The 57671-nt window shown below is 46.2% G+C and carries 45 protein-coding genes and 1 other annotated feature (2 of these 46 running past the window's edge); of the genes, 37 read left to right on the top strand and 8 right to left on the bottom strand.

Annotated elements, in window-relative coordinates:
- The 27 genes from GGC63_RS23165 to GGC63_RS23035 all read left to right on the top strand — a co-directional run.
- Nucleotides 1–1081, top strand: the 3' portion of a protein-coding gene (locus GGC63_RS23165; protein ID WP_192704341.1) for an ABC transporter substrate-binding protein. It extends 284 nt beyond the left edge of the window; the window shows 1081 of its 1365 coding nt (coding positions 285–1365); its start codon lies beyond the left edge, outside the window; the stop codon is at nucleotides 1079–1081.
- 67 nt (nucleotides 1082–1148) lie between these two features.
- A complete protein-coding gene (locus GGC63_RS23160; protein ID WP_192704340.1) occupies nucleotides 1149–2051 on the top strand; it encodes a carbohydrate ABC transporter permease in 903 nt (300 codons plus the stop codon).
- A gap of 13 nt (nucleotides 2052–2064) precedes the next feature.
- Nucleotides 2065–2892: a carbohydrate ABC transporter permease gene (locus GGC63_RS23155; RefSeq protein ID WP_192704339.1), complete on the top strand. Its 828-nt coding sequence runs from the start codon at nucleotides 2065–2067 to the stop codon at nucleotides 2890–2892.
- Between the two features lie 78 nt (nucleotides 2893–2970).
- The gene (locus GGC63_RS23150; protein WP_192704338.1) at nucleotides 2971–3975 is read left to right on the top strand and encodes a glycoside hydrolase family 130 protein; all 1005 of its coding nucleotides are present in this window, start codon (nucleotides 2971–2973) and stop codon (nucleotides 3973–3975) included.
- Between the two features lie 24 nt (nucleotides 3976–3999).
- Nucleotides 4000–7080: a glycosyl hydrolase gene (locus tag GGC63_RS23145; RefSeq protein WP_192704337.1), complete on the top strand. Its 3081-nt coding sequence runs from the start codon at nucleotides 4000–4002 to the stop codon at nucleotides 7078–7080.
- A 55-nt stretch (nucleotides 7081–7135) separates the two neighbouring features.
- Entirely contained in the window at nucleotides 7136–7798 is a 663-nt protein-coding gene (locus GGC63_RS34610) for a discoidin domain-containing protein (RefSeq protein WP_225948426.1), read from the top strand.
- Between the two features lie 30 nt (nucleotides 7799–7828).
- Nucleotides 7829–8281: a discoidin domain-containing protein gene (locus GGC63_RS23135; protein ID WP_225948442.1), complete on the top strand. Its 453-nt coding sequence runs from the start codon at nucleotides 7829–7831 to the stop codon at nucleotides 8279–8281.
- A gap of 818 nt (nucleotides 8282–9099) precedes the next feature.
- Nucleotides 9100–10155: a bifunctional transcriptional activator/DNA repair enzyme AdaA gene (locus GGC63_RS23130; protein WP_192704335.1), complete on the top strand. Its 1056-nt coding sequence runs from the start codon at nucleotides 9100–9102 to the stop codon at nucleotides 10153–10155.
- Nucleotides 10156–10160: 5 nt separating this feature from the next.
- Nucleotides 10161–11621, top strand: a complete 1461-nt coding sequence (locus tag GGC63_RS23125) for an MFS transporter (RefSeq protein ID WP_192704334.1) — start codon at nucleotides 10161–10163, stop codon at nucleotides 11619–11621.
- Between the two features lie 171 nt (nucleotides 11622–11792).
- Entirely contained in the window at nucleotides 11793–11984 is a 192-nt protein-coding gene (locus tag GGC63_RS23120; protein ID WP_192704333.1) for a hypothetical protein, read from the top strand.
- Nucleotides 11981–13174: a winged helix-turn-helix domain-containing protein gene (locus GGC63_RS23115; protein ID WP_192704332.1), complete on the top strand. Its 1194-nt coding sequence runs from the start codon at nucleotides 11981–11983 to the stop codon at nucleotides 13172–13174. The genes GGC63_RS23120 and GGC63_RS23115 overlap by 4 nt, the downstream gene beginning before the upstream one ends.
- Nucleotides 13175–13499: 325 nt before the next feature.
- Nucleotides 13500–13730 (top strand) — a binding site (T-box leader).
- 414 nt (nucleotides 13731–14144) lie between these two features.
- Nucleotides 14145–14936 (top strand): class I SAM-dependent methyltransferase, encoded by a 792-nt coding sequence (locus tag GGC63_RS23110; protein WP_192704331.1) that lies wholly within the window; start codon nucleotides 14145–14147, stop codon nucleotides 14934–14936.
- Nucleotides 14937–15427: 491 nt separating this feature from the next.
- Nucleotides 15428–17164 carry a sensor histidine kinase gene (locus tag GGC63_RS23105; RefSeq protein WP_192704330.1) on the top strand — a complete coding sequence of 579 codons (1737 nt, stop codon included), beginning with the start codon at nucleotides 15428–15430 and terminating at the stop codon, nucleotides 17162–17164.
- Between the two features lie 4 nt (nucleotides 17165–17168).
- Nucleotides 17169–18674 (top strand): response regulator transcription factor, encoded by a 1506-nt coding sequence (locus GGC63_RS23100; protein WP_192704329.1) that lies wholly within the window; start codon nucleotides 17169–17171, stop codon nucleotides 18672–18674.
- Between the two features lie 214 nt (nucleotides 18675–18888).
- Nucleotides 18889–20415, top strand: coding sequence for an extracellular solute-binding protein (locus GGC63_RS23095; protein ID WP_192704328.1), 1527 nt, complete (start codon nucleotides 18889–18891; stop codon nucleotides 20413–20415).
- 393 nt (nucleotides 20416–20808) lie between these two features.
- Nucleotides 20809–21717 (top strand): ABC transporter permease, encoded by a 909-nt coding sequence (locus GGC63_RS23090; protein ID WP_225948441.1) that lies wholly within the window; start codon nucleotides 20809–20811, stop codon nucleotides 21715–21717.
- Nucleotides 21711–22571 carry a carbohydrate ABC transporter permease gene (locus GGC63_RS23085; RefSeq protein ID WP_192704326.1) on the top strand — a complete coding sequence of 287 codons (861 nt, stop codon included), beginning with the start codon at nucleotides 21711–21713 and terminating at the stop codon, nucleotides 22569–22571. The genes GGC63_RS23090 and GGC63_RS23085 overlap by 7 nt, the downstream gene beginning before the upstream one ends.
- Before the next feature lie 17 nt (nucleotides 22572–22588).
- Nucleotides 22589–24397: an FAD-dependent oxidoreductase gene (locus tag GGC63_RS23080; RefSeq protein ID WP_192704325.1), complete on the top strand. Its 1809-nt coding sequence runs from the start codon at nucleotides 22589–22591 to the stop codon at nucleotides 24395–24397.
- A 14-nt stretch (nucleotides 24398–24411) separates the two neighbouring features.
- A complete protein-coding gene (locus GGC63_RS23075; RefSeq protein WP_192704324.1) occupies nucleotides 24412–26487 on the top strand; it encodes a beta-galactosidase in 2076 nt (691 codons plus the stop codon).
- Between the two features lie 183 nt (nucleotides 26488–26670).
- Nucleotides 26671–26892 carry a hypothetical protein gene (locus GGC63_RS23070; protein WP_192704323.1) on the top strand — a complete coding sequence of 74 codons (222 nt, stop codon included), beginning with the start codon at nucleotides 26671–26673 and terminating at the stop codon, nucleotides 26890–26892.
- Between the two features lie 357 nt (nucleotides 26893–27249).
- Entirely contained in the window at nucleotides 27250–32493 is a 5244-nt protein-coding gene (locus GGC63_RS23065) for an S-layer homology domain-containing protein (RefSeq protein WP_192704322.1), read from the top strand.
- 487 nt (nucleotides 32494–32980) lie between these two features.
- Nucleotides 32981–33949, top strand: a complete 969-nt coding sequence (locus GGC63_RS23060) for an ABC transporter permease (RefSeq protein WP_192704321.1) — start codon at nucleotides 32981–32983, stop codon at nucleotides 33947–33949.
- Between the two features lie 13 nt (nucleotides 33950–33962).
- On the top strand, nucleotides 33963–34844 hold the full coding sequence (locus tag GGC63_RS23055) for a carbohydrate ABC transporter permease (protein ID WP_192704320.1): 882 nt from the start codon (nucleotides 33963–33965) through the stop codon (nucleotides 34842–34844).
- Between the two features lie 29 nt (nucleotides 34845–34873).
- A complete protein-coding gene (locus GGC63_RS23050) occupies nucleotides 34874–36385 on the top strand; it encodes an extracellular solute-binding protein (RefSeq protein WP_192704319.1) in 1512 nt (503 codons plus the stop codon).
- 24 nt (nucleotides 36386–36409) lie between these two features.
- A complete protein-coding gene (locus tag GGC63_RS23045; RefSeq protein WP_079913325.1) occupies nucleotides 36410–37216 on the top strand; it encodes a sugar phosphate isomerase/epimerase family protein in 807 nt (268 codons plus the stop codon).
- An 18-nt stretch (nucleotides 37217–37234) separates the two neighbouring features.
- Nucleotides 37235–38398, top strand: coding sequence for a Gfo/Idh/MocA family protein (locus tag GGC63_RS23040; protein ID WP_192704318.1), 1164 nt, complete (start codon nucleotides 37235–37237; stop codon nucleotides 38396–38398).
- Nucleotides 38399–38595: 197 nt separating this feature from the next.
- Nucleotides 38596–40836, top strand: coding sequence for an AraC family transcriptional regulator (locus tag GGC63_RS23035; RefSeq protein ID WP_192704317.1), 2241 nt, complete (start codon nucleotides 38596–38598; stop codon nucleotides 40834–40836).
- Nucleotides 40837–41034: 198 nt separating this feature from the next.
- Here GGC63_RS23035 and GGC63_RS23030 read toward each other — a convergent pair whose 3' ends face one another.
- Nucleotides 41035–41919 (bottom strand): AraC family transcriptional regulator, encoded by an 885-nt coding sequence (locus GGC63_RS23030; RefSeq protein WP_192704316.1) that lies wholly within the window; start codon nucleotides 41917–41919, stop codon nucleotides 41035–41037.
- An 88-nt stretch (nucleotides 41920–42007) separates the two neighbouring features.
- Between GGC63_RS23030 and GGC63_RS23025 the strand changes: the two genes are divergently transcribed.
- From GGC63_RS23025 to GGC63_RS23015, 3 genes are all read left to right on the top strand, one after another.
- The gene (locus GGC63_RS23025) at nucleotides 42008–43045 is read left to right on the top strand and encodes a glycoside hydrolase family 130 protein (protein ID WP_192704315.1); all 1038 of its coding nucleotides are present in this window, start codon (nucleotides 42008–42010) and stop codon (nucleotides 43043–43045) included.
- Between the two features lie 77 nt (nucleotides 43046–43122).
- Complete coding sequence (locus tag GGC63_RS23020; RefSeq protein ID WP_318781115.1) at nucleotides 43123–43407, top strand: DUF1861 family protein; 285 nt, start codon at nucleotides 43123–43125, stop codon at nucleotides 43405–43407.
- A 200-nt stretch (nucleotides 43408–43607) separates the two neighbouring features.
- Nucleotides 43608–44924 carry an ABC transporter substrate-binding protein gene (locus GGC63_RS23015; protein ID WP_192704314.1) on the top strand — a complete coding sequence of 439 codons (1317 nt, stop codon included), beginning with the start codon at nucleotides 43608–43610 and terminating at the stop codon, nucleotides 44922–44924.
- A gap of 137 nt (nucleotides 44925–45061) precedes the next feature.
- Here GGC63_RS23015 and GGC63_RS35400 read toward each other — a convergent pair whose 3' ends face one another.
- Nucleotides 45062–45217 (bottom strand): transposase, encoded by a 156-nt coding sequence (locus tag GGC63_RS35400; RefSeq protein WP_412973886.1) that lies wholly within the window; start codon nucleotides 45215–45217, stop codon nucleotides 45062–45064.
- Nucleotides 45218–45371: 154 nt separating this feature from the next.
- Complete coding sequence (locus GGC63_RS23010) at nucleotides 45372–45911, bottom strand: NAD(P)H-dependent oxidoreductase (protein ID WP_192704313.1); 540 nt, start codon at nucleotides 45909–45911, stop codon at nucleotides 45372–45374.
- 261 nt (nucleotides 45912–46172) lie between these two features.
- On the opposite strand from GGC63_RS23010, the gene GGC63_RS23005 reads away from it, so the two are divergent.
- On the top strand, nucleotides 46173–46526 hold the full coding sequence (locus tag GGC63_RS23005) for a winged helix-turn-helix transcriptional regulator (protein WP_192704312.1): 354 nt from the start codon (nucleotides 46173–46175) through the stop codon (nucleotides 46524–46526).
- A gap of 586 nt (nucleotides 46527–47112) precedes the next feature.
- On the opposite strand, the gene GGC63_RS23000 is transcribed toward GGC63_RS23005, so the two are convergent.
- A complete protein-coding gene (locus tag GGC63_RS23000) occupies nucleotides 47113–48054 on the bottom strand; it encodes a zinc-binding dehydrogenase (protein WP_192704311.1) in 942 nt (313 codons plus the stop codon).
- 36 nt (nucleotides 48055–48090) lie between these two features.
- Between GGC63_RS23000 and GGC63_RS22995 the strand changes: the two genes are divergently transcribed.
- The 5 genes from GGC63_RS22995 (at nucleotide 48091) to GGC63_RS22975 (ending at nucleotide 51777) form a co-directional block, all read left to right on the top strand.
- On the top strand, nucleotides 48091–48975 hold the full coding sequence (locus GGC63_RS22995; protein WP_192704310.1) for a hypothetical protein: 885 nt from the start codon (nucleotides 48091–48093) through the stop codon (nucleotides 48973–48975).
- A 353-nt stretch (nucleotides 48976–49328) separates the two neighbouring features.
- On the top strand, nucleotides 49329–49748 hold the full coding sequence (locus GGC63_RS22990; protein ID WP_192704309.1) for an SMI1/KNR4 family protein: 420 nt from the start codon (nucleotides 49329–49331) through the stop codon (nucleotides 49746–49748).
- A gap of 20 nt (nucleotides 49749–49768) precedes the next feature.
- A complete protein-coding gene (locus GGC63_RS22985; protein WP_079913342.1) occupies nucleotides 49769–50263 on the top strand; it encodes a hypothetical protein in 495 nt (164 codons plus the stop codon).
- 584 nt (nucleotides 50264–50847) lie between these two features.
- Nucleotides 50848–51231 (top strand): MerR family transcriptional regulator, encoded by a 384-nt coding sequence (locus GGC63_RS22980; protein WP_192704308.1) that lies wholly within the window; start codon nucleotides 50848–50850, stop codon nucleotides 51229–51231.
- A 69-nt stretch (nucleotides 51232–51300) separates the two neighbouring features.
- Complete coding sequence (locus GGC63_RS22975; RefSeq protein ID WP_192704307.1) at nucleotides 51301–51777, top strand: hypothetical protein; 477 nt, start codon at nucleotides 51301–51303, stop codon at nucleotides 51775–51777.
- Between the two features lie 131 nt (nucleotides 51778–51908).
- Here the strand turns inward: GGC63_RS22975 and GGC63_RS22970 are convergent, their stop codons facing one another.
- Together GGC63_RS22970 and GGC63_RS22965 are read right to left on the bottom strand one after the other, a co-directional pair.
- Entirely contained in the window at nucleotides 51909–53537 is a 1629-nt protein-coding gene (locus GGC63_RS22970) for an ABC transporter ATP-binding protein (protein ID WP_192704306.1), read from the bottom strand.
- 341 nt (nucleotides 53538–53878) lie between these two features.
- Nucleotides 53879–54799 (bottom strand): methyl-accepting chemotaxis protein, encoded by a 921-nt coding sequence (locus tag GGC63_RS22965; RefSeq protein WP_192704305.1) that lies wholly within the window; start codon nucleotides 54797–54799, stop codon nucleotides 53879–53881.
- A gap of 353 nt (nucleotides 54800–55152) precedes the next feature.
- Here GGC63_RS22965 and GGC63_RS22960 point away from each other — a divergent pair, with 353 nt between their 5' ends.
- On the top strand, nucleotides 55153–56019 hold the full coding sequence (locus tag GGC63_RS22960) for a helix-turn-helix transcriptional regulator (RefSeq protein ID WP_192704304.1): 867 nt from the start codon (nucleotides 55153–55155) through the stop codon (nucleotides 56017–56019).
- A gap of 27 nt (nucleotides 56020–56046) precedes the next feature.
- Here the strand turns inward: GGC63_RS22960 and GGC63_RS22955 are convergent, their stop codons facing one another.
- Together GGC63_RS22955 and deoD are read right to left on the bottom strand one after the other, a co-directional pair.
- Nucleotides 56047–57348, bottom strand: a complete 1302-nt coding sequence (locus GGC63_RS22955; protein WP_192704303.1) for a pyrimidine-nucleoside phosphorylase — start codon at nucleotides 57346–57348, stop codon at nucleotides 56047–56049.
- A 64-nt stretch (nucleotides 57349–57412) separates the two neighbouring features.
- Nucleotides 57413–57671, bottom strand: the end of a protein-coding gene (deoD, locus tag GGC63_RS22950; protein ID WP_192704302.1) for a purine-nucleoside phosphorylase. The gene runs 449 nt beyond the window's last position; 259 of the gene's 708 nt are visible here — the last part of the coding sequence; its start codon lies beyond the right edge, outside the window — the gene reads right to left on this strand; its stop codon occupies nucleotides 57413–57415.

Below are 57671 nucleotides of genomic sequence, written 5' to 3'. Positions count from 1 at the left end.
TATTATACGGGTCAAAGAAAATACGATTCAAACGTTTTATAAAAAAGGCTTCCTAGCGCCAATCGATGAATTCATGACTGACGACTTGAAAGCCAAATTCCCGGAGATGAAAGATCTGAACAGCTTTGACGGAAAAAGATACAGCCTTCCGAATTACGGCACGACGATGCGCCTCATCTACAACAAGGAGCTTTTCGCTAAAGCGGGTATTACAACCCCCCCGACAACATTGGCGGAGCTGGTCGAGGATGCAAAGAAACTTACCGAAGCTGGCAAAGCGATTGGAGCTTACGGATTCGCACAAAATTTCAAGAATCCAGGCAGCGCGCTCGGCCGTTCCTCCCGCGTCATAGCTGAGGTCAGCGGCTACGGAGGGTTCGGATATGACTTCAAGACTGCTCGCTACGACTTTAGCGGCATGAAGCCGATCATCCAGGCGTTCAAACAAATTAAAGACGATGGCAGCATGCTGCCCGGTGTGGAATCTCTTGATATCGATCCGCTGCGTGCGCAGTTCGCCCAAGGTAAAATCGGGATGTATCTCTCATTCTCAGCCGAAGCGGGTGTATATCAATCGCAGTTCCCGGCCAAAATCGATTGGGCGGCGGCACCGGTTCCATCAATCAATGGAAGCTTCAACGGAGCCTCGGGTTTCCTGGGCGGCCAATGGCTTGCACTCAGCTCAAAAACGGCTAATAAAGAAGCAGCCTGGAAATTTATGAAGTACATGTACAACGATTCTTTGCTGCAACAGTACCAGGAAAAAGGATTCGGCATTGCGATGGTGCCATCGATAAGCGCGGTAGCGGCCAAGCCTCAAGTGAAGGGCATCGAAGGGTTCCTGCCTAACAAATATGATGGTGTCTGGCCAGTCTATCCTGTCGTGCCAGTACAAGGAACAAAATCCGATGATGCCTTCTTCAAGTACATTCTAAGCGGAGGCGACCTGGACTCCATCATAACTGATTTGAATACGCGCTATAATGCTGCGCTGGATACGGCTATCGCCAAAGGCGACGTCAAGGTGCAGCCTATGCCGGATTTCAAACCTTCAGACTTAGCTGGGAAATTTGTCAAATAACATTTATATGAGGATGGGGATGACCGACGCCCCATCCTTATGTATACAAATAAGGAGTTGAGATGGATTGAATAAAGCCAAACATGCCGCTTTTGCCTACAGCTACTTGCTTCCCAGCTTTATTCTAACCGCTGTTCTAGGGATCTACCCGATCTTATGGGCCATGAGGTATATGTTTTACGATTATAAAGGGTACGGTCAGGAACGGTTTATTGGATTGGATAATTTTGTCCGGGTAATGAAGGACCATGATTTCTGGGATTCCGTCGTAAATACAATTGTTTATGCCGGTGGGAAGCTGGCCATTTCGATTCCGCTGGCACTACTTTTAGCCGTAATACTTAACCGTGGGATTCGGGGCAGGAACCTGATGCGGGCGATATTTTTTATGCCGACGATCATAAGCACGGCCGTCATGGCCGTTGTCTTTTTTACAATATTCAATTCGTATAACGGCATCCTGAATCAATTTCTGATGAAATACAAGGTTATTCATCAAGCTATCGATTGGCTCGGCGTGGATCATTCCATGCTGACCGTGATCATTGTAGCTGTCTGGGGGGCTGTCGGTAACTACATGCTGCTTTTTCTTGCGGGTCTCCAGAACATCCCGGAGGACGTCTATGAGAGTTCCTCTCTCGACGGAGCGAATAAGCTGCAACAGTTCTGGTATATTACGATACCGATGCTGGGTCCGGTGCTGCAAATGATTATCATGCTTGCAATTATCAACGCACTCAAAGGGTATGAAAGCATTATGGTTATGACCGATGGAGGTCCGATCGGTAAGACAACGGTTATGTTTCTCTATGTATACAAGCTTTTTTTTCCTACTGCAGGCACCGGAGCGGCTACGCAGGTACAGGAAATCGGGTATGGCAGCGCCGTTGCCTTCGTCACCGCGATTATTGTGGGGCTGATCACGTTACTGTATTTCTTTGGTTCAAAACGGCTGAACCGCAACGATTGAGGAGGATAGCATCATGAGAATCGTATGGAACATCGTCTTATGGGTTTTTCTGCTTCTGGTTACGTTAGTCACGTTGTTTCCGGTTGTCATCACAATCTTCGGCTCTTTCAAGACGAACATCGAATTAACCACGGGCGCGACCTTGCTGCCCTCCAGCTGGCAATTCGGCAATTACGTGGAAGCCTGGAAGCAAGCTAATTTTTCGACCTACACCAAAAACAGTTTATTTATTGCGATTACCGTTACGATCGGTACGTTGTTAGTATCTTCGATGGCCGCATATGTTGTAAACCGGATGGAATTTCGAGGGAAGAAGCTGTATGTCGGAATCCAAGCCTTTACGATGTTCGTCGCAATCGGCGCTGTCGTCTTAAGACCCCAGTTCGAACTAATGATTAAACTTCAACTGCATAATACACTGTGGGGTGTCATCCTTATTCTGATCAGTGCACATGCATCAACCTTTTTCATTCTTCTTAGCTTTATGAACGGCATTCCCAAAGAATTGGACGAGGCGGCGCGCATCGACGGCTGTTCACGAGGAGGAACATTCTGGAAGATTGTTGTTCCGCTGCTGACGCCGGGACTGGGTGTCAGCGCGCTGTTCACGTTTCGCGGAGCATGGAACGAATACCTGCTGCCATTTGTGTTTACTATGAGTAAGCCCAAATTGCAGACGCTGACCGTCGGTCTCGCCAATTTGAAATATGGGTTAGCTGCCGCTTCGCAAACGCATTTGATGATGGCGGGGGCCTGCTTGTCCATCCTACCGATCCTGATCGTCTACTTGTTCGCCAACAAATCATTTATGCAGATGACAGCAGGTTCGTTAAAAGGTTAGCCTGCAGTATACTATGGGGTCCTTACAGGTCTTTGCTTGTTCTTAAGCTTATATTATGACTAGGAGGAAAGTATTTTTATGACATCGTTACCTTTGATTGGAGACCTGTTCTCCAGCAGCATTATTAAGCGGTATCCGGCGAATCCGATTCTGGATGCGTCTTCCGTGCCTTATCCGACAGCGCTTGTCTTCAATGCGGGCGTCACCAAGTTCAACGGTAAGTACGTGATGGTATTCCGCAATGATTACGGATCACTTGAGAAACAATCGATAGAACCGCATCATACGACGGATTTAGGCATTGCGTTCAGTGATGACGGCATCCATTGGAAAGCGGGTCCGAAGCCCTGCTTTAAAATGCATAACGAAGAAATCGTTCGCGCTTACGACCCACGGTTAACCGTTATCGACGGACGCTGCTATATGTGTTTTGCTGTGGACACCTTGCACGGCATTCGTGGAGGCGTAGCGGTAACCGACGATTTCGAACATTTTGAAGTACTCAGCTTGTCGACGCCGGATCTGCGAAATATGGTGTTGTTCCCGGAAAAAATTCATAACCGTTACGTTCGTCTAGAGCGCCCGTTTACCGTATACAGCCGGGGTGGGATCGATCGGTTTGATACCTGGATATCCGAATCGCCAGATTTGAAGTTCTGGGGAAATTCCGACCTTCTACTGGCAGTGGAGCAGGTGCCTTTCGCAAACGATAAGATCGGTCCCGCTGCTCCACCCGTAAAGACAGAGAAAGGTTGGCTAACTCTGTTTCATGCGGTCGACATCGATCCTTCCAGAGGCAAAAACGGATGGGAGCCGACGTGGAAAAAACGGTATACGGCCGGCATTATGCTGCTCGATCTGGATAACCCGAAAAAGATCGTCGGCATGTACAAGAAGCCTCTGCTGGCGCCTGAAGCAGACTACGAGGTGGATGGAGGCTTCCGCAATCATGTTATTTTTCCGGGTGGCATGGTTCTCGAGGAAAGCGGCGAAGTTAAAATCTATTACGGGGCCGCCGATACAGTGGAATGCTTGGCGACAGCCCATGTGGACGATTTGCTCAAGCTTTGTCTGGAAGGATGAGTCAGCCGTTAGGAGGCGGAAATATTGACGATCTGGGGAGAGCTACGGCAGCCACCGAACCATTACCGTAGTGTACCGTTTTGGTCATGGAACGACAAGCTGGAGATAGCCGAGTTGGAGAGGCAAATTGAAGAGATGCATAATGCGGGAATAGGCGGTTTTTTCATGCATGCCCGGAGCGGGTTAAAAACGCCTTATATGGGTGAGGAATGGATGGCGGCGATTCGAATTTGTATAGAGAAAAGCAAAGCGCTTGGAATGGAGCCGTGGCTTTACGACGAGAACGGATGGCCGAGCGGGTTTGCTGACGGTCAGGTGCCCGCAATGGGTCTCGACTTTCAGCAAAAGCGGATTGCATTTGAGGAAGCCCCGTTCCGATTATCGCCGGAACGAACGATTGCTTACTATGCTAGAGCCGGGAACGGTTACCGCAGGCTAATGACCGGTGAAGAGAGCAACGCCGACTTACGTATTTTTTACAAGGTGAATCCATATTACATCGATACGCTCAGTAGGAAAGCGGTTCGCGCTTTCATCGATTCGACCTACGAAGCGTATTGGGACAAGTTTGGAGAGGAATTCGGAGATGTTGTAAGAGGCGTATTCACCGATGAACCTCAATTCGCGAGGGGACAAATTCCTTGGTCGTTCGACCTTGAAGAAGAATTCGGCTCCCGTTATGGATATGATATACGGGATGTTCTTCCGTCGCTTTTCTTCACGACGGAAGGATGCGGGAAGGCGAGGTATGATTACTGGGAATGCGTCACCGCCATGTTCACTCAAGCTTACGCGAAGCAAATCGGCGAATGGTGCCATAGCAGAGGCTGGGTGGCTACAGGTCATGTCGTTGATGAACAGGAATTAATGAATCAGATCACTTCTGTCGGAGATCCGATGGCATTTTATGAATATTTGCAAATTCCTGGATGTGACTGGCTGGGGCGGTTTGTAAGCGAAGAGCCGATTGTTCCCAAACAGGTTAGTTCGGTAGCCCGGCAGCTTGGCAAGAAGAGGACCATCACAGAAAGTTATGGGTGCTCCGGATGGAATGTAAGCTTTCAGGATTTGAAAAGGATCGGGGAATGGCAGTTCGTTCATGGCATCAACTCCATCTGCCAGCATTTGCAGGGATATTCGCTCAAAGGGCTGCGCAAGCGTGATTACCCGCCTTCCTTGTTCTATCAGCAGCCATGGTGGGATGATTACCGTGCATACAACGATTACTTCGCACGGTTATCGCTTCTGTTGTCAGAAGGCAATCGTCAGACAGACGTCCTCCTGCTTCATCCGATCCGCTCGGCATGGGTGGCGCAATGCGGACACGACTCCTCAGCTATCATCCCATATCACCAATCCTTCGCTCAACTTACGCGCTGGATGTGCCAAAGCTTTCTCGAGCATGATTATGGCAGTGAGAGCATCATCGAGACGCATGGCAGCGTCTGTGACGGACGATTCATCGTAGGGCAGGCTTCCTACAATGTGGTCGTTATTCCACCGAGTATCTCTTTAAACAAGAGGACAGTACAGCTGCTTCAGCAATTTATGGAGCAAGGGGGACGCCTTATCGCATTTTCTCCGTATCCGACGCAGATGAACGGAGCGGAAAGTGAGGAATTGAAAGAAATTCTCGGTTATGCACAGAAACCAGGGTGGAGCCGGGAGGAACTGCTGCAAGCGGTATCCGCTGCAGCAGCACCATTCATCCGGGTGACGGATAGTACAGGAAAACCAATAGCTGCGGATTCGATCAATGTGCAGACATTAACACTGGAAGGTGCTTTCTTATACTATTTGGTGAATTCCGGTGAAGAATGCTATGAAGAAATTCAGGTAGAACTGCTGCGAAGCGGTACTGTAGAAATGATTGATTTGACAACAGGCGATGTTGTTCCGCTTAACCATGTAGGAACGGAAGATGGCGTTCGGTTCACGCTCTGCTTGCTTCCGGCGCAATCGCATATGCTTCGGCTTGTGCCGGTAACTGCTAAAATCTTTAAGGGGGAAAACTTGCAAGCGAACCGAATTGGAGCCGCTGCTCATACAATGTCTGACGGAGCGAAGGCAAGGATCGCGTACTCGCTGGACCGGCCATGGACTATTGCATATTCAGATCTGAATAGCTTGACGCTGGATACTTGCCGACTGCGAATAGAGGACGGCGAATGGTCAGACCGCCAGCCGATTATTTTTATCCAGGAACAGCTGCTGGCCATAGGGAGCCCGGTTCATATAGAGCTGGAATTCGAATTTCAGGTTGATTTCGATGTGTCGGTTCCACGAGAGCTGTATATGGTTATGGAACAGCCAGAAACTACGCAGATCACGCTGAACGGTTGCGTGGTGAATCCAGTTAGCTGCGGATGGTGGAGGGATACCTCCTTTCGTAAGATCGATATTCGCGGACTGGCCGTAAGGGGAAGCAATACGCTGATTATTGCATCGTATTTCAGCAATTCGAGCGCTACGTATGAAACCATTGAACGGGCGGCCGTGTTCGAATCGGAAGGCAATAAACTGACACTTGATTCCGAGATCGAAAGCGTATATTTGTTGGGGGAGTTCGGCGTCAGATCGAAATCGTCTTATACGGAAGGTGAGAGGCGCGCCGTTCGCACCGACGGTCCGTTCGAGCTTACGGAGCCGCCGACAGAAGTACAGGCGGGGGATTTCGTCCGGCAGGGGCTTCCGTTCTTTGCAGGAAAGCTACGCTTGCGGCAGCAAATTCAGCTGAACCATGAAGTTTGGTCCGTGGCTAAACTGCGATTCCCGGTGCCGCCGGATGCCATTGTCACGCGCTTGGTCGTCAATGGCGAACAGGCTCATACTTTTCTGTGGGAGCCTTACGAGGCGGATATCGGAGCATTGCTCCGAAGAGGGGATAATATCATCGAGCTAGAGCTTGCGAACAGCTGTCGCAATCTGCTGGGTCCCCATCATCATATAAAAGGCGAGGTATACAAGGTGGGACCGGATAGCTTCAAAGATAAACCCGGATGGACCGATAAGGACCTGAATCCCAATACTCGGGTATATCAAGACCATTATTCATTTGTCCGATTGGGCTTTCAGGATGCACCACGGATAGAACTGCAGTTGTAACTGCAGGAGTTCGAAATACGAGACAATCACCTTCGACAAAATAGATATCGAACGTTTGGAATATACCAATGATAACAACCGAACCTGGGCGTTCTTCATCATTCGTAACGCCGACGGCTTCGGAGGAGGGACTATCAGCAATCTGAAGGTAAAAAATATCAGTGTACGCGATCAGGGAACGACAGCGGGTACTCTGAAAGGTTACAGCAGTACCGAAAATATTAGTGGGATTACGTTCGATACCGTTATGATGCCGGGAAGTACAGGGCCTGCTACTAATTTGTACGAAATGAATATCATCAATAAAGCCAATTATACACAGCCGACTATTTTACCGACACAGACCTCTAAACCGATCCAGCGGCCGAATCTGGCTCGGAATAAACCGGCATATGCCTCCTCTTCAAAAGCGGCCCCGTATCTTACAGTTGACGGAGATTATACTACAAGATGGGGCTCTAATTATACGGATAACGAATGGTACTATGTCGACCTCGGTTCAAGCATGGACATTGACGAAGTTAAGTTGTACTGGGAGACGGCTTATGGAAAAAGCTACCGAATTCAAGTGTCAGACGATGCGGCGAACTGGAAGGATGTATACAGCACCACAACCGGGGACGGCGGCCTCGACGTAATCCGCTTCACTCCGACAAAAGCCCGATATGTCCGGATGAACGGCACCTTAAGAGGTACGATTTACGGATATTCGCTATAGGAATTCGAAGTTTACGGAACGACGGACAATCTGGCATTCGGAGCCGCTGTTTCTGCAAGTAGCACTGTGGAAAATAGCAACTGGTCGGCAAACAGGGTAAATGACGGTGAGCGGAACTCGGTTGCTGGCTCTTATGGCTGGACAAGCAATAATAGCCTTACGAGCAACCATACAGAGTCCGTTACATTGGATATGGGTACTAACAAAACGATTGCAAAAGTGGATTTATACCAGCGGAATGATGCTGGAAACGTCGGTCAAAACTTCCCTATCGACTTTAAGATTCTTACCTCCGTGGATAATACTAATTGGACGACCGTCTTGACACGGACAGGGTATGCCCAGCCCGGAAATGCCGTGCAAAGCTTTAGCTTTCCGCCGACATCCGCACGCTATGTAAAAATTGAAGGTACGAATTTACGGCCTAACCCGACGGATGCCAACCGGTACCGAATGACGTTCGCAGAAGTGGAGATATATTAATGGGAGAATAATCCCCGCGAATGGCCACCTAATGACATGGAATAAATTTGCGGTTGGTTTGGATGCCGACATTAATGAGGCATAACGATTACGGAGAGTCTTCTTTCCGTGCTTGATGAAGAGCAATTTATTGATGGCCGAGCGAAGTATAAGCAAGGTGAGTTAAGCTCAAACGGAATACGATAGCCTAATAAAAGGCTCAGACGATCCAGGAAGATTCGATTCGTGAAACGATGCGGAATGGATATCGGGAAGTCTGCCAAATGGTACTTGAGGCTTTCCGCAAGGTAGAGATCAAGAATCCAGAAGCCACTTTGCTGAGGTACGAGCAAGAGCTTGTTTCTATATGACAGCTGACACCACCAAAAGTCGGGTGACAAGAACATTGTCCCATTATTAAAAGAAACTGTTCCTTGGTAAAATGGAAGTACCACCCACCATTTACGAAAGGAACGGTTTCTTTGTACATTCAATATATAGGGAGCCGGAACATTTACAGTAAGACCGACAAAGATGCCACTTTTATGCGGATGAAAGAAGATCACATGAGAAACGGTCAGCTCAAACCGGGCTGCAATGTACAGATAGGTACCGAAAATCAATTCATCTTCGGCTGCGGCTACAGATTGCTATTTGTTCGCTGCAAAATATCTGGCGATCGGAGCTGGAGTGTTCACCGACTCGCTTAGAATTGCGTTCATAGAAAAATTAATGCCCGATTTTCGGCGCAACGATTTTTTGAAAATATTATAATCATATTTGTGTTCGGAGAAGGCTTCAATTCATTTTGAAACTGTTATGAAAAAAGGAGGAGCAGAATGATACCGCCCGACAGGAAACTCGCGTATTATCAGGCGCTTATCGATAAGAAGTCCGAGTATGAAGGCATTTTCTATGTAGGAGTCAAGACAACTGGTGTGTTTTGTCGGCCTACCTGTCCGGCAAGAAAACCTAAGTTTGAAAACTGTGAATTCTATGAGACAGCTAAGGAAGCCCTTCTGGCATCATTCAGACCCTGCCAACGCTGCCGTCCGCTGTCCCATCCGGGCCATATCTCGGAGCTGGTTCGTAAGCTAGTCAACGCGGTGGAAGAAAACCCCGAACACCGCTGGACAGACGAAGACTTCCGAAAATTATCTGTGGATGCCTCAACTGTGCGCCGTCAGTTCAAGAAGAGATTCGGAATGACTTTTGTTGAATATGCAAGAGCTCGGCGAATGGGAATAGCCTTGAAGCAGATCCGAGCAGGCAGCGCGGTCATCGAAGCACAGTTATCCGCAGGTTACGAATCCGGCAGTGGCTTCAGGGATGCGTTTTCGCGCATTATGGGCGCATCGCCTGCTGGGCTGGGCAATCAACAGATTTTAAAGGCATCGTGGTTGGATACACGTCTTGGCCCGATGATCGCAATCGCCGATGAACAAGCGCTATATTTACTCGAATTTATAGATCGCAGAGGATTGGAGCGAGAGATCGAGCGTCTAAGAAGGAAGACAAAATCCGCGGTCATTCCTGGTAGCACACCGCCAATCGATTCGATTGAAAGGGAGCTTAGGGATTATTTCGAAGGCAAGTTAACCGAATTTAAAACGCCTGTGAAACTAATTGGATCGCCTTTTCAGAAGAAGGTGTGGGAACAATTGCAGAAAATTCCGCCCGGTCAGACGACTTCGTATGGCAACCTTGCCTCGGCGATTGAAAAGCCAAGCGCTATTCGCGCCGTAGCCCAAGCAAATGGAGCCAATCAGCTGGCTATTGTGATTCCATGTCATCGAGTGATCAACTCGAACGGCGAGTTGGGCGGTTACGGAGGAGGGATATCTCGAAAACAATGGCTGCTTGACCATGAGAAGAATGAGAGAGTGGTGGATTAAATAAGATGATGAAAATCAAGCAGTCGGGCAAATGGTCCATTTTATTTGTGGTTACACTTGTATCATTTATTACTAATCTAGACGCTACGATTGTGGTTAACGGTCTCCCTTCGCTCATGGAGGACTTGCATCTTTCGATTGGAACGGGGATGTGGACGATTACTTCGTTCTATATCACAAGTACAGTATTCCTCCTTCCTTCTGGCCGATGGTCCGATATGTTCGGTACCAAGCGCATTTTTCTATGGGGGTTCGCTCTGTTCACGATTGCTACTGCTTTTTGCGGTATGTCAGACTCCGGCACAGTTCTGATCACGGCTCGCCTTCTGCAAGGTACCGGTGCTGCCATGGCGATGGCGGCATCTACTCCGATCTTGATACGGACATTTCCACCTAATGAACTTGGGCTCGCACTCGGCATTAACAATATCGCATGGGTGACAGGCTCTCTCGTTGGTCCTGTTGCCGGAGGTTTACTAATCGGTGATTTTGGATGGCGTTCCATGTTCTACGTGGTCGTTCCGATCGGTATCGTTGGTTTGGTTGCCGGTATTCTACTTCTAAAGGATGATAAATCGAGCGAAAAATCGAAGACGGACTGGCCCGGCGTGTTGACGTACGGAGCAGGTTTAACCGCACTGCTTATCGCCTTGTCCGAGGCCCAGACTTGGGGATGGGTATCGGGAAAAACATTCGGACTGTTCGCAGCAGTGCTGTTCTTATGGATTGCGTTCGTTTTCATTGAGAAGAAGGCTAAGCATCCATTGTTTCATTTGGGTCTTCTTGCTTATCGGGATTATACCATAGGGCTCGGAATTACAATGAGCTACTGTATCGGTTATTTCGCCGTAACCATACTGCTTACGCTGTATTTGCAAGGTGCACTACACCTCAGTCCACTGGAGTCAGGGTTGTTGTTGATTCCGCTATCAGTGCCCCAACTGTTCACAGCTCCCTTCGGAGGTAGGCTTGCCGATCGTATAGGCCCCGCAAGAATGATTGTGCTGGGATCATTTCTAATCGGTCTCGCGCTACTGATGCTTGGACAGCTCGGCCCCAAGCTGTCGAATATAGCAGTCATCGCTCCGCTTTTGATCATTTCTGCAGCAACCGGACTTTCCTGGCCATCACTTGCAAAAGCAGTACTATCAGCCGCTCCGCAAGAGCAAACGGGTTCTGCCTCAGGAATGTTCTGGACCGTATACAACATGTGCCGGGCTATTAGCCAAGCGCTTGCGTTGGCAGTTGTTCAGCTGGTGGCCAAGTCCGATGTTGCTTCACAATTATTATCTAGTGCAGGGGGCCAGGAATTGGGTCAATCGAAAGATGCTTTGATCCAAGCTTCTAACATCGGTTTCCGATTCTTCGCAGTCTTTCTCGCACTCGCAGTCTTACTTGGACTATTTTTACTACGACCGCAGCACAAGACCGGAAGGGAATCAGCAAACATTTTCACTAATGAATAAACATACCTCCTGAAAATGAAAATGCCCCCTCTGAAAAGGGCGGCGATCGGCAGCTTCATTGCGTTAACGGGCAGCATTTAATAGCTCTTGTTTTTATGCTCAAGGTAATGGTAACATAGGAACATGCGTTTGTTTTTTTGCATTTTCCAGCGGATCGGGGGAGGAATTGGCGTGGTTGAAATCATTGAAAAAGAGCAATTTTCGGTTAGTGGAAAATTAAGAAAGGGGGTTGCTAATGAAGCACCCCAATGGATACTATCATTAGAAGCAATTAGTAACCTTATTGAAATAAGCAATCCCGCCATCCAACATCATGTGCAAACGGCTCTCGTTTGTTTGGTTAAGGAGCCGATGTGTACATGATCCAATTGACGAACCGCCAGGCACGGCAATTTCTGCTATTGAAGCACGGGTTGTTGGGCGAATATCATTTTACCGGAAAGCAGGGAGTATTGGATTTTGTACGGCAGGTCGGCTGTATTCAATACGATCCCATCGATGTTTGCGGAAAAAACGCCGAGCTGGTGCTGCAGTCGCGAATCAAAGGATTTACCAAGAACATGCTCGCCGAGTTGCTGTATCATGATAGAATCCTTGTCGATTATCCCGACAAGAATTTGGCCATTATCCCCGTCGAGGACTGGCCGTATTTTGAGCGGTATAGGCAGGCAGCCAGACAACATGCCAAGCGTTATCCCGAAATGGAAGCGTTGATAGAGCAAGTACGAGCTCACATCCAAAATCACGGTGCGCTAAGTTCGGATGATCTAAAATTGGATGGAAATTTCGCTTGGAGATCGGCCATCCACTGGAGCAGCGGAAACAATTCATCACGGTCGGTGCTGGAGCAGATGTATTCGACAGGCGAGTTGATTATACATCACAAAAAAGGAACGCGTAAATATTACGATATCGCGGGGAAGTACATACAGCCAAATCTGCTGAATGCGCCGGAGCCGCTGGAGGGAGAGCTGGAGCATCACAAGTGGCGGGTACTGCGTCGAATCGGTGCAGTTGGCCTTTTATGGAATCGCGCATCCGATGCCTGGCTGAACATATGGGGATTGAAAGCAGAGCAGCGCAACGAGGTTTTCCGCCAGCTGTTGCACGAAGCTCGCATTGTTGCTGTTGCCGTGGAACAAGTGAAGGATATACTTTATTGCCGCGTGGAGGACTTGCCGCTTATTGAAGCCGTTCTGCAAAATCCTGCGCCGAAATGGCGCTGCGAGCTGATTGCTCCACTAGATAATTTCATATGGGACAGAAAACTGATCAACGAATTGTTTGGATTCGATTACACCTGGGAGATTTACACACCTACAATCAAACGAAAATTCGGCTATTATGTGCTGCCTCTATTATATGGAATGAGCTTCATTGGACGAGCCGAGATAATCGTGGAGAGAAAAACTGGAACGCTCGTTGTTAAAAACATCTGGTACGAGAACGGTGTGAAGCAAACAACGCAATTGCGAACAGCTTTAAAAAGTTGTTTCCAAAAATTTGCGTTATTCAACGGGTGTGAGACGATTTCGGTAGAGTCTATGAATTGATATGTACTGTATTTCTATAGAGATGATAAGGTTGTTTTATTCGTTGCCGAATCTTCATCCGTATACTATAACGAGGATGCTCCTTGATAGATGAATGTGACACTGCAGCTGCTGGTCCCACGATCAGCTGCAGTCAGTCTAATACTTTTTTTCCCAAATTGATTGCACCTGCATCCGTATTGCAAGGTTACCGTTATCATTTGTCCGAGAGGTGACCGGAAACCGTGAACCGTAATCACGTTCTCGTTTCCCCCAAAAAGATTTCTTGCATTTAGGTTGACAACTGCATCCGGATGCCATAGAATACAAATAATTAATTCGATAATCAAATGTTTCGATTAGAAATAGTAGAAGTGATACGAGCTTTCAGAGAGCCTCTGGTTGGTGCAAAGCGGCAGCGTCATTCATTTCGAACTCGTCTATGAACAGCTGCCTGACAATGTAGGGTAAGCCGGATTTCCACCGTTACAGGGATAGATGGTGATGGCCATCGAATTGAGCTCATTTCGTATGAAATGAATTAGAGTGGTACCGCGGGTCTAACCTCGTCTCTATAACATAGAGACGGGTTTTTTTTGTTGGTTAAAGACCGGGTTTAATCAACCCCGCTTGACATATATGACACGTTAAGGAGCTGTTGCCCGACAGCGACGGTCCGATCGATGATTCGCCGGCTTAAAACTGCGGATGCTAAGGGAGGCTGCTGAAGTGAAGAGTGCGGAAGCGTTCACCTTTTTTTCGGTTGTTCCCATCTTCTAAAGATAGAAAAATCAGCGCTAAATTTATATTAGGTACGGTCTTTCAGCAAAGACCCATCAAGAAAATGCTGATTTACAACTCTAATGTAATTCCAATACCAAAAAGCAAAATGCCTTTTCGTACTTTATTAAAGTGCCCGCTTAAGAACAGACTTACTTTGCTTTCGTTACGGTAAACTGAAATTTATAAACATATACGGAGGGTTTAACTAATGTCATCAAATCAAGAGAAAATTCGAGTGAACTATAAAGATGCTTTAATAGAGGATAAAAGATTTTTCCATGATAAGGCTAGCGAGATGGAGTCTTTCTACACTAAAAAATATATCGGTGAGTATATTTCCTCAGAAAAGAATGTTATTGAAATTGGTTGCGGAACAGGTCACTATGGAATGTATTTTGCTGAGAAATGCAATTCGTATTTAGGAATTGATATTACGCACGAAAACATCGCATTGTTTAATCATAAAATATTAGACAGCGGCCTAAAAAATATTAAAGCTCTAGTTGGTGACGCAACAAAACTCGAAACCATATTAGATAAAAGCTATGATCTTGTACTAATTTTAGGCCCGATGTATCACCTACCTCCAGAGGAACGCAATTTAGTAATACATGAAAGCAAACGAATATGTAAAGAAAATGGTATTATCGTTTTTGCATATATAAATAAAGTTGGTGCTTATTTGGGAGGATGCTTTATGGCACCGGAAGCTTATCCGAGTAAAACGGCCAACGACTTCGTTTTCAATAAAGGTACTGACGATGTACGACCAGAGGTGTTCTTTTTCACAACTCCTGAAGAAATGGAAATGTCCGCCACCAATAACAACTTAACAGTTATTAAGCATGTAGGAGTTGATTTTTCATTCTGTGCAACAGCAATTAATGCAATGTCTGATGAACAATTGGAGGAATGGATGGTACTGTCTAACGTTATGAGTCAAAGCCCGTCCTGTGTAGGTGTTAGTAATCATGCGTTACTTATTTGCCAAAATAGCTAAAGTATAGTAGTGGGGACAAAAAAAGACTTTATTGTTCCCGTATCTCCGACTGAGTAAGAGAATAACCTGCTTTTCTTCATGAGAGGTCGTTTAGAGTGTACCTTCGATCAATTAACCGAATACCTAAAAATGAATGAGCTATTACCACATGATAACTAGATTTGTTGAGTGTCAAGAATATAGTCCGATTAAGATCCGCTATCCGCTGATATAGCGGATTTTTTGTTTTATCGTTTCAATTTTTACATCCAGTTCGAATCTCGGCCTCAATCGATTAATTAAAGAAATAGGACGTCTACTGTAAGCCCGTTTAATTGCAAAATCATGCCTATTTGTCATGTCACGAAACACCAGCAACTGGTTAAGCAACAGATGTAGTTAAATATGTATAATTTGTGATGAAAAATGTTCCTTACTTATTCGCAGGTTTTGATGTTACTATAAAGACAATATTATGCTAATTAATCAGTGGGTTGAGGAGGGCGGTAGCGATGAAGCGATGGTTATCGGTTTGGTTTCCACAGAAAATCAAATACCGGTTTTTCGTTTCGTTTCTATTCTTTATTTTATTGCCTGCCGCGTCCTTTGTCATGTATTACTTCTGGGAGCTGGAAAGCACGTTGAAAGAAAAGATAAGCTCCCAAAGCGCAGCGCAGTTGGGCTATGTGAAAGAAAGCATGGAAAATATCAGGGTCGCGCTATTTAGAGAGTCTTTGGTATTAAGCAATGATAAAGAACTTCAGGCGGCCCTCCGGGATGATTCAAGAGACACTGAAGTACGACAGTTATTAGTGATGGAGCGATTGCGGGAAAAGCGGTTGCAGGACGGGTTTTCTCCATTGCCCACCCATGTATATTATTCGCTGATCGACCACCGCCATCAGGAGGTCATTACAACATTTGAAAATAAAATCAATTATTCAGATCTTGCCAGCGAAGATTGGTGGAAAAATTCAGAAGGCTACGAAAAGCAGAACAACCAACTAATCGGAAAAAGTCTCCGGGACATGTACACACTTACGGTTGATATGGTTGGCCCGGACGGTAGCTTGGACGGTCATATATTGCTCAGCTTCGATTATGTGGAATGGCTGAACGCTATGTACCGTATTTTTACGATGAGACAGGATTATTTCATAATGAATCAATCGGAGGGCATTGTTACCAAGACAAGTCCCGCAGCATTTATTTCCGATCCGGCTGCAGAGGTTGTTCGGAGGCAAGCGGCAACAGGAGGTTTTTGGACGAATGGTCAGGAGCTGATGAATGCGGTCTATTTGCCTTCTTATCAGTGGTACGTAATTAATAGTTTTCCACTTCATACGTTTTTCGGGGACATCGATCAAGCTAAGCACAGGCTGGTAATCATTCTCGCCTCCTTTGTGTTTTTATTCATAGTCATCACCTTTATTATCTCCCATCGAATTACACGCCCGTTGCAGCTTCTTCAGCATCATATGTCCATCATTGTGAGAGATGAGTTTAGGTCGTCTTTGCCCGAAAAGTTGGGAACCGGTGAGGTTCGTGAATTAGGGACAACCTTCAATCTAATGATTAGCGATATACGTCGGTTGATACAAAAGTTAAAAGTGGAGGAAAGGGAAAAGGAAGCATCAAGGTTCCAAATGCTACTCGCTCAAATGAATCCTCATTTTCTTTTAAATACGTTGAATGCGATCAAGTGGACCGCTTTGGAACGCAAGGATTCAGAGATTGCGGAGATTTGTGTTTGCCTGGGCGAACTATTGGAATCCAGCTTGAATGTCCAAACCGAATTGATCCATCTGGACGAGGAGTTAACATTGGTGAAGGCATATGTGCGCATTCAGAATTTCAGATTCGACAGTTATATTAATGTCCGTTACGAATATGACGAAGCGCTTCGTTATGCGCTTGTTCCCAAGTTGAGTTTGCAGCCGTTGGTTGAGAATTCGTTCTATCACGCTTTTGCGCAGATGCAGCAAGACGGCTGCATAACGATCCGGGTGGTGAATGAGCATCAATCGCTGATCATGGAAGTGGAGGACAACGGGATTGGGATGGAAGCATCCGCTAATCGTCAACCGTTACGCAAGAGCAAAGGGATCGGAATCAACAATCTGCGGGAACGATTGCAATTGCTTTTTAAATCCGACGGTCAGCTCGAAACGGTTTCGAGAGAGCAAGGAACTCTCGTCCGTTTGAAATTCCCACTGCTTCTTTCGGAACCGTACGGGAAGGGAGAATGATATCATGTGGAAAGTGCTGTTGGTAGAAGATGAGACGCGAGTAAGGCGATTAATTAAAGAAATTATTGATTGGGAGAAGTTGGGGTTCGTTATTGCAGGAGAAGCCGCCAATGGGATCGAAGCGCTAGAGGTGATGCGGGAAGAGTCTCCACATTTCATTCTCTGCGATATTATGATGCCTCTCATGGATGGGATCGAGTTCCTTCGAAAGGCACGTCTGCAAGGCTTTGAGGGTCCATTCGTTATGTTGACCTGTATGAATGAATTCGAATTGGCCAGACAAGCGCTTGAGTATGGAGCGACCAGCTATATTTTGAAGCTTTCGCTGAATGTCGATACGATACGCGAGATGTTGGAGAAGGTCAGCCGAGAATTAAGCAAAGCCGCCATACCTGCTCGACAAGTATCGTATCGTGATTTCGAATTGTTATACCAATATACGTGGAGGCAGATCCAGGGTATAGATGAAGCAGATCCGGAACGGAGAGTCTTGCTGCAGCGCATCTCCGCAAGTGGCTTTACGCATGCAGATCTTTGTTTAGTACTGCACGGGACCGATGGGATCAGTGAGGAGGATCTGACTCGATTCGGGTTAATTCAATCCATCGAAACATTGGTTATTCACAAATTCAGAATCCATGGCTGCACCACGTTTTTTTCCTGGGTTCCACGTTCCGAGCTAACTGTTGCGCAAGCCCCGGAAGAGGACGGGGCAATGGCATATTCAGTCGTATGGGCCTCTTCCGTGCCTATATCCGAATTGGAGTCTACATGGAGAAGTATGATCAGACTCATTGAGAGATCCTGGTATAAAAGCAGAAAAAGTAGGATAGCCTATTCAAAAACAGATTCAATCATCCAACAGCCAGGTATATCCTCCCAAACCCTATGGAACATGGAACGCGAAATATTGCAAGCGTTTGAGCGCCGAGATAAGATAAACTGTATTCGCCAGTTGAATGTCATGTTTGACGAAATGAAAAAGAACCATGCAAGCATGGCCATTGTTGTGGAAACGGCGGAACGATTGGACAATAGGTTTGCTGCTATTTCGGGTTATGGGAAAGTTCAAACCGATGATTGGTTGTCCGCAGCAAACCATGAAGAGCTTCGACATGTCTTGGAAGACAGAATCGATGATTGGATAACAAAATGGATAAAGACAACAACATTGCCATCGGCCCATCCCGAGATCAACAGGATTGTGGATTATATCCAAAGCCATTATGATACGGAAGTCACGTTGAAATCGATGGCAGAGCATGTCACCTTGGATGAGCACTATTTAAGTGGCTTATTCAGTAAAAAAATGGGCTGTACATTGATCCATTACTTACATAAAGTGAGGATTGACCAGGCCCGGTTTTATTTGCTCCAATCTACATTAACTGTCGGGGAAATTGCAGAAAGAGTCGGATTTGCGAATGCCGCATATTTTGTGAAAATTTTTAAGCGCTGGACAGAACAGACGCCCAGTGAGTTCAGAAAGAGTCACATGTCCAATGAATAGATTTTCTCGCCCCTTTCCTGCTTGTGGAGAGGGGCCGATTTGTTTCTGAAGGCTTAATTTTGTATAAGAGGCCACTAAATCTGTTTCTTATCTGCCTCAGGGTACGATGGTATGATAAAGGTGTGTTACAGAATGGGAGAAGCGTCTACTGCAGGGATTCATCTTCCTTCTGCGATTCCAATCTATAATACGATAGGAAAGAAGGGGGATATCGATGTATAAATATAAAAAGATCGTGTTTTCCGCAACCTCCGTTGCACTTTGTTGCAGTCTGCTTGCAGCCTGTGGAGACGAAGCGAAGGATAACGGTTCATCTGCGGCTCCAGAATCATCGAAGATGGTCAAACTGGAAATTATAACAAGCGGGGCCGGCCTGCCCGCTCCGGAGAAGGACTTCGTTCGGGAGAATCTGAATAAGGCACTGAATGCCGATATCAACTTGACGGCTTATGCCTCTGACTATGGCAATCAGCTGAATGTCCGGATGGCTTCTGGTAATTACCCGGATTTGTTTTCCGTTGACAAAGCTTCGTTGAAGCAGCTATCGGAACAAGGACTTCTACTCGATCTGACTCCCTATTTCGAAAAAGAACTTAAGCCGGTTAAAACCTTCATAGGAGATTCCAGCCTGAAGAAAGGTATGGTTAACGGCAAAGTGTATGCGATAGCCCAAGCGCCGCAAGCTCCGAAAGCATCTTACTGGATCCGTAAGGATTGGCTGGACAAGCTTCAATTGAAGCCGCCCGAAACTCTCGATGATCTGCTAGCCGTGTCCAAAGCATTCACGGAGAAGGATCCAGACGGCAACGGAAAAAATGATACTTATGGTATCACAGGACTGATGGGACTCACAGGGGTCAACTTGTTGTCCGCTTTTTCCCCTGTATTCGGAGGATATGGTGTCCCCAATCCAGGTGAATTTTTCGTCAAGGATGGTAAGGTCGTCCAATCGTTATATGACCCGGGTATGAAGGATGCACTTGCCTTTATTGCAAAATTCACTGCCAGCGGTTCGGTTGATCCAGATTATGTATTGAATACCGGCACGCAGCCTAGGGATAAGGCCATCAAGGGTCAGGCGGGAATCATTTGGACGGAATGGACGAATTTGACCAACGAACAGTACGTCGGGCAAATCAAGAAAGTGAATCCGAACGCCGAATGGGTGCAGTTGCAAGCGCCGAAGGGTCCTGCAGGACAGTTCTCCGGGTCATTGGATATCGGTAAAGCAGCCGGATTGATGGCGATTCCGAAGGCACTGGAGAAGGACAAAACGAAGCTGCAAAGAGTGTTCGACCTATTGAATTATATCTCCGGGGGAGAAGGCTCGAAGCTTGTCCAGTTTGGCGTGGAAGGCAAACACTATAATTTGGCAAACGGCAAGGTTGTCCCGACTCCGCTTATGGCTTCGGAAGCCGGCTTTACCTACATGTACCAATTCACCGGCCGGCCGGACCTTGATTATTTGTCGATTAAATTCTCATCCCAATTTCCATTTATCGATTTCGCGAACAAACAACCCCGTATTCAGTCGCTTAACGGCTTCCTGAACTATCCGGACGGTTACAATGATGCAGATGCCAGCCGGTACATTTCGGAAGAGATCACGAAGTTCGCCTATGGAAAGCGGCCATTGAGCCAATATGATGACTTCTTGAAAAACCTTGAAACGACGATGAACTACAAGACTTTTTTGAACTCGGCGACCAAGCAATTAAATGAGTTGGGTTACGGTAAATAGAGCAATCAGTCTGTGCAGCAACATGGAATGACTCTTGGAGGCGAAGAACCGTTTCATCTCTTCTTGGTTCTTCGCTTTTTAGTACTTTCAATAAGATAAATAAGAATGAGTAGCAAAGAATATCGAAATTATGACCACACGTGGATAACCAAACATACACAAAAACCCATACGTTCCGGAAAAATCGGTTGGATGGTGCCATACCCAAAATGTCCCGATAGCTTAGCGGCAATCTAGCGAACGATCCTATTGGAGAAGCCGCTGGAAGAATAGGAGATGGCCGATACCACTTGTTAGGTCACAGGGGGATCCAGTTGATATTGAAGGAGGGAACCGACGATGGATCAAGGAAGTTTGCCGGTAAAGAAAGAAATAGCAGTAAAAGGACTTCAGATGAAACGGCTTGGAAACGTGATATGGAGTAATCGGGCCTTTTACTTCATGCTGCTGCCGGGAGTAATTTATTACATTATTTTTAAGTATATCCCTATGTATGGAATTATTATCGCATTCAAAGATTTTAATTTCTCTGACGGTATTTTGTTTAGCGGGTGGGCAGACCCTTGGTACAAATATTTCAAGATGTTCTATGAATCGCCTTACTTCACACAGGTCATGTCCAACACGTTTATTATCAGTTTGTATAAGCTGATTTTCGGAATCGTGCCTCCGATCTTTTTTGCAGTCCTACTTAATGAATGCCGCGTTCGATGGTTCAATTCGTTCATACAAACATTAACCTATATGCCTCACTTTTTTTCATGGGTGATTATTTATGGGATTCTTCTTGCACTTCTGTCCGAAAATTCAGGCTTGGTAAACCAGTGGATTAAGGATTCGGGCGGTAGTCCGATCAATTTTCTCACCTCTACTGAGTTGTTCCGTGGGGTACTTGTTGGTTCGGAGATTTGGAAGGACTTAGGGTGGGGCGCCATCATTTATTTGGCGGCTATGACCGGCATCGATCCGACGCTGTACGAAGCTGCCAAGGTGGACGGGGCAGGAAGGTTTCGAATGATATGGCATATTACGTTGCCCGGGATTCGCTCGGTTATGGTCATGCTTCTGATTCTGAAGCTTGGGCACATTCTGGATGCGGGATTCGATCAAATTTACATTTTATACAATGTTCAGGTATATCCAGTTGCGGATATATTGGACACATGGGTATTCCGAACGGGATTGCAGCAATTGAATTTTAGTCTGGCGGCTGCTGTTGGATTGTTCAAATCTTTCGTAGGTATGATACTGATCGTGCTTTCTAACCGGCTTGCGAAGCACTGGGGGGAAAATATATGGTAAATCGCTGGGACGAAAAGTTATTTGACGGTGCGGTGATGGTTATATTGGGCTTGGCAGGCTTGGCTGCCGTCATTCCGATCATGTACGTAGTTTCCGTATCGATTACCCCCTTCTCTGAGGTGCTGAAAAACGGAGGATTCGTTTTCATTCCAGGGAAAATTGATCTAACTGCGTACAAAGAACTATTTACGACAACAGGAATTCCACGCTCGTTATGGGTCACGGCCGTATTGACGGTTATAGGAACCGCCGTCAATTTGGTTTTGACGCTTCTTATGGCATATCCGTTGAGCCGGAAGAAGATGCCTGGCCGAAGTTTCTTTCTTCTGATGGTTGTCTTTACGATGCTATTCAACGGAGGATTGATTCCTACTTATATCGTCGTGAAGAATTTAGGATTACTCAACTCCATATGGTCCATGATATTGCCCAATGCAATCTGGACGTTTAACATTCTCATCATGAAAAGCTTTTTTGAAAACCTGCCCGAGGAATTATTCGAATCCGCACGGATGGATGGAGCCAAGGAACTGAGCATTTTAATGAAGATTGTCGTACCGTTGTCGGTTCCATCCTTAATGACCATCGGATTGTTTTATACCGTCGGCCATTGGAATGAGTTTTATCAAGCCATTATGTATATGACAGATAGAAATTGGTTCCCATTGCAAGTGGTTGTAAGGGAAATCCTGGTGCAGACACAGAAACCATTGGAGAATGTCGAAAACTTGATGCCCACCGAAACGGTGCAGATGGCAGCTGTTATCACAGCATCCTTGCCGATCATTGTCCTGTACCCATTCCTGCAGAAACATTTTACTAAAGGCATGCTGTTAGGAGCGATCAAAGGTTGAAAAACGGAGGGGTTCAAATGCAAATGCATACAGAGGTACTAGTTGCAGGCGGCGGTATTTCTGGCGTGTTGGCTGCACTGGCGGCTGCCCGCAACGGTGCGAAGGTTCTGATATGTCAGGATCGGCCCGTATTGGGCGGTAATGCATCATCCGAGATTCGCATGCATATCGTTGGTGCGGCGAATTCCAAGCGGAGGCAGGCTTTGGAGACGGAAGCGAGGGAAGGCGGCATACTGGAAGAAATCCTGCTTGAATGTGCTGTCCGCAACCCACAGCGAAGCGCATCGATGTTTGATCTCATCTTATATGAAAAGTGCAGAGCGGAACCAAACCTAACATTGATGCTCAACACGTCGGTGACCGGCGTGCAGATGGAGGACAGCCGGATTCTGTCCGTATTGGCTGCTAGGGAAAGCACGGAGCATCGCTTCGAAATCTTTGCCAAGATCTTCATGGACTGTACAGGAGATGGGCGTCTCGGCAAAGAAGCGGGAGCATTGTTCATGACAGGCCGGGAATCCTCCAGTCAATATGGGGAGTCCCATGCAGGAGAATATGCCGATTCGTACCGCCTCGGTTCCTCGCTGCTGTTTACGACCCGGAATATGGGCAAATCGATGAAGTTTATCCCGCCTGTATGGGCTAAAAAGTTTACGGAAGAGGATTTAAAGTTCCGCAGCCACTCCTCATGGGAATACGGTTATTGGTGGGTAGAGTTCGGTGGTTTGCTGGATACGATTGCCGATAACGAAACGATCCGTGATGAACTGCTTGCCATCATGATGGGCATCTGGGATCATATCAAAAACAGTGGCAACCATCCGGAGTCAGAGAATTGGGCTTTGGACTGGTTCGGCTTCGTCCCCGGCAAGCGGGAGTCCCGCCGGTTTATCGGCAAGCATCTCCTTACACAATCGGATTTGGAAGAAGCCGTCCACTTTGAGGATGTGATAGCATATGGCGGGTGGCCGATGGATACGCATCCTCCGCAGGGAATCGAAGCAAAAGACCGGGAGCCAAGCAGCCAGCCGGTGACCAACTATGTGTATGGCATTCCGCTCAGGGCCTTGATCAGCGTCAATGTGGACAATCTGATGTTTGCCGGACGGAACATATCCGCTACGCATATCGCCTTTTCAAGTACCCGGGTTATGGCCACCTGCGGCGTAATGGGACAGGGTGCAGGTACGTTCGCCGCGATGGCAATTCGCAATGAGATTCCGTTGGATCTGGCATGGCAAGACCGGGAGCTGATCAGGAGTACACAGCAGCAGTTGATCCGACAGGATGCTTATTTGCCTGGCATTCAGGCGGAGGTCAATCTGGCGAGCCAGGCTATCGTCCGGGCGTCGTCTGAGCAGCCAGAGGGGTTGGCATCGAATGTCATCGACGGACATACCCGTTCCATACATGGAGCAAGAGGGGTCAGGCCGAATCTGTCCGTTCCCGGCACCCACCGTTGGATGGCGCTGCCGGAAGACCGGGAGCCTTGGATCGAGCTGGAGTGGAAATCACCGGTATCTATCCGCGAAATCACCGTTGTGCTTGATACGGGCATGCACCGGAGGCTAACGCTGACACACGAAGACTATCTGCATCAGCAGAACGTGTGGGGGCCGCAACCGGAAACCTTGAAAGAGTTTCGGGTATCGGCTTATTTAGCGGATTCCCGTGAAGATGGCTGTCAAGTGATGTACATTCGCGATAATTATCAACGGCAGATTACTTGCCAGGTCCAGTTGAAGCAGGTGCACAAGCTTCGTCTCGAGGTTCTGAGCACAAACGGCTTAGATCATGCGAGGATATTTGAAATTCGATGTCATTGAAGGTAGGGATATGAATGAGTCAACGCAAGCCGCTTTTTCCGCAACTAAACTGGATGCTGCATGGGGCGGATTACAATCCCGAGCAATGGATTCATATGCCGGAAGTCTGGGATGAGGATGTGCGCCTGATGCATCTTGCCAAGTGCAATGTCATGACCATGGGCATGTTCTCATGGTCCAGCCTGGAGCCGAAAGAAGGGCAATTCGAGTTCGGATGGCTCGATAGAATCATCGATAAGCTGAGCCGCAACGGCATCTCTTTCATCCTGGGCACGCCCAGCGGGGCGCGGCCGGCATGGCTGGCCCGGAAATACCCGGAGGTGCTGCGGGTCAGACCGGAACGGGTGCGCAATTTGTACGGAACCCGGCATAACCATTGTTATACGTCACCTGTATATCGCGAGAAGGTCAGGACCATCAATACGCTTTTGGCGGAACGTTACCGCAATCATCCCGGCTTGCTGCTGTGGCACATCTCCAACGAATACAATGGGGAGTGTCACTGCGATTTATGCCAGGCAGCATTTCGTGGATGGCTACGGAAGAAATATGGCGATGATTTAGACCGTTTAAATTATGCGTGGTATACGACCTTTTGGAGCCATAACTATACCGACTGGGAGGAAATAGAGTCACCCTCCCCTATCGGGGAACATATGTTACACGGCTTGCAACTGGACTGGAAACGGTTTGTCACCGATCAGAGTATTGATTTTATGCTTCAGGAAATCGAGCCGTTAAAGCGGCTTACCCCTAATATTCCCGTCACAACTAATTTCCTGGGCGGGTGCGTTATCAATTACGAACGAATGGCGGAGCATGTGGACATAGTCTCGTGGGACAGCTACCCGTATTGGCATGGAAAGAGTCCCGACTGGCAGACGGCCTGCCATACGGCTTTCACCCACGACCGGTACCGTTCGTTCAAGCCCGGGAAACCTTTTCTGCTGATGGAAAGCACTCCCAGCATGGCGAACTGGCAAGAGGTTGCCAAGCTGAAGCGGCCTGGCATGCATGCGTTGTCCTCTATTCAAGCGGTAGCCCACGGTTCCGATTCAGTGCAATATTTTCAATGGCGCAAGAGCAGGGGGAGTTCAGAAAAGTTTCATGGCGCCGTTGTGGACCATAGCGGGCACGAGCATACTAGAGTGTTTCGCGATGTTGCGGAAATAGGCGATTTCCTGGAACGGCTGGAGCCAGTCACTGGTACGATTGTCCCGGCAGAAACCGCGCTCATTTACGATACTGAAAATAAATGGGCGGTAGAAGGAGCCGCAGGACCGCGAAAACCTAATCTTAGCTACGATCAGGAGGTGCTGCGCCATTACGAGCCATTTTGGAAGCAAGGGATACCGGTGGACATTGTATCCATGGATCGTCCGTTGGATCGATATAAGCTCGTAGTTGCTCCGATGCTGTATATGTTGAAGCAGGGTATGGCTGAGCGGCTCGAGGCCTTCGTCCGTTCAGGAGGCACGCTTGTCCTGACATATTGGAGCGGAATTGTCGACGAAAACGATCTCTGCTTCTTGGATGGGTTCCCGGGACCGCTCCGCAAGCTGGCCGGAGTATGGTCGGAAGAGATTGATGCGCTGTATCCTGAAGATTGCAATTCACTTGCTATGAAGGAGGGTGGGTTGGACTTTATGGGAACGTATTCGGTATCTCTGCTGTGCGATCTGATTCATGCCGAGACAGCGGAGGTTCTTGCGGAGTACCAGCAGGATTTCTATCAAGGGTATCCTGCACTGACCTTAAACCGATTTAGAGACGGAGAGGTCTACTATATGGCGGCGCGAACCGAACCTGCTTTTCTGGACAGCTTTTATCGTGCGATGGCCACCCGTTGCAGGTTGAGTCGAGCACTTCAAGCGGACTGGTCGGAAGGCGTCAATGCTCAGGTGCGTACGGACGGCGTCCGGGATTACATCTTCCTTCATAATTTCACCGATCAAGAGCAGAACATTCTATTCAAGGAGTCTATCATCGATCTGGACGGTACTCCAGTCAAACAATATTTACGCCTTCCGGCATACGGATACCGTGTGTTCGTTAGAAAAGAAAGTGAATATAGCAGTGGTGTTAAATAAATTAGAGAGGTTATATCGATCAAATTCTTTGTCAACCGACAGCCAGCTTTCGCTGACGATCCTTGAATCTACTGTATTTTCAATTTTCATATATTGTTACACATCAAATGTGGACACCCGTTCATTGAAACGGAAATGTCCACTTTTTTGTGAAGCTAAAGGGGAGAGGAGGGGAGGGGAGAAATGGCTTCATTTTTTCACGTGTACTGTCCGGAGGGAGTGAACAGCAAATACCACCTGATCGTGTTTGATGATTCTAAGGAGGCGTATGTTGGGGAACGATGGCACTTCATTCTAAGTGACCTGAAAGGTTTCGGGCAGTTCCAAGGAGATAAAAAGAGTTTCAGGGAAGAAGACTGCGTTCTCGAATTTGTCAAAGCAGAAAAGTTGGAAAAAAGTAATTAACTATCTTAATCATTAGGGATATGAAATAGAAGACAGGAAGACAACTGCTCCATTTTTGCCCCGAAATTCCGGGCTGTTAATTCAAGGGTTTGAAGCTACTCGAACTGCTCCGGTACGGACATGAAGTCTTATACTTGATCACCCGCAGTCGGACAGTCCGTTTGAAAGCGGATTTAGCTAAAAAACAAAAATCGTACAGAAAGACCTAAAGATTCTTAAGGCCTGGAATGAAGGGATCACAGTACAGTGTAAGCATCCATGGAGCGAAGCTTTAGAATGAAAGCGCTTTATTTCAGAACGATCATTTCCTGTGTCAAAAAGCTCCAAATATAAATCCCTAAGGAGGAAATTGTTGCAATGAGGAGAATTGGTTTGTTTGCTGTGTCCCTAGCGGTACTGCTCGTAATGATGCTGACCAATATCGCCTATGCGGATGTATCATCCCATTATCTTAACCCGCTGATGAAAGGTGCCGACCCTACCATTGAACGGCAAGACGATGGATACTATTATTCGGCGGCGGGTGATGGCAATGTTGTATTGAAACGGCATGAAACCATTCTTGGCGTTTCCACCGCGAAGAGTAAAGAGGTATGGAAGTTACCTGAAAACCTGGAATTTATATGGGGTCCCGATGCGCACAGGATCGATGGCAAATGGTACATCTATTTCGCTTCCGGTCCGAAAAATAGTGATAAAGCGGGGCGCTTTGCTTATGGCCATCCCAGCTCCTATGTTCTGGAGAACAGCTCACCCGATCCATTTGAAGGGACCTGGGAACTGAAGGGAACCTATGATAATGGAGACGGACTTACACCCCAACAAGGATTGCTGAATACGCAAAGCTATGGATTGCCTACTGGCTTTGTCACCATCAATGGGCAGAGATACCTAACCTACACCAAATATTTCTATTTTATAGATCCAAAAACGGGAAAAGAGAGATTTGATGAATGTCCCACGATTGTCAAAATGAAAAACCCGTGGACATTGGAAGGCGAAGAGATTACGTTAGCCAGGCCGATCTACGACTGGGAGAAGTATGTTGATAATGTTAACGAAGGCGCAGCCGTGGTGGAGCGAAACGGTAAAGTTTATTTTGCCTATTCCGCCAGCAGCTACACCCATGATAACTATGCTGTCGGCCTGTCCTGGGCCGATCTGGCTCAAAATGTGGAGAATGAAGCGGCATGGAATAAATATCCCGAGCCGATCATGAAACGTTCGGATGAAAACAGTTCTTACTCGACAGGCTCGCCGTTATTCCTGAAATCCGAAGATGGTACAGAGGACTGGATTACATACCATGGCATACCGACCCATAGTCAAGGGGGTAAGAACAGAGAGGTTCGCGCCCAGCGGATCAATTGGGATGACAATGACTTCATCAATCTGGGCATCCCGTCCAACCCCGGCACCGTGCTTAGCCGCCCCTCCGGGGAGGAGAAGAGCGAAATCTATGAAGCGGAAGACGCGCAATTATCAGGGGCTGCCAGAGCAACCATGAACAGCATCTATGCCTCGTCCGGCCGATATGCCCGGTACAGCAATGGCGCTGCCAGCGACTATGTGGAGTTTACAGTCAACACCCGTACAGGGGGGATGTACTCGCTGGACTTCCGCTACAACAACAATACGGCAGAGCCGATCACCATGACGCTCAGTGTGAACCAGGAGGCACCGGCCGAGCTTGTATTCCCGTCTAATGCTGGACCGAAGAACAAACTGAACTTCGACTTAAAAACCGTTCACAACATCCGGCTGAATGAAGGCAGCAACATCGTACGTCTATCCGGCAAAAGTGCTTTGGGGCTGGACGCGATCATTGCCAAGAAAAGCGTCTTGTACGAAGCGGAGGGCGCGGAGCTGTCAGGCGGCACGGGCATCGCTCAAAATCATGCGGGATATAGCGGTTCAGGCTTTGTCAGCGGGTTCACGGAGCCGAACGCAGCAATCAGCTTTACCGTAAACGCTCCTCAAGCGGGCAGCTATTCGGTCAAGCTGGCTTATAGCGCGGGAGGCGAGGACGATCGAACCTTGACCATGTATGTGAACGGCGCAAAGATCAAACAAACGAGTTTCTTTGGTCTGAAGGAATGGGATAAGTGGGCCGACCGATATGACAACGTATTCCTGAAAGAAGGAAGCAATGTCATCACCTATAAATATGACAGCGGCGATACGGCGAATGTCAACCTCGATTATATCACCGTTACCGAAGCGGCGACCTGGACGTATGAGGCGGAATCCGCCAAAATAACAGGCGGGGCGGATGCCCGAATCATCCAGGCTCAGGACGGCAATACGGGAATCGGTTATGTGAGCGGTATGTCCCAGGTGAACTCGTCCGTGGAATTTTCTGTGAATGCCGAGTATGCGGCCAGCTATGATCTCAAGCTGCGATACGCCACCGAGCAGGGCGGCAAAACATTGTCGCTGGAGGTGAACGGCGCGCCTGCGCAGGACATCGTTCTTCCCCACTCCGGAGGCGCCGGGATGTGGAAGGAACACACTGTAACCGTTCCCCTGAACAAAGGGAAAAACAGCATCGCCTATAGGAGCGCAGCCGGAGATTCAGGTGTCATCCGGATCGATCATATTCATCTGAATAAGCGCACACCCTGGAAATATCAGGCGGAAGCGGCAACCCTCTCAGGCACGCCGGGGATCGGCAGAGATCGTCTGTGGTTTGAAGGCAACGGTTATGTCGGCTTATTCCAGAAACAAGGGGATGCTGTCCGATTTGAAGTGAATGTTCCCTACACGGGGGCCTATACTTCAACCCTGCGCTATTCGGGCGTACAGTCGTCGAATCGAACCATGACCCTGTATGTGAACGGCAACCGGGTCAAGCAAGTTTCCATGCCGCCGACAGCGAATTGGGATACTTGGATGGATGCGACCGAGACGGTCAATCTGCAGGCCGGGAAAAACAGCATTGAATTCCGCCGTGAGGAAGGGGATACCGGCCAGCTGAATATAGACAGCCTGATCCTGGATAAATTCAGCGGTGGATTCATGAGCACGAAGGCGAAGGAGCTTACCCCCGAGAAGATGGTGAAAATCCAGCCGAAGCACAGCGGCAAGGCGCTTAGCGTGGCAGGGGAGAAGTACAATCAGGGAGCAGCCCTCATCCAATTTTCCAATGGCGAAACCAACAGTCAATTGATGCGATTCGTGGATTTGGGAACGGGCTATTACCGGATTCTGATTATGCGCGGTGAACGCTTTCTCGATATCAAGCCTGATTCGGATATCCAGGAGCTGATTCTAAATCAGACCATGGGGGAGGCCCCCATTCCTTCCGATACCGAGGAGTGGCGTCTGGAGAAGGAGGGCGATTATTACAAAATAATTAACAAAAGCAATGGAAAGGTAATTACAGTCAATGAAGCGTCCAAAGGAAACAACGCTGTTATAAGGTTGGCCGATGACGAGGGGAAAGACCATCAGCGGTTTAAGATTGAGCTGCGCAACCTGTATGATAATACCTTCCACGAGGTGTCGGACATTACTGCTGTTCCGGAGGCGATGCAGGCAGGCCAGGAGCTGACTCTCTTTGGAACAGTCTCGCCGGATTGGGCCACGCGCAAAAGCATTGTCTGGAGCATCAAGGATGCCGGGCAAACGAGAGCTGCCCTGGCCGGGAACGTGCTGTCCGCAACCCGAGCGGGAACCGTCATTGTCACCGCTACGATTGAAGAAGGAAGCGAGATCGGTGTGAACTACTCCAAGGACTTCACCATTACCGTCTTCAAGAAAGACGCGGATGTTAGTCCCGAAAAGGCCACCTATGATCTCAATGTTCCTGGAGATGTAAGCACCAGCATCATATGGAATGAAGCCCAGTCTGTGACCGGGGTGGTATACGCAGCAACTGTAGCAGGTGCCGTACACAATGGCACATTGGGAAAGGATGATTATACGATCGGCGGGGATATGTTGACCATCAAGCGCGAGACTATGGCCGCACTGGGGTTGAAGCGCGGTGATAAGGCGGACTTCTCTATTCTGTTTAATCAGGGGAATCCCGCTGTACTTAGTGTCAATGTGGTGGACAGCTTTGCTTTGACCAGCCATCGTATTACAGTGACAGCCGAGGGACACGGCATTGCCAGCGCCAATGTACCATCGGCGGTCAAGGATACGGCGATTACTTTAACCGCCACGCCAGAACCGGGCCAGCTCTTCAAGGGCTGGAAGGTGATCAGTCCCAGCAGCTTGAATGTGACGGACAATACCTTCACTATGCCGGACGAGGCGGTAGCGATCACGGCGATATTCGGAGCGCCGTCCTACAGAGTGACCTATAACGGCAACGGCGCGGCAAGCGGTCACGTGCCGGTAGATGACAGCGACTATGATCAGGGCGTCACGGTATCTGTCTATGGCAATACCGGCAATCTGAAGAAGCCTGGCTATCTCTTTGCCGGCTGGAATGTACGGGCGGATGGTAGCGGAGCCAGTTACACTGAAAGCCAGGTATTCACAATGGGCGGGGCCAATGTGACCCTGTATGCGCAATGGATGGTTATACATCCGGGCGGTTCTACTGGAGGAGGTTCGTATGATGGGGACTCATCCGATGACAGTTCGCCATCAACAGCAACGGGCAAAGGAATGATTCCGGCGAACAGCAGCCAATTTGCGGTTCCAGCAGACAAGAAGGGCGAATACGGCATAGGGGACGAGATCAAGATTGAGATCCCTGCCGGCGCTTACCGAAAGGAATTCCAGCTTAGCATCAGCAAGATAACGGACACGCAAAAGCTGCTTGCAGGCAAAGCTGCGCCGGCCAGTCCGGTGTTCGAGATCTGGAAGGATTTCCCCAGGGTTTTCGACAAGGAAATCACGCTGACCCTTGCTTTCGATCCGGCCCAAATAAAGAAGGGTCAACAACCGGCCGTGTTCTACTATGACGAAGTGCAAAAAAACTGGAGGGAATTAGGCGGACAAATCAATGGAGCCGCTTCTATTACGGTGAAGGTGAACAACGTTGCCAAGTTTGCGGTATTCGGCGTCGATCAGGCGGCCAGCCTGCCCGCTCCGAAACCGGCGGTCAACTTGAGCGACCTGGCGGCGCATTGGGCGGAGGCCGATGTCAAACAAGCGATTGACCTGGGAATCGTCAGCGGTTATCCGGACGGTACGTTCAAGCCGGATCGAACCGTAACGCGCGCCGAGTTTGCCACCATGCTTGTCAATGCGCTTAAGCCGCAAGAGAACCGCCTCTACAGTACGCCATTAACGTTCAACGATAAGGAGAAGATCGGCGCATGGGCGCTGAATGCCGTGGCGCAAGCCGTGCAAGAAGGGATCATATCCGGTTACGAGGATGGTTCATTCCGACCGGATGCCGAGATTACCCGTAGTGAGATGGTCAAGATGATCGCAGGCGCCCTGGGCCAGTCAGGCGAAAAGGCTGATACCACAGGGTTTGCGGATGACACGGCTATTCCTGACTGGGCGAGGGGTGCCGTGGCGACCTTGAGCAAGCGGGGCATTATTGAAGGCAAAGGAGGGAACCAATTCGCCCCCGGCGATCAAGCTACAAGAGCAGAGGCGATTAGAGTATTGCTGAACATGCTGCGTAACAGATAAGAGAAGCGTGAATGCCTTCTTCGGTGCCGCAGGCCCATAGGCTTGCGGCGGATTTTGCGTTCCTATCAGAGCAATCATTTTGTGTAGAGCAACCATTTTGTAAAACGGTTACAAAAAGTTTATAGTGATTTTATTTTAAGGGAAGCGAAAACTCGAAACTTCTGAACAGCCCTAGCTTGATCTCAATTGGGGCTGTTTGCTGTGTAATAACACTACTTGCCATTACACCGCTATCCTTCCAAAAAATGATGAATGTACAGGTATAGCTTGTTGAGAAAGCGGCGGGCTCCCTAAACAAACTAATAAACGAATGTGCCGAAAGTTAACATAAGGACTTGATAATTAAGTGGAGAACCCTAAATAGAACTGCTGGATGAGAATAAGAACTATACAGCATATGGAAGTTAACGTACGATGTGCGTAGTTCTTCATTGTGGCGCTGCAGCAAATGCTTTTGATTCTATCTATTAAAGAGAGGTGAAGAGGTTTGCAACAAACTACTTTAGGAGATAAGCAATTAACACAAATCCATTCTGTTAAAAAAGGGAAGATAAATACTATTCTGACCCGTCTTAGCCGAGACAAATATTTATATCTTCTCGCCGCACCTGGAATATTGTATTTTTTGATTTTTAAGTATATTCCCATAGGCGGAGTAGTCATTGCTTTTCAGGAGTACTCGCCGTTTAAAGGAATTCTGCATAGTAAGTGGGTGGGCTTCGAAAACTTCGATAGGTTTTTCAGTAGCAGCGAATTCTTGAAATTATTAAGAAATACAATGGTCATTAGTGTTTTAAACCTAGTTTTTTTCTTCCCTGCGCCCATCATTCTTTCTTTGCTTCTCAATGAAGCAAGAAACAGCAAGTTCAAAAGAACTATCCAAAGCATCGTATATTTGCCACATTTCTTTTCCTGGGTGATCGTTGCGGGGATCACGTTCCTGTTGTTTTCCCAATCCGGAGGCATTGTAAATGGCGTCATTCACATGATGGGTTACTCTAAGATAGACTTCTTAACGAATGAAAATTACTTTTGGGTGATGCTGACCCTGCAGTCCATATGGAAGGAAGCAGGATGGGGCACCGTCATTTTTTTGGCAGCCATAGCCGGGGTCGATCCTGCGCTTTATGAAGCAGCTAAGATGGATGGGGCTAACCGACTCCAGCAGATGAAGCATATCACGATGCCTGCCATACAAAATGTAGTTATTACATTATTAATTCTAAGAATGGGCCATGTTCTGGATGTAGGCTTTGAGCAGGTTTATCTCATGATGAACAGTGCAGTGACTGATGTTGCCGATGTATTCGAAACCTACGTGTACAGGATGGGCATACAAAATGGGCAGTTTAGCTTCACTACGGCGGTTGGACTGTTTAAGTCTGTTGTAGGACTTATATTGGTAATTGCTGCTAACAAATTGGCTAGGACATACGGCAAGGAAGGCCTATATTGAGGGGGTGGAGACATTGAACAATAAATGGAGCAGTAGATTAGCAGATGCAGCCGTTGTGTCCATACTGATCATATCTGGAGTAGTCACGATCCTGCCATTCCTTTACATTCTGGTTATATCCTTTACCGACCCCTCTGAATACATCCGGGCTGCCGGTCTCATCCTGATCCCGGAGAAATGGTCGCTAATTAATTATCAATATCTGTTGTCTACCAATACGTTTATTAGAGCGATGGGAAATAGCGCCTTCTTGGCTACAGTCGGCACTGTATTGAGTCTTGCTGTAACCTCGAGCTTTGCTTATGCCTTATCGAGGAAAAGATTGATGGGAAGAAAAGTCATGTTAATGCTTATTGTGATTGCGATGCTTTTTAACCCCGGTATCATCCCACCATACCTGCTTGTGAAGAACTTAGGGCTGATCAACAGCATGTGGGCACTAATCATGCCTGTACTGACAACAGCTTATTATACATTTCTTATGAAAAGCTTCTACGATAGCATTCCGCCCGGCTTGGAAGAAGCGGCCCATATCGATGGATGCAACGATTTAGGAATTTGGATGAGAGTGATCCTGCCGATCTCTTTGCCCTCTCTGGCGGCCTTCGGTCTATTTTATGCGGTTGCTTATTGGAACGTATTTTTTTCCGCGATTCTTTATTTGAACGATTTCAAGAAGTGGCCTTTACAAGTATTGCTGCAGCATATGCTTATCGATTCATCAACCAGCGTAGGTGGGGAATTAGCGCAACAAATTTCCTCCGAGCAAACCTTGCCTCAGGAAACTCTTAAAATGGCCGCAGTTATTGTGGCAACAGTACCTATTATTATGGTGTATCCTTTCCTGCAGAAGCATTTCGCCAAAGGCGTCATGGTAGGTTCTGTGAAGGAATGAATATAAAATTTACAAATGGAGGTAATAGTATGAGCAAGAAAAATGCAGGAATTAAACTGTGTTCCCTGCAAGTCTCTTTAGCTTTATTGTTAGCTGCATGCGGAGGAGGCGGGGGAGAAGAAGCAAATTCAGTGGAACAAGAGGGGGGAAAACAGGGAAAACCAACTCAAATCAGCATATTGTCGTCCTTTTATTCGCAAGAACCACCCTCAGAAGACAACCCTATAATAAAAGAAATCGAAAAACGGACGAATACCAAGCTGAACATTGCCTGGACATCATCCAACAACTATACGGATAAATTAAATGTGACGTTGGCCTCCGGTGAGCTGCCGGATTTAATCTTGACAACCGACCCGCTCAATTCATCGGTTATTAAGGGGATGGCTGCTCAAGGAGCCTTTTGGGACCTGACCAATTTGTATAAAAATTATCCGAATTTAGCAAAGTTTCCTGAAGAAACCTGGAAAAATTTAGCCTACGCGGATGGACATAACTATGGTATACCCCGGGTAAGACCGGTCTATGGCCAGAACGGGGTAAGCATCCGCAGAGATTGGCTTGATAAACTGGGCTTAAAAATGCCGACCAACATGGATGAACTCTACGAAGCGATGAAGGCATTTACCAATAACGACCCCGACGGAAACGGGAAAAATGATACGTATGGAGTCATTTTAAATATAAGAACTTTCGAGAACGTTTTTAATAAAACTATAGGCGACTGGAAAGCGCAGGATGGAAAGCTGGTTCCTACTGTTTACTTATCAACAGAAAAAGACGCGCTTATGTACGCCAATAAATTGTACAAAGAAAAGCTGATTCCCGAAGATTTCCTGATGCTTAAACCGAGTCAAATCCTGGATATGTTAAAGGCAGGGAAGGCTGGTGTCGCCACACAAGCCATAGATCAGGTTTGGAATATAACAGCCGAGCTTAGAAAGCAAAAGCCTGACGCTTATATGGAGCCGATTGTTTCATTAAACGGAGTGAGCGAGACAGAAATCGGCTCTTTTGGAATGTTTCTGATTCCCAAGACCGTTCCTGAAGCGAAGTTGAAGAAAATTATGGAATTCATGGATTACGGGGCTTCCGCTGAAGGATCGGATCTTGCGAATTTCGGCTTTAAAGACGTTCATTTCGTTGAAAAAGACGGCTTTAAAATTCCTACGGAACAGGCTGTAAAGGACAATGTATCCCAACAAGCATTTGGTCAAATTTTTCTTAGCTACAACAAATATCTAAAAGCGTATGTTCCGGGAATTCCGAAGGAGTACTATGACCGTCATGTAAAAATAATGGATGAGCGTGCAAAAAATGCGGTTAATGATCCGTCGGTCGGTGTGGATTCCGAGACCTGGATTAAGTTCTGGCCGGAATACAACAAAAAAATTACCGATATGAAACTGCACGTGATTATGGGCAAGGAACCGATAGAAAAATGGGATGCGTTCGTCAACCAGTTAAAAACGGAACCGAATTTCACTAAAATTGTTCAGGAAATGTCAGAGTCATACGTTAAAAGAAATTCAACCAAATAATAATGCTGGAGAGGCGGTATTGAAATGAAAATAGCGTATACAACTTTGTCTTGCCCGAATTGGAGCTGGGAACAAATTTTGAACGAAACCACACGTTTAAAGTACGACGGGATTGAGATCAGAGGCATGGAAGGGGAAATGTTCCTGCCCAAGGCAAGGCCCTTTCTCCCTGAGAATCTGGAAAAAACCCTGGAGGAACTTCATTCAAAGCAGATACAAATAATCGGTTTGAATACATCCTGCCAATTCCATGACCTTGACAAATTCGATGATTTTATTGCCGAAGGGAAAGCACATATAGATCTAGCACAAAAGCTAGGCGTACCCTATATAAGAGTTTTTGGGAATAAGGTGCCGGATCCTTTCCAAAAGGAGCAAATTATTGAGAGGATTTCAAGGGGCATAAAGGAGCTTTGTGACTATGGTTCGGAAAGAAATGTCCGCATCCTTTTGGAAACTCACGGGGACTTCTCCGATCTGGATCATATGCTGCCTGTACTGGAGAAGGTGGCCAGTGCCAATTTGGGCGTGCTGTGGGATATGGAGCATACTTACAAAAGATACGGCAATACCATTGAACCGTTTATCGAGAAGATCTTTCCCTATATCGAGCATGTCCATGTTAAAGATACGAAAAAGGTCAATGGCAAATTCCAGCTGTGTTTCATTGGCGATGGTGAAGTTCCCATTAAGAATAATATTGAACTGTTAAAGAAATATGGTTACACAGGCTACTTATCGTTGGAGTGGGAAAAGAAGTGGCATCCTGAGCTTGAAGAACCGGAAGTTGTGCTGCCGGCATTTATTCAATACATCCGCGCATTCGTTTAATCCGAGGAGGAGTTAGAGATGACTATTCATAAAAATGTAAAAATAGCCGTAGTTGGAGTAGGGGCAATGGGATCGGGTCATATCAAAAATCTACGGCAGCTCCAGACTGCTGGAACGGTCGAAATTGTCGGTGTTTGTGATGTAATTAAGGACAGAGCTGATAAATTTGCCGAGGAGCTGCAAATACCGGCTTATTATAGCCACACAGAACTTCTCGATCAACCGGGTCTTGAAGCTATTACGGTGGCGACACCCCATTATGATCATCCTTCAGTTGCTATCGATGCATTTAACAGAGGTATTCACGTGCTTTGCGAGAAGCCTATCGCTGTCCATTTAAACGATGCGAAGAAAATGATAGCTGCTTATGAAAGGGCTAAAGAGACATACCCTGAGCTTGTCTTCGCCATAATGTTTCAGGAAAGAACGTATCCGTTTCATAAGAAGTTAAAGGAAATTGTCCAAAGCGGGAAGCTCGGCAAGCTGATTCGTGTTACTTGGATCAACACGCAGTGGTTTCGCCCGCAGTTTTATTACGATAGCGGCGACTGGCGGGCGACTTGGGCCGGAGAAGGCGGGGGAATTCTGACCAACCAATGTCCGCATAATATGGATCTTTATCAATGGTTATTCGGAATGCCTGCGAAGATCAGCGGTTTTGTTAACATTGGTAAATATCACAATATTGAAGTTGAAGACGAAGTGACGGCCTACTTTGAACATGAGAATGGAATGATTGGACATTTTATTGCAACCACGGCCGAGACGCCCGGAACAAACCGTTTTGAAATTGTAGGAGAACACGGCAAGCTGGTTTATGAGAATGAAAAAATTGTCATGTATCAAAATCAGATTTCGGTATTTGATTTCATTCTGGAATCGAAAAGTAAATTCGGTAATGTTGAAAGCTGGTATACGGAAATTCCTGTTGATATTACTCAGCCTAAAGGGCATCTTGTTGTTATCGAAAAATTTATTAACGCTATTCAAAATGGAGACGGCGAGTTAGTAGCTCACGGTACAGAAGGGATCAATGGGTTGACTTTAGCCAACGCCATTATGCAATCTTCATTCACTGAAAGCAAGATTGTATTGCCCCTGGACGCCGATGCTTATGAAAACAAGCTGAAGGAGTTGATACAAAGCTCAAAGTATGTTAAACCGCCAATCACGCGGCTGTAGAGGAAGTTATGATATATTCGTTTTCAAAGAGTTAAATAGGATTGAGGACTGACAATTTATAGCGCTCAAAACCCTGCGGATCACAAGTCCTAAAGATCTGCAGGGTTTTTGTTAATCCCGGTCAAATACAAACTTGACGATAAGCTAATGGAGGAATACCTTTAGATAAGATACATCGGCGACAAGGAGGGATGACAATGCTTCGTGGTCTGCTGCCGCAGCAATTGCATTTACGAATGTTTATATATATGGCCTTAGCGTTCACTGTGACCATTTATATATTTTCTTATATTTTAACTAGGCAATTGACTAATAATGCAATAACTGAAATTGACCGCCTGACTCTGCAGCGAATTGCGCAAGTTAAGGACAACACCGACTTCACGCTGCGAAAACTTAAATTATATTCCGTCCGTATTTTTCGGGACCAGAATGTAAACGGTTGGATGACCTCTTCGGAGGTCGACTATTGGGTTTTTAAACAAATGGAATTGAGCTTGACGGATTACTTGGGTATTGAGCCATTTATTCAGTCCATACATGTGATTAATCCCTCCATTAACCGTATGTACGCTTCGGATAAAGGCCTGACTAAGTTAACTGACGAGGAGAACAAAGAATTTCTTGAACAAGCCCGATCGGAAAAGAGTCGAAACTTAAACCTGCGAAATTACGAGATTCAAGGCAAAAGTTATTTATTACTGGTTGTGCAGGATGTGATTGATAGAGGGGAGAACAACAGTAAATTGGCGGTGCTGCTGGATAAGGAAAAGCTGCAGCAGTACATCCTGCAGATGAATAAGCAAATCGCGAATGATGTGTTCATACTGAACGGGGAAGGGGAATTGATGCTGGGGAATGTTTCGGATAAAATGCTCAAGAAGGTAAGAACGTTAAGTTCAAACGGTAACTTAGGGAAATCTCATTTTTCGGTTGATGGCGAGGAGTGGTCATTACGTTATCAGACGCTAAGTATTTCGGGTTGGAGGATCTTTCATCTAACCTCGCTTGAAACGTTAAATCAAAGTATTTCCGTCACCAGATGGACGATTTTACTTTGTTTCAGTCTTCTTGTTCTGATTATCTGGATGTTACTTTATTGGTATTCCAGAACCAATATACGCCCCATAGGTACTATGCTGCAAGCTATTCAAGCGCGTATAGGTCAGCCCTATGTCCCTTCCAACACCGTGGAAACTACAGTAAGCATCACTTCCGGTATCGAATCGCTTATTAACAAAGTGGAGCAAATGGATCGTTCTATCAAAGATAGTAAATCATTAATCAAGGAGGAGCGGTTGCGCCAATGGATACTTAACGGCTCCCTTTCGGAACGTTATAAAAAAGAATGGTTTCAAGAGATACCGGTGCTTGCCGCTGGATCGATCCGAATAGCGGTTTTAAGGATCCGGTATTATGCTGCATTCTGTGATAAATATGATTTTCCTTCAAGAAAGCTAATGAAGTACGCGATGGGCAATATAGCTAGTGAGGTCATGAGACAATATGGCTTAGCCGGAGAGGCAGTCGATATTGGAATCGATCACACCGTACTAATATTCCCTGACACGAAGAAGAAAGAAACAATCGATACTATGCTTCAAGAAATCAAATCAAATATTGATCAATGGTTGCATTTCGGAGTTGTTGCAGCGGTCAGCGATCCTAGGGCTTCAGATGAAGCACTGTTCCAGAGCTACGAATTGGTTATGGAGGCATCCATGCTTAATTTTATTGATGGCAAAGACCGTGTATATTCGGAGAGTGATTTAAAGCAGTTTGAGGATAGGCCAAATTATCTTGATGAAGGTGTGATAAAAGAACTCGTTGCTTCAGTGCGTATCGGTAACTTGCTAGCTGTTAAAGGATATTTGGAGCAGTTGGCTGGGGATATGAAGGGAATGACTTATTCGGAATGCAAAATGCAGCTTATCCATTTAATATATGAGTTGATGAAAAATTTTAAAAAACTAAACACTGTAAAAGGAATGGAAGGAATTGAGCATACACTAAATCAATTCCATCATTTAAATGAAGCGTTCCATTGGATTGAAACGTTCCTGCATCAAATTGTTGACGATTTAAAACTGCGGTCAACTAATAATCGAAAAGAAGAAATTGTTACAGAAGCCGTTCAATATATTCGGAATAATCTACATAACCCCATACTGAGTGTGGATTCCATTGCCGATCATACATCGGTCTCAGTCAGCTATCTTCGGGCCGTGTTTAGGGAATGGATGGATTGCCCTATATCGGATTTTATTTCAAATCAGCGTTTGGAGCGGGTAAAGGAGCTTCTTTTAAGCACCGACTTAACTGTAGCAGAAATTGCAGAACAGGCTGGTTTCCAAACAAAAAGCCACTTCTTCACAACGTTCAAGAAAGTATTTGGAACAACCCCTATCCAATTTAGACAGCAGCAAAAAATAAAGTAAGTGATGCGCTTATTCATGACGACGCTCGGCCACCCAGAGGAGTTCGACATGCCGGAATTCCAAACGAATCAACATACCGTTCAAGCATCTTTTGTGATTACATATTTACGAACATCATGATTTAGACGGTTACGTGGAATTTCATGTTAATTCGATGGTATCAACATCGTGCCCGGGGGCAGCAGAGGATGAGAAAGGTTAGTAACGAGAGCTTGTTGTAACATGCTTTCTACGGTAGTCACCCGGTGTCATGCCTTTCAACTCGCGGAAAATCCGCGAAAATGACTTGTACGAACCGAACCCGGTTTCAATCGCTATATCAACTCCCGCCATTCCGGTCGATGAAAGCAAGCTGCAAGCATGTCTAATGCGCACCTCGTGCAAAAAGCGGACAAAACCTAAGCCGGTACGCCGTTTAATCTCTTCGCTTAAATAGGATCTGCTTATGCCGAACTTATCCGCCGTTGCCGACAGTGTAATTGGCTCCCTGTAACGGGCATGAATGTAATGAATAATTGGCCATACCGGTTTTTTATCGATTGTTCCGTTTGTTTGTACTGTGCTTGGAACACCTTGCCGGCGGAACCGGTCATATCGCGCAAGCGTTTCCAACAGCTTCAGCTTGAGCAGCATGTTTCTCCATAAACCGTTGCCCGCAAATTCGGCAAGCATATCCTCAAAAGCCGACGATACAGCCGTGAACAGCTCCGGGCTTAAGAAAGCTTGTGGGGGCATCTCCTCCCCGACCAGCAGCTCCGACAAACCCGGTCCGACCTCAGCTGATTGGTATAGCAAATCCATATCAAACATGCAGTTATACAACCGGAGTGGATTCGCCGATTCCACATAAATTTCATGAACCTGATAAGGCAGCAAAAAAGTAGCCGTCCCCGCAAGTAGAGGATGTTTAACACCGTTAATAACCTCGTAGCCCTCTCCGTCTATTACAAGAGAAAATTCCAAAAAGTCATGGCGGTGAGCAGGAAAATGCCTTACCACTTTGTTAACGGACACATGAAATGGAAAACCCGGATGAATGTCCGGATAGTCGGTTAAATGTTTGTTGGTTGGGTATACGGTCATTTTGACGGATCGCTCCTGAACGAAAATATGAGATAGTCTAGCGGAAAACTGTCATACCTCCTCTTCGATTTTATTCTATGATAAGAGCATGTTGCAACCCAAATCGAAGAGGGGAGGAATAGTGTTGTCTATTCCAATTATTGGACCGCTAAAGTCAAGCCCGGTTATTACCCGTCATCCTGCAAATCCGGTATTATCCGCCCGTGATGTGCCTTATTCTCCGGCACTTGTATTTAATGCAGGCGTTACCAAATTCCAAGGTCGTTATGTTATGGTATTCCGCAACGATTACGGTGATCTGCAGAAGCATACGCTGCTGCCAAGTTCCACGACCAATCTTGGTCTAGCCTACAGCAGCGACGGTATTCATTGGGAGGTACAGCCCGACCCTTGTTTTAGCCTGAATGATGACGAAATCATCCGCACCTATGATCCGCGCTTGACTGTTATAGATGGGCGCTGCTACATGTGTTTTGCCGTCGATACGAAACACGGTATTCGCGGAGGCATTGCCGTAACCGATGACTTCGAAAAATTTGAAGTACTCCATATGACTGCGCCTGATAACCGTAACATGGTGCTGTTTCCGGAAAAAATCGGCGGCAAGTACGTCCGTTTAGAGCGGCCGTTCCCTGTGTACAGCCGGGGAGGCAAAGACCGTTTCGATATGTGGATATCGGACTCGCCAGATTTGAAATATTGGGGCAATACGGATTTGCTGCTTGCGGTTGAGCATGTGGCTTACGCTAACGACAAAATCGGCCCTGCCGCCCCGCCAGTCAAAACCGCTAAAGGTTGGCTAACTACGTTCCATTCCGTCGATCTTGATCCAAGCCGAGGAAAAAACGGTTGGGAGAAATCCTGGAAGAAGCGTTATAGTGCCGGCATTTTGCTTTTGGATTTGGAGAACCCCAAGAAGATCATCGGCATGTACAAAGATCCGCTTATCGCACCCGAAGCTGTCTATGAAACCGAAGGCTTCCGGAATGATGTCATTTTCCCGGGCGGTATGATTCTTGAGGATGACGGCGAAGTCAAAATTTATTACGGCGCTGCCGATACTGTCGAGTGTCTGGCAACTGCCCAAGTCGATGACCTTGTCCGGTTGTGTTTGGAAGGCAAGTAAAGGTCCCACCAAACGCATCTATACCGCTAGTGTAGCAACCAAGAATAGTTGGTTGAGAAGGGAATAACGGCTGATGAATCTGGCGCTGCCTCTACTCGTCAGGGAAGACTCTCGGCCTTGAAGGACAACAAGTACACTTCGATCCAACCACCCGAGAGTCCTCAGACCTTCGTCTGATCGGAAGTCGACTCTGCTACCCGCCAGGACCTGCCAAAGCACCGCATTTGGTCGACTGTATCTTTACTTCGGGCATTGTGATGCGTCCGGACGGCAAGGCTGGTCTTTACAGCGGTACTGGCGATTGCCAGGCGGGGCGTATTACAATCGACTATCCGTTCGAAAGACATGGACGTATTGTCTAGTGGAGGAAGATGGAATGACAGCGAATCCCGCAATATAGCACATTGACAACCTGGAGATCGCCCTAAGGATAGAGATCTCCAGGTTGGTTGTCCGTATAGTCTGCCTGGAGCTGATTGTAACATAAAATGAAAGCGGAACCAAAACGACGAGGCGTTCGAAGAAGAATGAAAGTGAAACTGGAGAAAATGGAGGTTCCTGCATGGTAAAAGTGTATGGAAAAGCTGTAATTGGCGCGGCTTCGTTACTCTTATTCTCAAATGTAATGCTTGGATGCAGCAATGATAAGGAAGTGATACTGAACACCGAAGGCAATACCGGCAAGCCGAAAGAGCCGATCACGTTAACCATTTTTAACGGGCAGCCCGGGGCTTTGAATTTTGAGAGTTTGGGAATTACTGAAGCGATCAAGAAGAAGTTTCCCCATATCACGCTGAACATCATTCTCAGAGATCCCAAAAGTACGGACTATAAGGATCTAATTGCCGGGGGAACGCTGCCTGATATTATTTATGAATCCGCCAGCTTTACGGTAGACCGCATCATTCAGAACGGATTTCAATATGATCTGCAGGAGCTCGTGAAAAAAAATAACTTCAATCTCCAGCAATTTGAACCGAACGTACTCGCGCAAACCCAAAATGCCAACGGCGAAGGAAAGCTGTACGGCCTTCCGTTTACGATGAATCGGTATGCCTTATTTTACAATAAAGATATATTCGATAAGCTTGGCGTTGCTTATCCGAAAGACGGCATGACATGGGATGAAGTCTACGACCTGGCGAAAAAAGTAACGCGTGTGGAACAAGGAACGACCTATATGGGCTTCGCCGCTATACCGAATAATATGATGCTGAACAATCAGCTCTCTTTAAGTCCTTTGGATCCGAGGGAAGATAAGGCGGTGCTGAATACGGACGGCTGGAAGCTGATGTTCGACAACCTGAAACGGTTCTACGAAATTCCGGATAATGCTCTCGTTCCTACATCCGAGACAGCTAAAGGGAGTATTGCGATGGCTCTCGAAAGCCATCCGCTCATGATCGGCTGGGTGAAAGCAAACCCAAATATAAATTGGGACGTCGTTTCGCTGCCTGTTTTAAAGGAAAAACCGGGCACCGGCTTAAAGCCTGCCACTCTTGCTTTGTTCATTTCCCAAACGTCCAAGTATAAAGATGAAGCGTTCCAAATCGTTTCTTATCTTGTATCCGAGCAAGTTCAGACGATGCTTTCCAAACAGGGAGTAGGTACGCCGCTCGTTAACGCTAACGTTAAAAATGCATTCGGCCAAGAGGTGCAGGAGTTGCAAGGGAAAAATACAGGTGCATTTTATTATTACAAGGATGCACCTCCGTCTCCGTTAAGAGCTGCAGATCTAACGAATGTTAATGTGGATTTCGGCAAGCCGTTCGGAGATATGGTCAAAAATAAAGCCGACACGAACACTGTACTCCGGCAATTTGAAGAGGCAATCAATCAGGCGATTGCAACGGCGAAGTCGGATAAGGCTAAAAAATAAGGGAGACGGGTATTAAAATGAAGCTTTTAGCAAAGTGGGAGGGCAAAAGCTGGGGACAGTTGGCGACAGCATCACGGCAGCGACTATGTATCTATTAATACGGCACTGAGGGAAGCGGAAGAACAAATATCGTTTCATTACGGATTTTTCGCGAAGGGCTGACTCTGTTTATGATAGTACGTACGCCAGAAAAAGCTGTAGGCTGAAGACCAAGGGCCATTATAATCGGGTAAATAATGCCATGAAGCACCGGTACGGGCAACCCAGAGGACGGCTTCACAGTTTGCGTACACACCCTAAATTTCTCATGTTGATGCTTGATTCCACTACTCAACAATATCCCTCAATCCTGAATGAAGGAGAGAGGGATATTGATTTACCTGGCTACATCTTTATTTTTTCAAAGGCGATGTCAGCCGCTACAATATTAATTAATGTATCATTCGATTATTCAATAAGTTTTTCTGCGGAAGCACGGATATGTTCCGCGTATCTGCGTGCTTCCAATTTCAACTGCTCATCTGCTGCTTCCATGCTATTGTACACCACGAAAGCAGGCAGATAGATAGCGCCGGTGTACTTGACGGACAATTCAAGCGGCCTCATAAGCTCGCTGATCGTGTATTCGTTGCTACCGCCTGAACGATAACTCCGCTCACTGGCACCTGCTGTAGTTGCCACGATGAACTCCTTGCCTTTTAGATGATCTCCTTCAGTTCCAAATGCCCATCCGTACGTCAATACATCGTCAAACCATTTCTTGAGCAGCGGCGGGGTGCTATACCAGAACAATGGGAATTGAAGTACGATCCGGTCATACTTGTCCAGCATTTGTTGTTCCCTCTCTATGTCGATGTTCCCATCTGGATAATCCCCGTAAAGGTTGCGGATATCAATGTTATCATGGAGACTCAGTTCCTGAATAAGAGCATTGTTGGCCCGAGACTGCTCCAAGGACGGATGTGCGACAATTACCAGCGTTTTCATGAAGATCTTCCTCTCTCTTAAAAGATGGCATCAGGGCTCTCACCTGACAGCCTTATTATTCCGGGAGAATCGAATATTGTAAAGAACGCTCTTTTTCCGTACTATGTCGGGTTGATCGTACTATTGATTAGGCCTGAGTTCCCTGAGGATGGTATGGTAAACAGTACTAAGTACTGTTTTTTGGAGTAGTTGGTTAAACCCGTAGCATTTGCTACAATGACTACAACCGAAGAAAAATGTCAGTAAGTGAGGAATTGGTATATGTCTGAAGATTTTAGCAAGTCCTTTTTAACAGAAGGAATCATGGTTACCCTTCAATTGATCGGGGGTAAATGGAAGCCAATCATCTTATACATCCTATTAAATGAAGGTACTAAGCGCTTTGGAGAGTTGAGACGGATGCTTCCGTCGATTACCCAAGGAATGCTTACCAGCCAGCTTCGCGAGCTAGAGCAGGATGGACTAATCATCCGGAAGGTGTATCAGGAGATTCCGCCCAAAGTCGAGTACTTCGTCTCTGAGCACGGACATACGCTCAGTACGGTGCTTGGTGATATGTGTGAATGGGGTTTTCATCACATGGAATACAAGAAGATCGGCACCCCAAACGGATAAAGACGGTGATGCTTGACAAACATTAGCTGGTTTTTATGAATATCAAAGTGGGTGAGAACGCCAAAAATACGCACAACAAAGCAGGGCTACCGATTTGGCAGTCCTTCAGGGGGGCAGATACGGATGTTATACAGTACGAGTCACAATGTAACCTTCAGCTTCAAGCCGCTTAATCAATGCCAGGGTAATAACTTTCTCCAAGTGGTAAAATGACCTCTTGTATTAATGTGTCCTCGTAATCCATAATTTAGCACAAGCCAGAGATGCTTGCATCTGAAATGTGAAATATTGTAATTCCATTAATAGCAAAGACCTACAAATACAGCTACTTACATTAACATACTGTAGGAAGCCGTATGTATAATTTAATCAGTTATTTCATTCCATGTGTGCTGAGTAGAACTGGTCATGACTTCCGCGGATTCCTAAAGACAAAAAGTCAGCCGCTCACTTTAACCTGCTGGCTCTATTCAACTAACGGGAGTATAGTGAGAGAAGATAGACCCGGTTCATTGAAAAGCAGCGGTACTCCCTGCTCGAAACGAGTAAGGGAGTACCGTGTCGGTATTGTTGCAATCTTATACAATCAACCTATGTGAAGAACGGCTTTGCCGGAGAATTTCCGTTCCATCATATTACGGGCAACGATATCAATTTCGGTCCAAAGCGCCTCCACTTCGATCCGAGGGATTAACCGCTTATCTGTGACCAGCCGGGCTAGCAAACTCAGATCGTCCGCGGCTGATTGACGAGTGAGTTCCTCACCTAGAAAGAAGCCGTACAAGGTTCTTCCTCCGCTGGTCACCAGATTCATCATATCGATCGTTGCGGTATTTGAAGAAGAAAATCCTACAGCAACACAAATCCCTTGGGGCGCTAGCTGCGGCAGCAACGCCGACAGTGTATTGCCGCCTACTGAATCGATAATCAGATCGTACGGCCCGAATTTGCGGGCTGATGAAATTGCGGAATATCCAATGATTACTTCGTCGGATCCTGCCTCCCGAACAAGATCGGCCTTCTCTTCCGTGCTTGCCGTACCTACAACGAATGCGCCGGATTGGGCCGCAAGCTGATGAGCGAATAGCCCAACCCCGCCGGTAGAGCCTGTAATAAAAATGCGTTTGCCAAGCAGCATGCCTCCTTTGCGGAGTGCGTAAAGCGCTGTGAGCCCTGCTACGGGGAGGGTCGCCGCCTCCGTAAAAGTTAGCTTTTCCGGGATTTCGGCAAGTGTCGATACGGGGGCGGCAACTTGCTCGCTCCAAGCTCCCATCGGGAGCAAACCAACAACCCTGGCCCCTTTTTGGGGACCTTCGCCGCTCTTGGCCGGCTCGATGACAATTCCCGCGAAATCCCAGCCGGGGCGGCTGGAAGCTTCCTGATCCTTAGCGTCTTTCACTTCACCACGATTGAGAGAGACGGTCTTCACTTGCACGAGCACTTCCCAAGGCTTAGCCTGCGGGGCGTCAACTTCCTTGAACGCTAAATATGACGGGGCATGCGGATCAACTACAATGGCACGAATCATATGGTCACTCCTCCATGTATTGTTGTATGTCATTAGATGACTTTCATTTTCAATGAGGAGTATACTTTAAATAAATGTAGAATCGTAATGGGAGAAATTGAAGGGCTGCGGATGAAACGACAGCAACAGCTTGCAGACCGACCTCACCCGTCCTTGAAACGATTTACTCAACAAGAGCTGAACGACGAGGCTTTTACTTCGTATAAAAATCTGCTGGTTGGACGTACCCGCCGCATACCAGATCGTCAGACGATTATAAATATTGCAGAATATCTTGAGTGTACATCCGGCGAGCGTAACGATTTGCTTTTGGCAGCCGGTTATCTTCCGATCCAGACCGAATTGGAGGGAAGGGCGTTGGAGCGTGCATTGGAGTGGGCTCATCAAACGATGAGGAGCATTCCTTTTCCCTCCATGATCGTAACACACACACAGGACATCAAGGGGGTTAACGAGCCGTTTCGTCATTTGTTCGACATCCCTCTCGACCGTTCATATGACGGTTTAATGAATAGGATCGATTTTCATTTTAATTCCGATTTACCTATCCGGCCCCGCTCCACTTTCGACAACGCGTCGTTCGAGCAGTGGAAGGTGCATGCTATAAACGGGATACATGCCTTCAAGAGGGAGTACATGCTCTCGCGTTATGATGCGTGGTATCAAAAATTGTTTGATAGAGTTCAGAAAGAGGACGAATATCTTAATGAACCTGCTTCAGGTGCAAATGCTGATCATACACAAATCATACTAGCCAGAATGGAAAGCGACGGCGAGCTTGTTCCCATTCGGTACAGACAGGTTTCGATTTCCGTGGGCGGCCGCTTATATCCGCAAGTTGAGGTTTTCCTGCCGGTAGATTCTGCCGCTCGTACAGTTTTCGAGAACCTGGGATGTCCAGCTGATTGTGCATTTGTCTAATCCTACATTTGCAAGAGAATGAAATCAAAAAGTTATCAGTAAAGAATTTCATTGGTGGATTGATATTCAAGTTAAGCAAGAAAACAATTTCAATTTACAAAATCTCAAATGCTATAGAAGCTGTCCCAAAAGCCATGAAAATGGCTGTGGGACACATCTTTTTCAATTTTTCACAACAAAAGGAAACCGTTCTTTGGTAAAATGGAAGTACCACCCACCATTTACGAAAGGAACGGTAGTTGTCATTCTAATTCACACCAAAAGGATTATTTACAACATGTTCAAAAACAATTAAGAGTATTATTTCAAAATTTACAATAACAAACTAATTTATGGGAGCTGGGATTCAGCACATGAGGTACGAAAACATTATTAATATAATACGGAATAATCCCTCAAAACATAACTTTGAAGCTTTATCAGAAGGTGAAATAAATAGAGAGCTAGAAGTGGAAGGTATCCCCCAAGACTACATAGATTTTTTGAGAGAAGTTGGTTACGGAACTGTTAATAATACAATATTTAATTTTTATAGCGGCTTAGTTGAAGTAGACGAAATTTTAGGTCATCTTTATGACGAGGACTCTCATCCGGAATTAAAAGATGTTTTATTGTTTGGTGATAATTTTTCTGGAGACGCTGTTGGTTTTTTAGTAACGGATAATTGGGCTATTGTTGAAATATGGCATGATGATGATTTATCAATTAATCATTGTGTGGAAGAAACTTTTGAAGAGTTTGTTCTCTCTATGTTCGAGAACGTAAAAAGCTAATAAAACGGAGATGAATATAGTTGAACACAAGAGACGATGTAGTTAAAGATATATTGGACTTTTTGCAATCTGATAAAAAGTCACTGCTTCTTACTGGTACTCATCAGTATGAAAAACACAGGTTGATTCTGCACATTTTAAAAGAATATGTACCAGATAGCTCGAAAGTTCTATTTCGTGCAAATTATATGCAAAACATAGGCTCGTTTTTTAATGAATCTAAGGATTTTAAAACAGGAATAGGCTATAAACTTGGAATACATACTTTATATTTCGATAGTATCAAAAAGACGAATTGGAATAACACTGGGATGGAATATGATTTTGCTATTTTATATCCTCTTGACAATGTACTTAAAAGTAAGCAGCAGATCGAGATACTTGATGACTTATTTGAAACAAGAACTATCAATAAGTTGTTTTTGGTATCTTGGGCTGATAATTTGTCCGATGACTACTCTGAACTAAAAGATTATTATGATCAGCATGTTGTTTTCGATGAGATAGAAAAATAATTGAATTTATGGGCGGGCTGTTAATCTTATTGTCGAGGGACAATAACATGGTCCCTTAGAAAGTCGCTAATTTAGCGGCTTTTTTGTTTTATCGGTACAAGTTCTTGTCCCGATTGCCGTAATGGACAAGAACATAGTCCGATTACCGATTAGATAAGTATCTAACTGGGTTTCAAATTCATGAAGCTAACGGGCAGTATAGTTTGACAACTGTATGGGCAAAACAATTTCAAACTCTCCACTTAACCACCACTGTATAATTTGGTGGTATGTTTTTTATGCTGACTCTGTAGCATAAAAACGAACCCTGTAAGGAGGAGAAAAATAAATGTTCGTCACGATCAAAGGACCAAAAGAAAATAATCTGAAAATATAAAACTACAGATTCCTAAATAAAAGCTAATTGCATTCACGGGACAGTCCGTCAGCGGGAAATCAATGCTTGCGCTTGAAACCTAGCAGCGGTTATAGTTTTAGCGCCATATCCAAAGAAAAGGGGGGGGATTCATTATGACATATAAAACCGCCCAAATAGTATCACGCTTAATATCATTGAAAACAACAAAAAATCAGTAGAAACGATTGTGTTCAATGGCAGAGTTGAAGCTGCTAACGCTCTCGGCATCACAAAAGACGTGCTGCGTGATTGGGAGAGAAACGGCTTGATAGAGGTGCCGCGGAATGCCAACGGATACAGAAGATATGGCTCAAAGGAAATGAGTCGACTGAAAATCATCTGCATCCTTCGGAGTGCCCATTATTCCATGATGTCCATTCTGCGCATGCTGAATCGTCTGGATCGTGGAGAAGGGAATATACGGGAAGTTATTAATACGCCAGGTGAAGAGGAAGGCATTGTTTATGCTACTGATCGGTATATTACGGCACTCGACATGGCAGAAGCGGATGCACTGGAAATGCTGGAAATGCTGAAAATGCTTGATGCCATGAGGAAAGGCAATGCTTGAATAAAAAACCATCTATATAAGTCGGGTAAATCGCAATGCGCATTAATTATCAAAATTAGGAGTAAAACAATGACAGTTATATTATCTGATGAAATAAAGCATCTGAAAATGATCATAGGAAAATTGGAGGATTCTTTAGAGGAATTGAATCAAACGGTCTCAAGATATGAAGATGAATTTAAAGAATCTATGAAATATCTTTGGGAAAATAGAAGTGATATGGATTCCATGGAGATTTTTTCAAACAAACAGTCGATTGGCCGAAACGTAAACTTAGGTGAATTCAACGTAAAAAGGCGAGAAAGGATCGAAAAGTTAATAGATTCGCCTTATTTCGCCAGAATTGATTTCAGGCCCAACGATGAGAACGGAGCAGAGCCGTTTTATATTGGGCGGTTTTCTTATGTTGATCGAAAAGGCAATATGCTGATATGCGACTGGCGAGCACCGATATCCGGTATTTACTACGATTTTGAGCTTGGGCCTGCCTTTTATGATGCTCCTGTAGGCAAGATCGAAGGTGAAATGACCCTGAAAAGGATATGAATGCTTACGGATTTGATTTATATACATATGTACAAAATACGGGTTTTGTGTAAAAGTAATTAAGTAACTTTTTGATACAGATGGTTTTCGGCCAAAACTTTTAAAAAATCATTCACTTTTCATTTCCTTATTCACGCTTTTTTATTGTTTATCAATATTTTTTTCAATTTTGCGAATGCGAATTGCTTAATACATTCTAGCCTGTGTGCTATGATGATGACGGTTTTATCACGAAATTCTTTGAAAACGGTTTCCATGATGCTCTTTTCGGTAATTGGGTCAAGGGCCGATACGGCCTCATCTAAAATTATGAGGTTCCTTTTCTGCGCCAGTATACGGGCAAATGCTAACCGTTGTCTTTCCCCGCCGGATAATTTAACCCCTTTTTCACCGACTAAAGCATCCAATCCCTCCGGTAAACTTGCTATTTTGTCCTTCAGATGGACTTTTTCCAAAAGAAGATAGATTTCTTCATCTGACATAGCGTTATCAAACGCAATATTCCCTCTTATGGTTGTATCAAAAATCGGAGTGTCTTGGGACAAATACGATATATGCTCATAATACCGATTTAATTGAAGCTTATCGATCTCTGTGCCGTCCAGCCCAATACGGCCTTCGCTCTTTTTAAGTAAGCCTGCTATCAATTTTACAATCGTGGATTTCCCGCTCCCGCTTAACCCCACAAAAGCGACGGACTTTCCAGGTTCAATGGCAAATGACAGGTTGTTTAAGATTCTAACGCTGCCATAATGAAAAGAAACATTTCTAAATTCAATATGACCTTGAACCTGCTTCACTTCTATTCCGGAATCCAAATTTTTATCCTCCGGTGCATGAATGAAATCCTCCAGCCTCCTATAGGTCACTTGATTCAGCTTGTAATCGACAAATAAAATATTGAAAATGGCAATAGGCGAATAAATCTTATCGATAAACATAAATAACGCGACTACAACTCCAAGCGTTGTCTCCCCTCTTATCATGCTTCGGACCCCGAAAATGATGACGAAGATTTTGATTATGGTGATAAACAGCTCGAAGATGGCGAAAAAAGCTTCATGTATCATTTTAAGCTGGGCGTTTTTATTAATGATAGTCCGAGCCGTCTGGCTTAATTTATCGATTTCTTTATCGTAGCGTCCATTGGTTCTAAAAACAACCAGCTCCATAAATCCCCGAATGGAGTATCTCGACATTTTCTCTTGTTCCTTCAGGATGGTCGATTTGATTGTATATAAATATCTCAACAGCAGATTCGTTATAACAAAAATGACGGCATACCCGCCTGCGATCAGCAGCATAAGGCCGCTGTTATAAAAGCTGATAAATAATAAACTGAAAATCAAGGTGGGCAATAGCTCATGCAGCGTTCTAAGAAAAAAGGAAAACAAGATCCCGTTCCCGGCCGCCGCCCCGTTCTCAATCACCTTGATCATCTGCCCCGTCCCTATCTCTTGGTATGCTTGATAATCGATCCTGGCGATTTTCTTTAAAGCCATAATTTTCAAGTTTTCGGAGATGCTATTCGATAAATATACGCCGGGATATTCATCAAGATAGTTAAGAATGGCGGACCCGCCTAGAATCATTCCATAGATGATAATGAATTTGGTTGCTTCTGTCCTATCCGCAGCCGCTGCATCCAATATGTTTTGGAAAACAACGATCCCTAATTGGTTTAGCAATTGGATGATGAATCCCATCAGAATATAGCTTAGGACCCACCATTTGCACTGCACAAGGCACTTCTTTAACATCCTTGTTTCGTCCCCTATCTTTTATAAATGAGTGCAAAAAGCCAGGGCACATCGCATTCTAACCGAAGCACCAGTAATAACCGGTCCCCTGTAGTTAGATGACATAAGTGCCCTGGCCATATAAGATGACTGCACGACACCGTTCAAAGCTCTAGTTTCTGTACGATCAAAAGGACATACGTTCCCCTTGATAGCTGGCACGCGTTTTTACCCAGCCCGGTAACTAGTTACTTCGAACAGTACGGAAAGCCATCCATTTCACCTCAAATGTAAAAGATTACCTTCATTATATACGTCAAATCGTATATTTTACAATATAGGCAGCGCGAAAAAAAGAACGTCTAAGCTTGAAACCGATTAGCTTGCGTATCCAGTTCTTCTGCGGCTTCACTGATCCTGGCGAATTCGTTGACAGCCAGCAGAATCTGTTCTTGGCTATTGGCAATGGCCTTACTGGCATCGCCCGAGCTTTTGTTCACAAGATCGATCTGCCGCGAAATTCCGATTACGTTGGTTTGAATCTCTTTTGCAGCCGCTTGCACTTGTTCAGCTAATCGCCGTACCTCAATGGCTACAATTTGAAATCCGCGTCCATGATGACTGGCATGGGCAGCCTCAATAGCGGCATTTAAACCAAGCAAATGGGTTTGACTGGCAAAATCGCGGATCATTTGCACAATGTTTTGAACCGAGCTGGATTTATGCTCCAATTCCTGCAGCAAGGCTCTATTGGTTTGGTTGTCATTAACGACGCATTGCATTTGGTTAGCTGCTTCTTGAATACGGTTAATGCCTTCCTGCGTACGTTGAAGTAAGCTAGCCGCCATTTGCTGCAGCTCATGGGTGATGGCAGCTGCGTTTCTTTCGCGCTCCGTGATATCTGAGGCCACTTTCAGCACAGCCATCACTTCCCCTTCGTCATTCCGCACAGGCATATAAGTAGCTTCCAGCCAAATTAAAGCTCCTTTTTTAGATACGCGAACTATTTTTGCTTGAAAGGCTATCCCGCTTCTTAATTGATTCCATAATGAGGCGTACTCGCTGCTCTCTGCAAAATCCCGCAAACACAACTGACGATGATGCTTTCCGATCAATTCCCATGCTTCGTAACCCATTGCCCTGGCAAAAAGATCGTTTGCCCATAGCACATTCCCCTGCATGTCAAATTCTATCATAGCCAAGGATTGCTCCAGTGCGGATAGGACCGATTTCCCTTCTAATACCTGTGTACTTTCAACGGTTAATGGTTTCGTGTAGGTCATGTGCTGCGCCCCCTTCTGTCTTTTCAAGCAAGAAAGCTTGAAACGTTCATGCTGCCCCTTACCTATATGTAATTGCCAAGCTTAAGTATATCCAACCGATCTGAAACTTTTCTGAACCAAAGTAACGTATATGGATGCTTTTAAGAACATAGAACATGTGTTCCTGTTTCATTAGAAAAGCCACCCTGGCTATTAATGAATTGAGCAGCTTCAAGTTTTACGATATAGTTAGCTACATAGAACTAATCCTTTGTCAGCTGTCATTTGAATCCGCTTACAACCAGTGGCCGTTTTAACCGCTTAATTCAATGGGACTAGACACGGTTAGCCGTATTTTTGAAAGGATGATGGTTATGATAGACGATCACAGCCAGCTGGAAGTCATGCGATCCTATATGGATTCTTTACAGGTCAGGGTGATTACCGCCAGTTATGCGCATACCGTATCCAAAACCTGGGGAAGACCAGTGCGGAAGGATGATTATTTTCGCCTCTATTTCATGGTCGAAGGACAATGCTGGATTAAGGTCGATCAGGTGGAGCTGCACCCTATTCCGGGTCAATTGATCATCCTGCCTCCCGATACGCCTTTAACATATTCCACTATTAATTCCACACCGTTTATCAAGCATTGGCTGCATTTTTCGGTTAAGGTAGACCATTTGCATTTGTCTCAGCTCATTCAGTTCCCTTATTCCATTCAGGTTCACGATGTGGAATATGTATCGGGGCTGTTCAGAACCTTAACGGATACGTACAAGACGCGGGATGATCTCACCTCCCCTTTAAAAGCCAAAATGTTTCTGCTTGAAATTCTGACATATTTTCTCGATCATGCGCCGGCGCAGTCCGTAGGGCTGCACTCTTCTTCTCCATCTCCATCGAATCAAATTCTTAAATATATAGAGGATCATATTAAAGAGCCCATTACGTTAGAGAAGCTGGCGGGAATTTTTCATTATCATCCCAATTATTTCGTCAGATACTTCAGATCCATGTTTAACATGACGCCGATTCAATACATAAACCGAGTGCGTATCGAAAATGCCAAGAGACTTCTGATTAGTACGGACATGTCAATCGAACAAGTCGCAGAAGATATCGGCCTTGACCGGTATTATTTCTCTAAAATTTTCAGGCAGCTCACTACCCTTTCACCAAGTAAATATAGAATGATGCACCGTAATGCCGCACATAACCAAATAGCCGATCGCTCCTGAGAACGACCGGCTATCATAGGTATTCCTTTATTCCGTCACGATTCCATGTACCAAAACTGGCGCTTCGGCATGGTCTGCAATCCGGATGTTGGCGTAAATCTTATCCATGACTTCCTGTACATCCTGCCGATTGGCATGGATAGTTACCAGCGATTCGCCCTTCTTGACCGGGTCACCGATTTTCTTCTTCAGCATCAAGCCTACGGCAAGGTCAATTTCCGACTCCTTCGTCGCCCGGCCCGCTCCTAGCAGCATGGCTGCGGTACCTATTTCATCCGCGACGATTTCTGCCACGACTCCGTCTTCCTTGGCGGGCACTTCGATTTGATAGGCTGCCTGCGGCAGCTTCTCAGGGTGATCAACTACGGACGGATCTCCACCTTGGTTGGCAATGAACGACTTGAACTTCTCAAGCGCCTTGCCGTTCCGAATGACCTCTCTCAGCTTTTCTTCCGCTTCTTCAAGGGATGCCGCTTTGTTCGCCAGAAAGACCATTTGACGTCCCAACGCGAGGCACAGCTCCTCCAGATCCTTAGGACCCTTCCCCTGCAGCGTATCGATCGCTTCTTTCACTTCGAGCGCATTTCCTATCGCATAACCAAGCGGCTGACTCATATCGGAGATGACCGCCATCGTTTTGCGGCCGACATTATTGCCTATACGTACCATCGCTTGAGCCAATTCCTCGGCATCCTCAGCTGTCTTCATGAATGCACCTGCGCCGGTCTTTACGTCGAGCACGATAGCGTCGGAGCCGGCAGCGATTTTCTTGCTCATTATGGAGCTGGCAATCAGCGGAATCGAATTCACCGTGGCTGTCACGTCCCTAAGCGCATACAGCTTCTTGTCCGCAGGGGTCAGGTTGCCGGTTTGCCCGATAACCGCAATTTTGTGGCGATTGACCAAGTCCACGAATTGCTCTTTGCTGATTTCGACATGAAAGCCCTCGATCGCCTCCAGCTTGTCAATGGTTCCGCCTGTATGTCCAAGCCCGCGGCCCGACATTTTGGCTACCGGAATATCCAGTGCGGCTACCAAAGGCGCCAAAACCAGTGTCGTCGTATCCCCTACGCCGCCCGTGGAATGCTTATCTACCTTAATGCCTTCAATCGCGGACAAATCGATCGTTTCGCCGGAATTGACCATCGCCATTGTCAAGTCGGCCCGTTCCCGCTCCGTCATATCCTGGAAGAAGATCGCCATGGCCAATGCGCTAACCTGATAATCAGGGATCTCGTTCTTGGTATAGCCATCTATAATGAAATCGATCTCTTCTGTTGTCAGTTCTTTGCCGTCGCGTTTCTTCTCGATTAGATCTACCATTCTCATCGTCTAGTCACTCCTCCATAAATAATGTGGAACCCGTCCGGCAGATGGCCCATTGAATACCTTATTACAAGGATACTGCCGTATCCAGCGCTACTTCCATCATTTCGTTGAACGTATTCTGACGCTCTTCAGCCGTCGTTTCTTCACCCGTCAACAGATGATCGCTGACAGTGAGGATCGTCAATGCCTGGACGCCAAATTTCGCCGCGAGCGTATACAGCGCCGTTGTTTCCATTTCTACCCCTAGCACGCCATAGTCCATCAGCTTCTGTACGATAGATTTATCATCGCGGTAAAATACATCGGAACTAAATATATTACCG

The sequence above is a fragment of the Paenibacillus sp. OAS669 genome, from assembly GCF_014873645.1.
Taxonomy (GTDB): domain Bacteria; phylum Bacillota; class Bacilli; order Paenibacillales; family NBRC-103111; genus Paenibacillus_S; species Paenibacillus_S vulneris.
This window is presented reverse-complemented; position numbering and strand designations above follow the sequence as displayed.

Bases quoted from the DNA above. Each gene is read 5' to 3' on its own strand.
- GGC63_RS23155 (WP_192704339.1), top strand. From the start codon at position 2,065: ATGAGAATCGTATGGAACATCGTCTTATGGGTTTTTCTGCTTCTGGTT.
- GGC63_RS23150 (WP_192704338.1), top strand. From the start codon at position 2,971: ATGACATCGTTACCTTTGATTGGAGACCTGTTCTCCAGCAGCATTATT.
- GGC63_RS23130 (WP_192704335.1), top strand. From the start codon at position 9,100: ATGATACCGCCCGACAGGAAACTCGCGTATTATCAGGCGCTTATCGAT.
- GGC63_RS23125 (WP_192704334.1), top strand. From the start codon at position 10,161: ATGATGAAAATCAAGCAGTCGGGCAAATGGTCCATTTTATTTGTGGTT.
- GGC63_RS23115 (WP_192704332.1), top strand. From the start codon at position 11,981: ATGATCCAATTGACGAACCGCCAGGCACGGCAATTTCTGCTATTGAAG.
- GGC63_RS23110 (WP_192704331.1), top strand. From the start codon at position 14,145: ATGTCATCAAATCAAGAGAAAATTCGAGTGAACTATAAAGATGCTTTA.
- GGC63_RS23105 (WP_192704330.1), top strand. From the start codon at position 15,428: ATGAAGCGATGGTTATCGGTTTGGTTTCCACAGAAAATCAAATACCGG.
- GGC63_RS23100 (WP_192704329.1), top strand. From the start codon at position 17,169: ATGTGGAAAGTGCTGTTGGTAGAAGATGAGACGCGAGTAAGGCGATTA.
- GGC63_RS23095 (WP_192704328.1), top strand. From the start codon at position 18,889: ATGTATAAATATAAAAAGATCGTGTTTTCCGCAACCTCCGTTGCACTT.
- GGC63_RS23090 (WP_225948441.1), top strand. From the start codon at position 20,809: ATGAAACGGCTTGGAAACGTGATATGGAGTAATCGGGCCTTTTACTTC.
- GGC63_RS23085 (WP_192704326.1), top strand. From the start codon at position 21,711: ATGGTAAATCGCTGGGACGAAAAGTTATTTGACGGTGCGGTGATGGTT.
- GGC63_RS23080 (WP_192704325.1), top strand. From the start codon at position 22,589: ATGCAAATGCATACAGAGGTACTAGTTGCAGGCGGCGGTATTTCTGGC.
- GGC63_RS23075 (WP_192704324.1), top strand. From the start codon at position 24,412: ATGAGTCAACGCAAGCCGCTTTTTCCGCAACTAAACTGGATGCTGCAT.
- GGC63_RS23070 (WP_192704323.1), top strand. From the start codon at position 26,671: ATGGCTTCATTTTTTCACGTGTACTGTCCGGAGGGAGTGAACAGCAAA.
- GGC63_RS23065 (WP_192704322.1), top strand. From the start codon at position 27,250: ATGAGGAGAATTGGTTTGTTTGCTGTGTCCCTAGCGGTACTGCTCGTA.
- GGC63_RS23050 (WP_192704319.1), top strand. From the start codon at position 34,874: ATGAGCAAGAAAAATGCAGGAATTAAACTGTGTTCCCTGCAAGTCTCT.
- GGC63_RS23045 (WP_079913325.1), top strand. From the start codon at position 36,410: ATGAAAATAGCGTATACAACTTTGTCTTGCCCGAATTGGAGCTGGGAA.
- GGC63_RS23040 (WP_192704318.1), top strand. From the start codon at position 37,235: ATGACTATTCATAAAAATGTAAAAATAGCCGTAGTTGGAGTAGGGGCA.
- GGC63_RS23035 (WP_192704317.1), top strand. From the start codon at position 38,596: ATGCTTCGTGGTCTGCTGCCGCAGCAATTGCATTTACGAATGTTTATA.
- GGC63_RS23030 (WP_192704316.1), bottom strand. From the start codon at position 41,919: ATGACCGTATACCCAACCAACAAACATTTAACCGACTATCCGGACATT.
- GGC63_RS23025 (WP_192704315.1), top strand. From the start codon at position 42,008: ATGTTGCAACCCAAATCGAAGAGGGGAGGAATAGTGTTGTCTATTCCA.
- GGC63_RS23015 (WP_192704314.1), top strand. From the start codon at position 43,608: ATGGTAAAAGTGTATGGAAAAGCTGTAATTGGCGCGGCTTCGTTACTC.
- GGC63_RS23010 (WP_192704313.1), bottom strand. From the start codon at position 45,911: ATGAAAACGCTGGTAATTGTCGCACATCCGTCCTTGGAGCAGTCTCGG.
- GGC63_RS23005 (WP_192704312.1), top strand. From the start codon at position 46,173: ATGTCTGAAGATTTTAGCAAGTCCTTTTTAACAGAAGGAATCATGGTT.
- GGC63_RS23000 (WP_192704311.1), bottom strand. From the start codon at position 48,054: ATGATTCGTGCCATTGTAGTTGATCCGCATGCCCCGTCATATTTAGCG.
- GGC63_RS22995 (WP_192704310.1), top strand. From the start codon at position 48,091: ATGACTTTCATTTTCAATGAGGAGTATACTTTAAATAAATGTAGAATC.
- GGC63_RS22990 (WP_192704309.1), top strand. From the start codon at position 49,329: ATGAGGTACGAAAACATTATTAATATAATACGGAATAATCCCTCAAAA.
- GGC63_RS22975 (WP_192704307.1), top strand. From the start codon at position 51,301: ATGACAGTTATATTATCTGATGAAATAAAGCATCTGAAAATGATCATA.
- GGC63_RS22970 (WP_192704306.1), bottom strand. From the start codon at position 53,537: ATGTTAAAGAAGTGCCTTGTGCAGTGCAAATGGTGGGTCCTAAGCTAT.
- GGC63_RS22965 (WP_192704305.1), bottom strand. From the start codon at position 54,799: ATGACCTACACGAAACCATTAACCGTTGAAAGTACACAGGTATTAGAA.
- GGC63_RS22960 (WP_192704304.1), top strand. From the start codon at position 55,153: ATGATAGACGATCACAGCCAGCTGGAAGTCATGCGATCCTATATGGAT.
- GGC63_RS22955 (WP_192704303.1), bottom strand. From the start codon at position 57,348: ATGAGAATGGTAGATCTAATCGAGAAGAAACGCGACGGCAAAGAACTG.